The organism is Novosphingobium sp. GW821-FHT09E05 (genome assembly GCF_059416165.1).
The window spans coordinates 1,802,087-1,859,136 of record NZ_JBWKOQ010000001.1; the positions used below are offsets into that span (position 1 = coordinate 1,802,087).

Sequence of the window (57,050 nt, forward strand, 5' to 3'; positions counted from 1 at the left end):
ACCTTCTCGCTGCCGGTGATGGCGTAATCCTCGTCGCTGAAGAACAGGACATGGCGCGGCACCTTGAAGCTGGCGATCTCGGCCCTGCAGCGCGAGATGACCTCCGCTTCCAGCACCTGCGCGCCGTCGAGCGGGACGATGCAGGCGACCACCATCTCGCCGAGCAGGTCGTCTGGCACGCCCACCGTCTGGGTGCGTTTCACCCCCGGAATCCGCGCGATCACGTCGTCCACCTCGAGCGGGGAGACGTTCGCGCCCCCGGTCTTTATCATGTCGGTAAGCCGCCCTTCCCAGAAGAACCGTCCCGCCTCGTCCACCCGCCCCCCGTCGCCGGTGCAGAAAAAACCTTCGGCATCGAGGCACGCCTCCGGCGTCTTGCCGAGGTAGCCCGACATCAGCGTCGGTCCTTTGATGCACATCTCGCCGACCTGTCCCAACGGCACCGGTCGGCCCGATATCGGCTCGACGATCTTTAGCACATTGCCCGGCAGCGGCGAGCCGAAGGCGCCCTCGACGCGGGCCTCGGCGTCGTCGGCAACGAACGAGGTGCAGATCGTCATCGTCTCGGTGCAGCCGAACGACATCGGCACATCCCAGTCGGTATCGACGGTCGGGTGCGGCCAGATCATCTCGCCGCGGGTGATGTATTTCAGGCTGGAGAGGTCGGCTCCCTTCCACAGCGGCGAGGCGGTGAGGCGCGCCCACTGGTGCGGGCGGCCATTGAGGAACGTGACCCGCTCCTGCTCGGCCAGCGTCAGCGCCTCGTCGGCCTCGAAGGTGCGCTGCAGGATCACCGCGCCGCCGGTCGAGAAGGCCGTGCCCACCACCATCGAGACGTTGCCCGACCAGAAGAAGCCATTGCCGGTCCAGCTGCGCACGGGTTCGTGCATCGCGAACAGGCGCGGCCAGCGCCACCACTGGATCGCGAAGGCGCGCTGCGCATGAACGATGCCCTTGGGCAGGCTGGTGGTGCCCGAGGAGAAGAACAGCCCGCCGGTCTCCGCCGGATTCACGGCGTCGGCGCGGGCGAGCACGAGGGCCTCTTCGATGGTCTGGCCGTGGGCGAGGAACTGGTCCCAGGTTTCCACCGCCCCGCCCGCGTGAGCCTCCGGCGGCTCGACGTCGCCCGGCACCCCGCCCAGCGAAACGAGGCGGCGCAGGTAGGGATAGCGCGTCGAGGTCAGTCCGCCCGGCGAGCCTGCGGCGATGCCCGGCTCCAGCTCGGCCAGCATCGCGGCGAAGTCCTTCTTGAGCACCTGCTGCTCGAACAGCAGGATCGAGACTTCGGAGGCGCGCAGGAGGTGATCCATCTCGGGCCGGGTCGAGAACGTGCTGAGCGCTGCGGGCACCCCGCCCGCCAGCGCGATGCCGAACAGGCTGGACAGGAACTCCGGCCGGTTGGTCATCAGGATACCGACGCGCTCGCCCTTCCCCAGCCCGCAGGCTACCAGCGCGCGCGCCATCTCGAGCGAGCGGGCGAGCAGGTCTTCGTAGCTCCATGACAGGCGATGCGCGCCCTTGCGCAGGATGACGGCCTCGCGCGGGCCATGACGGGCCACGACCTCGCGCAAGTAACCGCCGATCGTATGCGCACCCTGCCCCGGCTCGTCCGCGAGCGGGGGCCCGGCGACTATCGAGAGCCGTTCGGGCCGATTGTCGCCGATCCCCTGCATCGCGCCTGCCCTCTCCCGGTTGTCCTCGCCGAACGGCCTAGCAGCGCCCCGGAGCGCCCGAAAAGGCGCGAGGACGCGCAGCGACGGCCCAGTCACATCGCTGCGCCGCGGCAGGCAAAGCCATCGCCCGAGCGCACCGGATTCCGGCTGCGCGCGGGGGTGGTGGTGGGCTAGGTTCGCTGGCGAGGTTGCCTTGAGTTCAACCACCTTCGTCCTTCCCGCCTTCGCGGGAACGACGAGGTTTCGGTTGCGACGACATGCACGCAAGGGAGGAAGCTCAGTGAAGCAGGCGACGATCGAAAGCGGCAAGGGCATCGCCACCATCGCGATCCGAGAGGTCGCCACGCCCGAGCCCGGCCCCGGCGAAGCGCTGGTCCGCATCCGTGCGGCGACACTGAACTTCCGCGACCTGATCGTCGCCAAGGGCCTGATCCCCGGCCTCGGCAAGGAACCCGAGGTCGTGCCGCTCTCGTGCGGCGCGGCGGAAGTGGTGGCGCTCGGCGAAGGCGTCACCCGCGTCGCGGTTGGCGAGCGGGTGGTGCCGATCTTCGCGCCGTTCTGGCTGAACGGATCGACGCCCGACCCGCGCATGCTTGGCGGCCCGATCGATGGCGTCGCGCGCCAGTACGCGGTGTTTTCGGCGGAAAGCCTGTGCCGCCTCCCGGACGAACTCGGCGACTTCGAAGGCGCGACGCTGGCCTGCGCGGGCCTGACCGCCTGGTCGGCGCTCACCGCCTTCCGGCCGACCGCGCCCGGGGACTGGGTGCTCGCCCACGGCACCGGCGGCGTCGCGATCGCGGCGCTGCAACTGGCCAGGGCAATGGGCGCCAGGGTGGCTATCACCTCCTCGTCCCCCGCCAAGCTGGCCCGCGCGGCGAGCCTCGGCGCGGACCTCTGCATCGACTATCGCGCCTCGCCCGATTGGGCCTCCGAGGTCCGCAAGGCGCTGGGCGACCGGCCGATCGCCAACGTCATAGACACCGTGGGCGCGGTGCAGTTCGACGACAACGCCGCGCTCCTCGCCCCCGGCGGCCAACTCTCCGCGATCGGCATGCTGGCGTCCGACTTCAGCTGGACCCGCATGGGCCAGACCGATGTGAACGTCGCCCCCATCGGCGTCGGCAACCGCGACCAGCATGAGGCAATGACGAGCTTTATCGCAAGCCATGCTATCCGCCCGGTGGTTGATGCGGTCTACGATCTCGAGCGCCTGGCGGATGCCTACCGCCATCTGGACAGCGGCACCTTCTTCGGAAAAGTGGGTGTAAACTTGCTCTGAGAGCTGACCGATGACTCGGCGCGCAACCTTCAGGTTGCGTGGAAAAATTTTCGATGATAATAAAGCGCGCAACCCGGAGGTTGCTCATGGAACAGGACCGCATCGAAAAGAAGATCGTGTTGAAGGCGTCACGCGAAAGGGTGTGGCGCGCGATCAGCGAACCTGCGCAGTTCGGAATCTGGTTCGGTGCCGAGATCGATGGACCTTTTACCGCAGGGCAAGATGCAGCCGGTCGGATCGTGCCGACCCGGGTCGACCCCGATGTCGCGCGCCTGCAGGAACCGCACCGGGGCGCGCCGTTTCGCATCAGGATCGAGCGTATCGAGCCGATGCACCTGTTTGCATTCCGCTGGCATCCATTCGCGATCGATCCGGCCAGGGACTATGATGACGAGCCGACGACGCTCGTCACCTTCGCACTGACGGAGGTCCCGGACGGTACTCTGCTCACGATCACGGAGACCGGTTTCGACCAGCTTCCGGTCGGCCGCCGCGCAGAAGCGTTGAAGTCGAACGACGGCGGGTGGGAGCACCAGACCGGGCTGATCGAACGCTATCTCGCTCTTCACGGGGAGCAGGGCGCACGATGAGCCGCGACGCGGGCCTGCCCGCCGCGACTGCCCCTCTGTTCGCTGCTCTCGGAGACCCATGCCGGCTGTCGATCATAGAGCGGCTCTGCGAACGCGGCCCCATGGCAACCGTCACGCTGACCGACGCCAGACAGGGTATTTCACGGCAGGGACTGACCAAGCATCTGCGCGTACTCGAAGGCGCGGGCCTGATCGACAGCTTTCGCGTCGGACGCGACCGGCACTGGCAGGTGCGCAGTGAACGGATCGCCGCTCTGCGCGCTCACCTGGAGCGGATGTCGCAGCAATGGGACATCCGCCTGGAGCGGTTGAAATCGCTCGTGGAAGCGCCTGGCGACGGGTGATCCGCCGGATCACGCATCGAAGACGTTGAATATACCGTCCGCCGTGCCGACGGGCTCTCCGTCGACCTCGAACAGCCCCCGCGCAAAGACGAGGCGGCGGGTGCGGCGCACCAGTTGCGGCCGGCACGTTACCAGAGCTCCCACCGCCACACCTCGCACGAAATGGTAGTTGAGCTGCGCCGTCGCGCAGCGCGGCTCACCCACCGCATCGACGGCCACGATACCCAGCGCGATGTCGGCGAAAGTCATCAGCGCGCCGCCGTGGACCACCTTCCCGTGGTCGTTGGCGGCCATTTCGCCGGTCAGCAACGCGACTTCCCGTGCCCCGGGTTCCCCGCGCATCCACGTAGGGCCGATCGCGGCGGAAAAGGCGCTGGCCTGCGTCGCAACCCACCCCGCGGCCGCCAGTGACGCAGCATCAGGCAAGCTGGTTGCCGAGCCCAGCCGCGTGCTTGGCGGCGATCCAGCCGAAGGTCATCGACGGCCCCACGCTTGCTCCAGCGCCGGGATAGACCCGGCCCATCGGCGAGGCGGTGGTGACGCCGCAGGCATACAGCCCCGCAATGGCGCTGCCGTCCTCGCGCAGGACCCGCGAGTCGCAATCACACACGACACCGCCGTAAGTACCGACATCGCCCGGTACGATCGGAATGGCATAGAACGGACCTTTCTCGATCGTCCCCATGCACTTGTTGGGGCCATCCTTGAAGAACGGGTCGCCCAGCCAGTTGTCGTAGGCGCGCTCGCCCCGATTGAAGTCCTCGTCGCGGCCACCGCGCACGAAGCCGTTCCAGCGATCCACGGTGCGCTTGAGCGCGTCGGTCGGGACCTCGATTGAGGTGGACAGCGCCTCGACCGTATCCGCCCGGCGCATCCAGCCCGACGCCAGCCACTTGTCCATGTTCTTCCTCGCGGTGCCTTTGCCGGCGACCGCGTATTCGTCCATGTACTGCTGGTCCATGATGGCCCAGCTGGGGATGGCGGGGACGGTGCGGTTACGCACCAGCATGTTCTCGCAGAACTCCTCGTAGGAGCCGCCTTCGTTCATGTAGCGCACGCCGGTCTGGTCGACCTGAATGGCGTGGGGCTTGCCGGTGGTGCTCTGCGTGCCCGGCTTGACGTAGTCGGTATCCCAGCCGGGCGCCTCGCTCATCTGGAAGCCGACCATCTGGTCCATCTGGCCGAGCTTCGCACCCTTGGCGGCCAATTCGACATGCATGTCGCCGGTGTCGGTCTCTATTCCGTTCGACCACTTGGACTGGGTCCCCGGCATGTACTCGTCGCGCATGGCCTGGTTCATGGCAAAGCCGCCCGCGTTCATCAGGATGCCGAGGTTGGCACCGACGCGCCACGGCTTGCCGTCCTTCACGGTGACGACCCCGACCGCGCGGTCGCCGTCCATGATGACCTCGTTGACCGGCGAATTGATCCGGATGTCGGCGGCCTGCTTCTCCAGCACCGCCTTGAGCATCCGCCCCTGCAACGCCGCGCCGGCCGTCACCCAGTGCTTGCCGGTCAGCTTGCCCGCGACGACCTTGAGCGCGATCCTGAAGAACATCCGCTTGATCGCCCAGGAATGCTTCATGAACGGCAGCTTCATGCCGTCGTCGAGCCGGACGGGCACTTCGAGAAAGCCCTGTCGCAACCTGGGCGCCCATTCCTTGCCGAGTTCCTTCTTGTCGAACGGCAGGGCGGTGACGGTGCGGCTGGTCTTTACGCCGCCGGGAAGCTCGTCGTAATAGTCCGGCCAGAAGGCGGAGCCCCGCTCCATGCTGACGCCCTGGCCGACGATGAAGTCCAGCATCTTGGGCGCCTCGACTGCGTAAGTGCGACGCCGCGCCGGGCTGGTGCCGGGGGAATCGGGCCCGTCCGGCACCACGGCGTCGAGGTACTGGCAAGCCTTGTCGAGGCTATCTTCGCCTGGGTCCATGAAGCGGTTGGCGGGAATCCACATGACGCCGCCCGACTTGCAGGTGGTGCCGCCCACCCACTGCGCCTTCTCGAGGATGACGACCGACTTGCCCGCCTGCTTCATCAGCAGCGCCGAGGACATCGACCCTGCACCGCTGCCCACGACCACCCAGTCGAAAACCTCGTCGAACTGCGTCATCGTGCCTGCTCCTCTCAACCGCCATGCTGCGCTGCTGCGCATGCGTTCAGCCCGGTAGATCGGACTTCGCAGCCTTTGGCAACGCCGTGCAGGATGTCCGACGCAGGTTTCGCCGGAGCGAAGGGTTGCCCCTTCCTCGCGTTTTCGCGTGGCCCCGGCGGCACGGGTGCTATGACTTGCGCCAGAGAGAGGAATCCCACTGCAATGACCGACACCACCCCCGCCCTGCCCGGCCTCGCCACCATCGAGATGGCCCGCGAAGGCCGGCTCCTGCGTATCACCCTAAACCGCCCGGATGCGTTGAACGCCGTAAACCTGCAGCTTCACGACGATCTGGCCGAGGCGATGTGGTTTGCGCAGGTCGATACCGGGTCGGATGTCATAGTGCTCACCGGTGCAGGCCGCGCCTTTTCGGCCGGCGGGGACCTCGACCACATCGAGCACAATGCGAGGCACCCGCACCTCTTCGACCACGAAACCCGCGTGGCCAAGCGCATCGTCTCAACCCTGCTCGACATCGACAAGCCGGTGATCTGCCGCATGAACGGGCACGCGGTCGGCCTTGGCGCGACGCTGGCGCTGCTGTGCGACGTGATCTTCGCCGCCGAGGGCGCCAGGATCGGCGATCCGCACGTCGGCCTTGGGCTCGTCGCGGGAGACGGCGGGGCGGTGATCTGGGCGCAGCGCATCGGGCTGACGCGGGCGAAGGAATACCTCCTCACCGGAGACCTACTGACGGCTGCGAGGGCTGCCGAGATTGGCCTGGTCAACCACTGCGTGCCGCTGGACGAACTCGACACGCGGGTCGATGAGTTCTGCGCGAAGCTGCTGGCCGGCGCAACGGTGGCCATCCGCGCGACCAAGATCCTCACCAACCTCGAACTCAAGCGGGTCGCGACGGCATTGATGGACGCAGGCATCGCCTACGAAAGCGTCAGCGTGCGCAGCGCGGACCATCTTGAAGGCATCCAGGCTTTGAAGGAAAAGAGGAAGCCGAACTTCATCGGGCGCTGAGGGCCGCCCAGCCCAAACGGGAGACGAGGGCATGTCGCAGTTCTGGACCCGGCGCTCTTTGATCGGCGCGGCTGGCGCGGCGGGGCTTTGCGCCATGCCAGCGATCGGGCGCGCCGCCGAAGTGGTACGCGACATCACGTTCGCGCAGGATTTCGACGAACTGTGGCACACGTTGGGTGAGCACTACTGCTACTTCGCAGACAAGCGCACCGACTGGAACAAGGTGCGCGCGCTATACCGTCCGATGGCGCTCGCCGCGCCGGACGAGGCAGCGTTCGGTGAAGTGGTCCGGCTGGTGCTGGCCGAACTCTACGATGCGCACACGCACCTCAACGATCCACCGGACGGCACTCCGCGCTGGCCGCTTTACGACATGCTCGGCGAAGGCTCCCTGAATGACGTGCGCGTGGCGGCTGTGGCGGACGATTCCGCCGCCGAGCGCGCAGGCATCGGGCCCGGGCTGCGGATCATCGCCATCGAGGGCCGCCCTGTCGAAGATTGCGTGAAGGACCTTATGCCCCGCTGCCTCGCCCGCCCCGACCCGGCGGCGGAGGCCTATGCCATCAACGTCGCGCTCGCCGGACGGCGCGGCAGGCCGCGATCGCTGACCATAAGGGATGCAGGCGGAACGACGCGCGAGGTCGTCCTGCCGCTGCGCGCATCGCCGCCCCGACCGGATCTGGAGCACGCCCGGCTGCCCGATGGCCTTGGACACATCATCATCCGCAGCTTCGCCGATGCCGACATGGTCGCGGCCTTCGACGCCGCCCTCGAGGATTTGCGCGGCGCGCCCGGCCTCATCCTCGACATGCGCAGCAACGGCGGCGGCAACACGGCCGTGGCGCGGCCGATGATGGGGCGGTTCATCAACAAGGCCATGCCCTATGCGAGGATGCGGCGGCGAGAGGGCGCCGGGCTGAGCGTTCCGTGGACAGAATGGGTCGAGCCGCGCGGGCCCTTCACTTATGACAAGCCCGTCGTCGTGCTCACCAGCCACTGGAGCGCCAGCATGGCCGAGGGCTTCCCGATGGGCATGCGCGCCATCGGCAGGGCCAGGATCGTCGGTACCCGGATGATGGGCCTGGGCGCGGCGGTGTTCCCGATTACGCTCGACCGCACCGGCATCCGTGCGCAGTATTCGGGGGAGCCGGTCTACGACATCCACGGCCATCCGCGCGATGCCTTCATGCCCGACATCGCCGTGCCGGCGGGCGAAGATATCCTCGCTGCCGGACGTGCCGCTCTCAACGCGGCCATCGCCGGCTGAGCGCGCCGGCCCGCACGGGACCGGCGCATGTCGTCTCAGCCGGGAACCACGCGCTCGCCGTGTTCGGTGAACAGCGCGGTGTAGCAGGTGCCGAAGTCCTGCGCGTCGCTCTGGGTCAGTTCGCCGCCCTGCGCCGCCGCGCCCATGGCGCCGAGGAACGCCATCGGATCGTCCGCCTCGATGTCGTAGATCGCGAGGAATTCGTTCTCGTCGCTGCCCATCAGCTTGGCGGCTAGCTTGTAGCGCTGGGCACCCGCCATGCCGAACTTGTTCACCAGTTCGGGCAGGTGCGTGTTGTTGTACCACTCGTGATATTCGGCCTCGCGGCCGGGCTGCGGGCGGGTGAGCGCGACGAGCTTCATCTTCATGGGCATCTCTCCTGATTCCATTTCCGGAGAACATTCGCCAGCCACGGGAGCGATGCAAGTGGGCGCTATCCCGGCCGCACAAGCATCGCCTCCCCGCGCTTACTGGAGCAGTTTGCTGGCCACCGGGTATTCGGGGAAAGGCTCCGCCGCCGGGATCAGCGCGCCTGCGACGATCTCGCCGCCGACCGGCTCCGCGCCGCATTCACCGCGATATTCGCGCGGGTTGGCGCCGAACACGCGCTTGAACATGCGGCTGAAGTGCGCCGGGCTCTTGAAACCGACCCCGTAGGCGATCTCGCTGATCGAGATGTCGCGCGGATCGGAGCTGGAGAGCCATGCCTTGGCCTTCGCCAGCCGCTGCTCCCACACCAGTTCGGAGAAAGAAGTCTCGCGCAGCCGCAGCAGGAACGAAAGATAGCGAGGGCTGATGCCGCACCCCTTGGCAACCATCGCCGTCGACAGTTGCGGGTCCGACAGGTGAACCTCGATGAAGCGCAGCACTTCCTCGAGCCGCCGGTCGGCGATCGACTGGCGGACCGGCTGGACGTCCTCGCCCGCATGCACTGCATTGCCTATGAGGCCCAAGGCGGTCTCCACCAGCAACCGAGCCGATTCCTCGCCAAGGCCGCAGTCATCGTGGAAGACGTCGGTCAGCATGGTTTCGGCGATCGCCATCTCGGGACGTTGCATCGCCATGAACAGGCCGGTGCTGAAGTCCTGCCGGACATGGGCGCGCAGGATGTGCGTGGGCACGGTGACGTGGAGCACCTCGTGCACACCCTCCCCGTCCGTGCGGCATTCCATGAAGAACGGCGACATCGAACGGGTGATGATGAAGTCTCCCGGCCGCGCGACCTTGTTGCCGCACTGGTTCGAGAACGCAAGTTCACCGCGCTTGACGAACCACAGGATCGACAGGTCCGTCGCGTCCTCGCGGATGTGCTGGCGCGAGCGGCGGAAGAACAGGTTGGCCGCCGAGCGCTGCCGGATGATCGAGACGGGACCCACCGCCTTGCGTTCCGAACGCACGTCGATGGTCGAGCCATCCTCGATCCAGAAGTCGCCGCGATAGTATTCCTGGTCGCGGGTGCCGCGGAACATGTGCTGGCATTCGCGGTAATTGCGCTTGTCGAACGAGAACAAAGTCTCTGCCATGGCTCTCTCCCAATGGCGGGAAGACAGGCGCATTCCGGCGCTCTCTCGATCCCACCCGTGACTGCCGCCGATTCTTTCCGGTCGGGTCGATGTCCTTGGTATCACGAGACGCGGCGCGGGCTCTACCTTGCATGCAAATCGATCTTCATTGCGCGCATTGTCGATGAGCATTCGTGGAACCCCCGCCCCGCTATTCCCAGAGTTACCCTTCGCGGCCCTTTTTCGAGAGACGCCATTCAGGGGGATAGTTGAGGTCGTGGTTCTTCACGACCTTGCCGATCCCTTGCTGGAAGGTGTCGCCCTTGCCTAGGTTGACGTCGTTCGCGCCGTCGTCCTTCATCAGCGGCAGCATTCCTTCGAGCCAGCCGGTGAGCAGGCTACCCATGTATTCGCCGCGGTACTGCTTGTAGGCCTCGATGAAGGTCTTCTGCGCGACCACCACGTCGGTCGGCCGCGTGATCGAACAGGCGTGGGCATACTTGGCGGTCTCGGCTTCCAGCTTGTCGCGCGGCACCACCGAGTTGACGAAGTTGCAGTCCTTCATCTCGTCTGCCGTGAAGGGACGGCCGGTGAACAGCATCTCGGAGAAGCGGCGCAGGCCGACCATCTCCAGCCATTGCCACATGCGCGGGCCCCATCCGGCGTAGCGGAACGAGGGGTGGCCGAACAGGGCGTCGTCCGACGAGACGATGATGTCGGCGTCGGCGCACTGGTAGAAGTGCCAGCCGTAGCAGTAGCCCTTGGCCTCGATGATCGAGATCTTCTTGAATTCCTGGAGCGGCCGGTTCCCGGAGCGCGCCTTGGCGTAATAGTCGGTCAGCCCGTGCAGGTAGCGGAACGAGCCCGGCGGCGGGTACTTCACGTCCGGGTCCTCGATCTCGAGGTCGGTGAGGAAACCGTCGCCCGGTTGCGGGTTGAGGTAGAGGTCGCCATGCTCGTCGAGGTCGCCGCCGCTGCCGAGGTTATCGCCCTCGCCGCGGATCACCAGGACCTTCACGTCGTCGTCGATGTTGGCCTTGAACACCAGTTCGCCGAAGCGCGCGCGCATGCCGATGGTTGCGGTGTTGTGCTTGTCGAGGCGGCTGAAGGTGATGGTGGCGATCTTGGTCGCCTTGTCCTTTTCGTAGCGGACGTGGTCCTCGGCCACCTTCTTGTGGTCGGCGATGGTTTTCATGGTGCTCTCTCCCGCTGTTTTCAGCCCCGCCACCGGAGTGGCTGCGCCGTGCTTTCCCGGGTGCTGCCACAGGCAATGCGGGGGGTATTGGCAATTCACGCGGGGTTCTCGATACTGCGCGCCGACAGATCGAGGCACGCCAACCAGAGCAGGCCCGCTGCGAGAGGACATGCCATGGGCCAGAACAGCTTCTTCAGCCTGGACGGACCGCTCGACGTAACGCCGGGCGGCGGCCAGGTGCGCGCCGCGAATTTCGCCGGGCTCGCCGGGCTCGCCCGCAGCCACGGCCGCGACGCACGCGGGATCGTCGAGCGGCACGGCATGGAGGCACGGGTGCTGATCGACCCCGAAAGCCTCGTCGCGCCGCAGCAGGTGGCCGACACGCTCGAATACTGCAGCGCCCTGTTCGACGACCCGCTGTTCGGCCTGCACATGGCCAGCACGCAGGACCCGGAGGTGTTCGGCTGCGTCACCGCGCTCTGCCGCTCCGCGCCGACCGTGCGCGCCGGCATCCGCTGCCTGATCGACTTCCTGCCGGTGGTCCACGCGCCCGATTGCGAGGTCGTGCTGATCGAAGGGCGCGAGACCGCCGAGCTGACCTGGCTGGTCAACACCGACATCGGCGTCAACGAGCAGGCCAACTACCAGGCGGCGATGCTCAACGTGAAGCTGCTCCAGGCGATCGGCGGGCCGGCCTTCAAGCCCAGCTGGGTGAGCCTGTCGGCCGACCCGCGCGCCACCGACCTGCCCGAGATCGAGAAGACCCTCGGCTGCCGGGTCATGGGCCAGTCGACCCGCAACTCGATCGGCTTTCCGGTCCGCGCGCTGGAGCAGCCGGTACCCAGCGCCAACCGGCTGCTCTACCGGCTGCTCGGCTCCTATCTGCAGCGGGTGAAGTCGGAGCACAGCCAGTCGATCATCGACAAGGTGGACAGCTACATCCGCGGCGCCCTCGCGACGGGTTCGTGCTCGATCGAGCGCTGCGCCGAGAAGACCGGCATGTCGGTGCGCACGCTGCAATCGCGGCTGGCGGCGGAGCAGGCGAAGTTCTCCGAACTGGTCGAGAAGCAGCGCGAGACCCTCGCCCGCGCCCATCTCGCCGACCGCCGGCTCTCGCTCGACGAGATCGCCGACCGGCTGGGGTACGGCGAGCAGACCAGTTTCGGCCGGGCGTTCAAGCGCTGGACCGGGATGACCCCGCAGCAGTTCCGGGCCGCCTGCTGAGGCTGCACAAAGCGACACAGGTTTACACGGTTTACACGGTCCAGAGGGGAAACTGCCTCTTTGGGCCCGGAATGTGTCGCCTTGCGCCGGAAAAGTGTCGCCTTGTGCGGAAAATGTGTCGCCTTGCGGGTTACAGATGACGCCTTGCGCGGCGAAAGTGTCGCCTTGGGTGTCGCCTTGCAGGCGCGGAAACGGGGGATGCTGAGCGGGTCGAAACATGCCCGCCACCGTATCGCGGCCGCGAGTGTGTAGGAAAATGGATTGTCCTGACCGCCCTTCGTGAGCAGCAGCGGAGCTTTCTTGTTTCGTCATCCCCGCGAAGGCGGGGACCCATCTGATGTCTTTGCCATGGACGCCCTCGTCAGATGGGTTCCCGCCTTCGCGGGAATGACGAGAAAAGGTGGAGCCGCTGGTAGATCAGGCCTTGGGCGTGACCCAGACTTCCACCGGCGCCACGAACTTGCCCGGCGCGGGCTTGCCCACGTTCACGCGGTCGGCGGTGACGAGTTCGCCGGTGGCGAGGTTGAAGCTGGCCCAGGGCTTGGGCATGCGCCCGAAGGTCATCTTCTGGATGGGCTGGCCGGTGGCCGAATTCATGATCGTTGCGATGATGCTCATGAGCGCGCCGCTACCGAGCGGGCCACCCCTTCGTCCATAGGGCGCGCGCATGTTTTCCACGCTCACTCCATGGTGAGCACCACCCTGCCCGCCGCCTTGCCTGAGAACGCCGCGTTCATCGCCGCCGCATAGCCGGCAATCGGATAACACTCGGCGATCGCGGGGGAAAATAGCCCCTCGCCCGCCAGTTCCATGACCTTGCGGCGCATGGCCTCGGCCTCGACCGGGCGCTTCATCGCATGGTCGCGCATCTGGACACCGATGAGGCTGGCACTCTTGAGCAGCGGCAGGTTGGTCCGCAGCGCCGCGATGCCGGCGGGGAAGCCGATCACCAGATGGCGCCCGTCGTAGCCGAGGTTGCGGAAGGCGAGTTCGGTCGCATCGCCGCCGACCGGATCGAAGACGATGTCGACCGGCCTCCCCCCGTTCGCCGCCGCCACCTGCTCGCGCCAGTCGTCCGCGCCCGTGGTGACCACCGCGTCGGCGCCCCCCGCCAGAGCGGCGGCCTGCTTCTCCGCGCTCGAAGCCGAGGCGATGACATGCAGGCCAAGATGCTTGCCGACCTGGATCGCCGCGAACCCCGTGCCGCCCGCCGCGCCGAGCACCAGCAGCGTCTCGCCCGCCTGCGCGCGGCCGCGATCGGCAAGCGCGTAATACGCGGTCTGGTAGTTGACCGCGAAGACCGCAGCGGATTCGAAGTTCATCGCGTCCGGGATCTTCGCCATGTTGGCGGCGCGGAAGCAGTTGGCCTGCGCGAACAGTCCGCCGAGCCCGCCGCAGAACACGCGGTCGCCTGTCGCGAGATGCGTCACGCCCGGCCCCACCGCCTCGACCACGCCCGCCGCCTCGCTGCCCGGAATGAACGGCAGCGGCGGCTTGAACTGGTACTGGCCCATGGCGGTCAGCACATCGACGTAGGACACCCCCGCCGCCCGGATGGCGACGCGCACCTGCCCCTCGCCGGGCGCGCCGGGGTCGAAGGGTTTCAGCGCATAGCTCTCGGGCGGGCCGAACTGGTGGCCGATCACGGCATGGGTCATGTCATGTCCTCAGAAACTGCACCAAAACACCCCGTCGCCCTCGCGAATGCGGGGGCCCCGCTTGATCTTTCCACCCCTCGCCGTGGCGCAAGAAAGCGGGGTCCCCGCATTCGCGAGGACGACGGGGTGTTTGGGCGAGGTGGGTGTGCGAACCGCATATTGCCCTCAATGCTGGCCGCCGTCGCACCGGACGATCGAGCCCGTGACATTCACCGAGGCCGGACTCGCCAGGAACAGCGCGGCGGTGACGATCTCCTCCGGGTTCGCGGCATGGCCGCGCGGGATGGCGATCGGTCCCTGCCCCTTGTCCGGCCAGGCCTCGACGATGTCGGTGCGGAAGGCGCCGGGCGAGAGCGTGTTCACGCGCACATGCGGTGCATATTCCCACGCCAGCGAGCGACTCATCGCATTGAGCGCCGCCTTGGACGACCCATAAGTCACCACCTGAGGCAGCGGCATCATCGAGCCCGAGGACGTGACGTTGATGATACACCCGCCCGGCCCGCCGACCTCGGCGCGGTCGAACATGCGTTTGCCGATGAGCGACGAGAGCCGGAACGGGCCCTTGAAGTTCAGGTTCAGGACGGAATCGAACAGCTTCTCGGTAACCTCGTGGCTGGGCATGCGCGGGCTCATCCCCGCGTTGTTCACAAGGATATCCACAGCCCCGAAGGCGGCGTAGGCTTCCTCCACGAGCCGGTCGCACTCGTCCCAGCGGCCGACGTGGGCGGCGATGGCCTGTGCCTTGCTGCCTAGGGCGCGCATCTCCTCGCAGACCGCCTCGCACGCCTCCAGCTTGCGGCTGGCGACGATGACATCCGCGCCGCGCTCGGCGAAGGCCCGGACCATCTGGTAACCCAGCCCGCGCGAGCCGCCGGTGACCAGCGCCACCTTGCCGGTGAAGTCGAACAGCGGGTCCATCAGGCGTCGCGCGCGTTCGGGTAGCGTGCCAGCGCGGCAGCGGTGCGCGTGGGAATATGCTCGGAGGGGAACATGGTATCCACCGGCGTCGCGCGCTTCAGGTACGCGCGGGCGAGCTGCGAGCGGTGCGCGTCGGTCGGTCCGTCGGCGAAGGCGAGCGCCATGTTGCCGCCGTACCACTTGGCCAGCGGCATATCGAGCGAGATGCCCAGCGATCCGTGGATCTCCAGCGCCCGGCCCACGACGTTGGCGTAGACCGACGCCATCGCGACCTTGCACATGCCGATGTGCTTGCGCGCGGCGCCGTGCTTCATCCGGCCCGCCTCGATCTCGTCGATCAGCCACGCGGTCTTGAGCACCAGCAGGCGGAACTGCTCCAGCTCGATCACCGAGTCGGCGATCTTGGCCTGCACCAGCTGATGCTCGCCGAGCTGCTTGCCCTTGGTGTGGCGCGAAACCGCGCGCTCCAGCATCATGTCGAGCGCGCGGTTGCACATGCCGACCGTGCGCATGGCGTGATGGATACGCCCGCCGCCAAGCCGCGCCTGCGCGACCTTGAAGCCCTCGCCCGGACCTCCCAGCATGTGGTCGAGCGGCACCCGTACCTTGTTGTAGCGCAAGTGGGCGTGGTGGCCGTTCTCGGGATCGAAGTCGCCGGCGATGGCGACGTTGCGCAGGATTTCGAGGCCCGGCGTCTCGGCGGGGACGACGAACATGCTCATCCGCTCGGTCAGCGGGGCGTCGGGATCGGTGACGGCGATGACCAGCAGGAAGCTGGCGAAGCGGGCGTTGGAGGAGAACCACTTCTCGCCCTCGATCACCCATTCGTCGCCCTCCCGCGTCGCCTTGCAGGTGAACACATCGGGGTCGGACCCGCCCTGCGGCTCGGTCATCGAGAAGCACGAGACGATCTCGCCGGCCATCAGCGGGCCGAGGTACTTCTGCTTCTGCTCCGCCGTTCCGAACAGCGCGAGGATCTCCGCATTGCCGGTGTCGGGCGCGGCGGTGCCGAAGACGGTGGGCGCCCAGGTGGAGCGGCCGATGATCTCGTTCATCAGCCCCAGCTTGACCTGCCCGTAGCCGGGCCCTCCCAGATGCGGGCCGAGGTGGCAGGCCCACAGCCCCTGCGCCTTCACATGTTCCTGCAGCGGCCTGAGGTGGCGCTTCGCCGCCTTGTAGCCGGGATCGAACTGCGCGCCCTGTTCGGGGAACAGCAGGTCCATCGTCTCGCATTCCTCGCGCACGAAGCGCTCCATCCAGTCGAGCTTGGCCTGGAATTCGGGTTCGATTGAAAAGTCGATCATGAAAGCCTCTCCACCATCCGGCCGGTATCGACGAAGCACTGTTCCACGATCCTCGCGAAGAACCGCCCCGTCTCCTTGCTCAAAATCCCCGCCTCGGCCTGCGCGACCTTGTATTCGAGCAGGCAGCCCGACTTGAACTTGGCGAGGACCCCGAAGTAATCGAAGTCGCGGATGTCCCGGCCCGTACCGGCGCAGTAATAGCGCCCCAGTTCCTGCCGTGTGGGGAAGTTGGCCGGGTTGTTGAGCGCAGTGGGGAACTCACGGTCCGGCTCGTCCTCGTCGCGCATGCCGCCGGTGAACCAGCCCATGTCGATCATCGGATCGCCGATGGTCGAAAGCTCCCAGTCGATCATCGCCGCGAGGCGCGCGGGCGGGCCGTGATGGAACATCATGTTGGGCGTGCCGACATCGCCGTGGATGATGCCGCGCGTCTCATGGGGCAGCACGTTGGCGCGCAGCCATTCCTCGGTCGCGGCGTAGCCCGGCAGTTCGCGCCCCGCGTAGCCGTAGCGCGCCTTGTACGAGGCGAGCTGGCCGGCCCAGCGGTCGACCTGGCGCTGCAGGAACGGGCCGGGCTTGCCGTAGTCACCCAGCCCGATCGCCTCGTGATCGACGTTGGCGAGCTTGATGAGCCCGTCGACGATGGCGAAGGGGATGCCGTATTCGTAGGGCATCGTGTCGAACGGCGGCTCGTTGTGGATCTTCTCGTCGCGCAGGTTCGGCGCCCAGCCCTCGACCTTCTCCATGACGTAGAACGGCGCGCCGGCCACGCTTTCGTCGGCGCACGAGCCGTAGCAGACCGGGCGCGGCACGTCGGTCTGGTTGAGCGCGGTGAGGATGCGCGCCTCGCGCAGCACGCCCTTCTCGGCGCCCGGCGGCGGCACCGCGGGCGGGCGGCGCATGACCATCGGCTTCTCACCCCGCTCGAGCGTGAGCACGACGTTGGACGTGCCGCCCGAGAGCAGCGAAGTCCTGAGCGGCCCTGTTCCCAGCTGCGGAACGTGCGCGTCCAGCCACTCGGTGAGCGGCCCTATCGGCGCGAGCGTGTCGAGATCGGCGTCCATGTGTTCTCTCCTCAGCGGGCGCCCACCGGCTGCCTGAGCCGCGCCTCTATCTGTTTTCTGAGCAGCCGCAGCGCCGCCGCCGCCGCCCGGATTTCCTCGGGATCGAGCCCGGGAACCAGCCGCACGGCGATCTCGTCCGCGCGCGCGTCGATGGCGCGCTTGAGCGCCACGCCCGCCGGCGTCGGGCGCAGCAGCGCGGCGCGCTTGTGGTCGGGATTGTCGAAGCTCTCGATCAGCCCGGCGTCGCGCAGCGCATTGGCGGCGCGCTGCACGAGCTGGCGGGCATGGCCCATCGAGCGGCCGATCTGCGCCACCGTCGGCGCCTGCTCCGCCTCGACCACGGCGTTGAGCACCATGTGCTCGCTGTCGTTGAGTGCGCATCCCGCCCGCGCGGTGCCGAACACACTGCGCAGGCGGCTGTTCAGACGGATGGTCTCGTCGACGAGGCCCACCAGCGGATGGCGCGACTCAGATGCTTCGGTGTCCATGACAACGACGTGTCATGTTGACACGATCGTGTCATTTCTTTGCCGCCGCCTGTTCGTCAAGCATCGCCCGGGCGAGTTGGAGGAACGCTGCCGTATCACCCTGCGCCGAAGGGATCGCCTTGCGGAACGTGGCGAAGCCGTGGATCAGCCCCTTGCCCTCGTAAAAGGCGGTCGGCACCCCGGCTTCGACCAGCCTGGCGGCATAGGCCCGCCCCTGGTCGCGCAGCGGATCGAGTTCGGCGGTGACGAGCACCGTCGGCGGCAGGCCCGTCAGGTCGCCCAGAATCGGAGAAGTGCGCAGGCTCTTCGGATCGGCGGCGTAGTGCTGGCTGAAACTCGCCATGCTCTTGGCGTCGAGCATGTAGCCCTCGGCATTCTGCGTGTTCGACGGATAGGTCCGGGAGAAGTCGGTCGCCGGGTACATCGGCACCTGCAGCACCACGGGCACGGCCGCCGGCCTGTCGCGCAGCGCGGCCGCGGTGACGAGGGTGAGGTTGCCGCCCGCGCTGTCGCCGCTCAGGACGAGCCCGGTGAAGTCCCGCCCGAACGCCTTGCCGTTGGCCGCGATCCAGCGCGCCGCCGCCTCGCCGTCGTCGGGCGCGGCGGGCCAGGGGTTTTCGGGCGCGAGGCGGTATTCGACCGAGACCACCGGCAGGTCGAGCTGGCGCGCGATCTCTGCCGCTATCCCCGCGTGCGTGTCGATGCTGCCGAGCACGTAGCCGCCGCCGTGGTAGAACACCACGACCGGGCCGGGCGCGCGCGTCGCGCGGGTGTCGAACAGGCGCAGGGCGATCGGGCCGGCGGGGCCGGGCATGGTCACGTCCTTCGTCACCGCCATCGCGCCGACGGGGAGGTCCTGCTGCGACATCGCGGCGAGCGCGGCGGGCGGCAGCTTGTGGATCTGCATCAGCATCTCGCGCGTGAACGCGGGCTGCGGGCGGGCGTAGTAGGCCTTGAGGTAGGCCTCGACATCGGGGCGGACGTAGGGCTTGGCTGCGGCTGGCGCGGCGGCGGAGACGGGTGCGGCGTCCTTGGCGGCCACCAGCATCGGATTGAGCGAAAGCAGCGCGGCGCCGGTAACCAGCAGGCAGCGAAGGGCAGGCATCCTCGACATCGTCATCATCGACTTCCTCTCTTGCGGGGGATCGTTCTTTAGCAGCGCAATACAGCACACTTCGGTCGGCCCTGCGAGATCACCAAACCGACCCTTCCTCGTCGCCCCCGCGTAGGCTGGGGTCCCGCTTCTTCCTCGTGCGCGGGATGGGGACGACGGGGTGTTTTGGGGCGGTCATCCGTTCCGGATGCCCGCCCCTCAGACCACCGCCACGCTGTTTCCGTACAGCTTGCGCAGTTCGTGCTTGGCCAGCTTGCCCGAAGGCAGGCGCGGCAGTTCGGGGACGAATTCGTACTCGCGCGGGGCGGTGACGGCGGAGATGCTCGCGGCGCACCAGTCGCGTAGGGACGCTTCCAGCGCGGGTCCGGCCTCGGCCCAGTCCTTGGGCTGGACCACCGCCTTGACCTTTTCGCCGTACTCCGGGTCGGAAACGCCCAGCACCGCCACGTCGAGCACCTGCGGGTGGACGATCAGGCAGTCCTCGATCGCCTGCGGGTAGATGTTCACTCCGCCCGAGATGATCATGAAGTCCTTGCGGTCGGTGAGGTAGAGATAACCCTCCTCGTCGAGCTTGCCGATGTCGCCCACCGCGAACCAGTCGTCATGATCGGGGTGCGTCGCCCCGCGTGTCTTGGCGGCATCGTTGAGATAGTTGACGCGCCGTCCTCCGGGAGCCTCGAAATAGACCACGCCCGCCTCGCCCGGCGGCAGTTCGCGGCCCGTCTCGTCGCAGATGTGGATGGGACCGAGCGAGGTGCGGCCGACAGAGCCGGGATGCGCCAGCCACTCCGCAGACGTGATCGCGGTGGCGCCCACGCCCTCGGTGCTGCCGTAGTATTCGAAGAGGATCGGGCCCCACCACTCGATCATCCGCCGCTTGATCTCGACCGGGCACGGCGCGGCGGCGTGGATCGCCATGCGCAGCGAGGACATGTCGTAGGCCACCCGGACCTCGTCCGGCAGCGCCAGGAAACGCACGAACATGGTCGGCACGAACTGGGCGATGCCCACTGCGTAGCGGTCGATCGCGGCGAGCACGCCCTCGGCGTCGAACTTGCGCTGGGTGACGAAGGTACCGCCGAGCCGGTGCGCGCAGATCATGCCCGACAGCGGGGCGCCGTGGTAGAGCGGGCCGACGTTGAGCGATATCAGCGGGTCGAGCTGCCGGTACATCGGCAGCACCCCCTCGAGCGCGTTGAACTCGTCGATCAGGCCGGGCGTGAAGGGCAGGACGATGCCCTTGGGCCGGCCGGTGGTGCCGCTCGAGTAGATCATGTGGAAGCCGGAAATCTCGTCCGGCACCGGCTCGGCGGGCTGCTCCGCCAACGCTTCGGACAGCGACCGGGCCCCAGCCATGGCGCCCTCGCCCGCCGCGTCGCCCGCGTGGAAGACGTGGGTCACGCCGGGGACGAGGCTCTCGCGATCCTGTGCCAATGCGCGCGGCGTCTCGCCGATCGAGGCGGAGAGGAACAGCACCTTCACCTCCGCGTCACAGGCAATGTAGGCGGCCTCGGCCGGCTTGAGGTGAGTGGAGAGCAGCGTCACGAAGCACCCGCACCGCGTCGCGCCCCAGTAGACCATCGCGAACTCGGGCGAGTTGCGCAGCATCACCGCGATCCGGTCGCCCGGCCTCAGGCCGAGCGAGCGCAGCAACTGCGCGACGCGGTTCGAACCCTCGTCGAGCGCCCGGTAGGTCAGCGTCTCGCCGGTGTCGGCGACCACCAGCGCGATCGCCTCGGGCGTGGTGCGGGCGTGGTGCGACGGATGATGACCCGGCATCTGGTGCTTCTCCCCGTAAGCGGCCGCGGCGTGATCGCCGTCGGCCTTCCGGGGATCAGTATACGCCGCCCTGCTCTTCCGCAAAGTTCCCGGCATCGGCGTGGTTGGCCGCGGCGGAGGCTTCCCGCGCGTCGCGGGCGCCCCGGATCTGCGAGACCAGCGCGTCGCGGCGGCGGGTGAATTCGTCCTCCGCGGTGTACTGGCGCGGTTCGGTGTCGGGCTTGAACGCTTCCCAGATTACCGCGGCTTTCGGCTCGTCGCCGGGCTCGACGCCCATGACGCGCTTGCCGGTCACGCGGTCGATGCGGACCATGCGGATGCCGGCCGGAGCGACCAGCGGCTGGTGGCTCCAGCGCGGCAGCGTGGCCTCCAGCACCTCCTTGAATATCGGCGCGGCGATGCGGCCGCCCTGGGCATAGCCGCCCAGCGAACGCGGCGAATCGTAGCCGACATAGACGCCGCCGACATAGTCCTGGTTGCCGCCCATGAACCACACGTCGTTCGGGCCGCTGGTGGTGCCGGTCTTGGCAAACAGCGGCAGCTTGAGGTCGCGCAGGCGCTCGGCGGTGCCGCGCGTGACGACGCCCTCGAGCATGTGGACGGTCTGGTAGGCGGTCGCTGCGTCGATCACCTGCTTGCCCTTGCGGAGCACGCGCGGCATCGGCTTGCCGTCCCACTGGGGCATGTTGCAGGTGTCGCAGCGGCTGCGGTCGGCACGCCAGATGACCTTCCCGTTGCGATCCTGGACATAGTCGATGACCGAGCCCGAGAACTGCACGCCGTTGTTGGCGAGCGCGGCATAGGCGTTGATCATGCGCGCCACGGTCGTCTCGCCCGCGCCCAGCGCGAACGAGAGATAGTTCTGGTAGTCGCCGATGCCCATATTGTGGAACGTGCGGGTTACGCGCTTCATGCCGACGTCGTTGGCGATGCGCACGGTCATCAGGTTGCGCGACTGCTCGAGGCCCCAGCGCAGCGTGTGGCTGCCCCCGCCGCCGCCGCCGAAGTTGCGGAAGCACTTGTTGCCCAGGTTCGCGCCCTGGAACACGCAGAACGTGCCGTCGAGCACCTGCGTCGCCGGCGTCATACCGTTCTGGAGCGCGGTGGCATAGACGAAGGGCTTGATCGTCGAGCCCGGCTGGCGCTCGGCCTGAACGGCTCGGTTGAAGGAATCGAGGCCGGCGTCGAAGCCGCCCTGCATGGCGACGACGCGCCCCGTCGCGGGCTGCTCGATGACCATGCCGCCCGAGACTTCGGGCACCGCGCGCAGCGCCCAGGTTCCGGCGGTGACCGGCGCGGCGGTGACGAGGTCACCCGCCTTCGCGCGCTCGGAAATACCCGTCAGCGTGGCGATGTTGCCGTCGGAGAAACCGATGCGGCCCGTGCCCCCGGCCGTCCCCGGCGTGTCGAGGATGACGCCGACGCGCCAGTCCTTGTAGTCGACCGTCTTGTTGGCCACGACCAGCTGCGACTGCCAGTTTTCCAGGTCGTTCAGATGCGCGATCGGCCCGACCCAGCCCCGGTTGCCATGATAGCGCAGCAGTCCGGCGCGCAGCGCGTCGCGCACAGCCACCTGCATCTCGGGATCGAGCGAGGTGCGCACCCACAGGCCGCCGGCGTAGACGCTGTTCGGGCCGTCCTCGGCCTTCTCGCCGTATTTGTCGATCAGGCGGCGGCGCACTTCCTCGACGAAATAGCCGTTAGAGGCGGCATAGGCATTGCCGCGCTGGGTCACGAGGCCGAGCGGCTCGGCCTTGGCGGCGGCCGCCGCCTCGGCGGTGACCCAGCCGTTGCGGACCATCTGGTCGAGCACCCAGTTGCGGCGCTCGATCGCGCGGTCCTCGTTCTTCTTGCGCCCGTAGACCTCGGGCGCGCGCGGCAGGATCGCGAGGAACGCGGCCTGGCTGAGCGTCAGGTCCTCGACGTCCTTGTCGAAGTAGGCGCGCGAGGCCGCCTGGACGCCGAACGAGCGGCGTCCGAGGGGGATCTCGTTGAGGTAGAGTTCGAGGATCTGCTGCTTGCTCAGCACGCCTTCGATGCGGCGCGCGAGGAGCATTTCCTTGAGCTTGCGGGTGACCGAATACTCGTCGCCGATGAGGATGTTCTTGGCGACCTGCTGCGTGATCGTCGAGCCGCCCTTGGCGCGCACGCCGGTGCCGTACTTCGAGGCATAGTCGACCACGGCGCCCGCGAGACCGCCGAAATCGACGCCGCCGTGGCTCCAGAAGGTCTTGTCCTCGGCCGAGAGGAAGGCGTTGATCAGCGGCCGGGGGAAATCGACGAAGCGCAGCTGCACGCGCCGTTCGCGGGCGTAGGAATAGACGATCTCGCCGTCCATGCCCCGCACCATGGTCGGCAGCGGCGGCTGGTATTCGAGCAGCCGGTTGGCATCGGGCATGTCGCGCGCCAGCACGACCCAGAAACCGACGAGCCCGATCAGCCCGGCCACGCACAGATAGCCGAAGCGGCGGAGCCACTTGCGTTCGCGCCAGGCCCTGCCGATCGAGCGCCTTACGGCGGAAATCCCGCCGGAAGCCTCGCGGCGGATGCGGAAGGTCGCGTCTTCGGGCGGCTGTTCGCCGGGATCATTCGCGTCGGTCATTGCGCCGGTCCTCTAGCACGGCGATTTCGCGCAAGGCCAGATACCTTGAGCCGAGCCGAACGATCGGGCGCGTAATCAGGCACCGATCCTCCTAGCGAAATAGGCCCGGATGGCCTTGGCGCCTGCCTCAGCCAGGGCCTGCTGCCCCTGCCGGGAGCCGAGCACTTTCGCGTCGCCGGGATTGTTGATGTAGCCGGTCTCGAACAGGATCGAGGGGATGTCGGGCGCTTTCAGCACGGCCAGCGCGGCGGTTTCGGGACGCTCGCGGTGGAGGCCCATGCCGCGGTCCGCAAGCTCGCGCAGCAGCAGCCCCGCCGCCTGCGTCGAACCCGACTGCGCGCCGCGCTGCGAGAGGTCGAGCAGGATCGCGCCGACGGCCGCGCTGGTCTTCGAAAGCGCGACGCCGTTGACGCGGTCGGCCCCGTTCTCGCGCGCGGCGAAGCGGGACGCCGCCTCGCTCGATCCGCTTTCGGACAGCACGTAGACGCTGGCGCCGCGCGCCGAATCGTTGGGCGCGCTGTCGGCATGGATGGATACGAACAGGTCCGCGTTGAGGCGGCGGGCGATGTCGGGGCGGTCGGCGAGCGCGATGAAACGGTCGGTATCGCGGGTCAGCGCCACGCGCAGGCCGCCGCTCTCCAGCAGCCGGGCGCGCAGGGCCAGCGCGACCTGCAGCGCCACCGTCTTCTCCTTCAGCGCGTCCTGCCCGGCGCCGGGATCGAAGCCGCCGTGGCCCGGATCGATCACCACCAGCGGCCGGCTCGCATCGGGCGGCCCGTCGACGCGCGGCAGGCCCACCGGCGCGCCCGCGCTCGGCAGGTCGAAGCGCACCACGTAGTCGTAGGCGCCCGCGCGGGTCGGAAACGTTCCATTGATCACGAGCACGGCGGCCAGCAGCGCCAGCGGCGTGGACAGGACCAGGATCAACTGCAGCATGCGCGACATGGCCGGATTGACTAGGTCCACATCGGCGCGGCGGCAATCCGCCGCGGGCGGCCTTCCCACGGATTTCTCGGGCCGAGGCGCCCGTCGTGCCAACATAAAACCGGGCAAGCCAAGGAACTTGCCGTCATCCGTCATGAATGCTAGTCCATCCGCACCGGAGCCGCGACGCGTTCGGTCCTCGCATTCCGGAACACCATCACCATATGATGCCGGACAGGACCGGCGGAGCACGACTCCGGTCCAGGGAGCCGGGAAATCCTTTCCGGAAAGACCTCACAGGTTGAAGCGAGCCATGAGAAGCCAATTGCCGCCCCGCCAGCCGACGCCCGAACGGGCGATGGCGGTGTGGTCGCAATTTTCCGTGCGTGCCCCAGAGCCGCGCGATCTTCCGCTCGCCATGACAACGGCTTCCTTCAGGCACGCTGCCTTTCTGGCAGATCATATATTCGCCGCGCATGAGGCGCTGGATTGCCTCGGCTCTGAGCCGCTCCTGAAGCGGCAGATGCACACGCACGAACACGCCCGCGCAACGAAAGGCCCCGCCGCAGACGGCCGGGCCATCGCCACGCACAAGGGCATATCCGACACAATCGAACACAATCGCGTCCCCCTGGCTGATCCGGCCGGGCGCGGGCGCGCACGGAGACTATCAAATGGCAACGCGCATGCTTATCGATGCGCGCCACCCGGAAGAAACGCGGGTGGCGGTACTCAAGGGCAATCGGATTGAAGAATTCGATTTCGAATCGAGCGAACGCAAGCAGATAAAGGGTAACATCTACCTGGCGAAGGTCACCCGCGTGGAGCCTTCGCTCCAGGCGGCCTTCGTCGATTTCGGCGGTAACCGCCATGGCTTCCTGGCCTTCAGCGAAATCCACCCCGACTACTACCAGATCCCCAAGGAGGACCGCGAGGCCCTGCTGGCGGAAGAAGCCGCCCACGCCGAGGAAGAAGCTGCTCTGCGCGCCACCGAGGGTGACGACGAGGACGAAGACGGCGACTACGGCGACGACGACGGCGGCCTGACCGAGGTCGACACCTCCGACAAGGACCATGTCGCCACCATCGAGGACGGCGCGGTCGAAGGCACGTTCCCGGCCGACGAGGACGGCGAACACTCGGAAGACGAAGGCGAGAACGGCTCGGATTCGTCCGGGCGCCGTGGCCGCGGCCGTCGCCGCCAGGGCCGCCCCTCGGGCCGCTCGAAGGAAGCCGACGACCTGCGTGCGCGCCGCATGGCGCTGCGCCGCCGCTACAAGATCCAGGACGTCATCCATCGCCGCCAGGTGCTGCTGGTGCAGGTCGTCAAGGAAGAGCGCGGCAACAAGGGCGCTGCCCTCACCACCTACCTCAGCCTCGCGGGCCGCTACTGCGTGCTCATGCCGAATTCGAGCCATGGCGGAGGCATCAGCCGCAAGATCAGCTCGGCTTCTGACCGCAAGCGCCTGAAGTCGATCATCTCGGAGCTGCAGCTGCCCCGCTCGATGGGCTGCATCGTGCGCACCGCCGGCCTCCAGCGCACCAAGACCGAGATCAAGCGCGACTTCGACTATCTCGCCCGCCTGTGGGACGACCTGCGCGAAGTGACGCTGCGCTCCGATGCGCCGACGCTGATCCACTCGGACAGCGACCTCATCAAGCGCGCCATCCGCGACATCTACAACCGCGAGATCGAGGAAGTGGTCGTCGAGGGCGAGGAAGGCTACCGCGCGGCCAAGGACTTCATGAAGCTCCTGATGCCGAGCCACGCGCCCAAGGTTAAGCCCTATTCCGACCCGGTTCCGCTGTTCCAGCGCTTCGGCGCGGAAGACCAGCTGACCGCGATGTACGACCCCGTCGTGCAGCTGCGTTCGGGCGGCTACATCGTCATCAACCCGACCGAGGCGCTCGTCTCGATCGACATCAACTCGGGCCGCGCCACCAAGGAGCACGGGATCGAGCAGACGGCGGTCGCCACCAACCTCGAAGCCGCGCAGGAAATCGCGCGCCAGCTGCGCCTGCGCGACATGGCGGGCCTGGTCGTGATCGACTTCATCGACATGGAATACGGCTCGAACGTCCGCAAGGTCGAGAAGGCCGTCAAGGACGCGCTCAAGAACGACCGCGCCCGCATCCAGGTCGGCCGCATCTCGAGCTTCGGCCTCATGGAAATGAGCCGCCAGCGCCTGCGCACCGGCGTGCTGGAAGCGACCACGCGCTCGTGCCCGCACTGCGACGGCACCGGCCTGGTCCGCACCGCCAGCTCCGCCGGCCTCTCGGCGCTGCGCCTCATCGAGGACGAAGCGGCCAAGGGCAAGGGCGTGGTGGTCTCGCTGTTCGCCTCCACCGAAGCGGCGATCTACATGCTCAACGCCAAGCGCGCTGACCTGGCCGACATCGAGGACCGCTACGGCGTCACCGTCGAAGTGATCCCCGAAGGCGAGAACGAAGGCGCGAAGATGCGCGTCGTCTCCACCGGCCCGCGCAACGAGTTCGTCCCCCGCTTCGACCCGATCGCCGAAATCGTCGAAGACGACTTCATCATCGAAGAGGAAGAAGAAGAGGAAGAAGTCGAGCGCGAGGAAGCTGCTGCTCCGCGTGAGCGCGGCGAGCGTACCGAACGCGCCGAGAGCGAGGACGGCGAAGGCCGTGGTCGCAAGCGCCGCAAGCGCCGTCGTGGCCGCAACCGCGATCGCCAGAACGAGGACGGCAGCGAGTCGACCGAGACCGAGGCAGAAGCTGCCGAGGGCGAGGACAGCGAGGCCGGCTCCGAGGTCGATCAGGCCGAGGACGAAGCCGAAGGCGAGACCACTTACGCGGAAGGCGAAGAGGGCGAAGCGCCCAAGAAGCGCCGCCGCCGTGGTGGTCGCCGTCGTCGCGGTCGTCGCAGCGAGGGTGAGACCGGTGCCGAAGGCGAGAACGGCGAAGCTTACGGTGACGACGTTGCCGAAGCCGCCGAGCCTGCTCCGGTCGCCGCAGCGGTAAGCGAAGCCGAGCCCGAGGCGCCTGCCGCCGAGGACGCTCCGGCCAAGCCCAAGCGCAGCCGCCGCAAGAAGGCCGACGCGCCAGAAGCCGTGGTCGAGGCACCCGTCGAGGTTGCCGCCGAGCCGGCCGCCGAGGAAGCTCCCGCCAAGCCCAAGCGCGCCCCGCGCCGCAAGAAGGCCGAAGCGGTGGAAGCTGCCGAGGTTGCAGTCGAAGCGCCCGTCGAGGTCGTGGCCGAGCCGGTCGCCGAGGAAGCGCCTGCCAAGCCCAAGCGCGCCCCGCGTCGCAAGAAGGCCGACGAAGCGGAAGCGGTCGTCGAGGTCGTCGCCGAGGAAGCACCGGCCAAGCCCAAGCGCGCGCCGCGCCGCAAGAAGGCCGAGGCCTCCGCGGCTCCGGGTGAAGCGACCGTGGCCGCCGCCGAGCCCGAGGCGACCTCCGCCGAAGCGCCGGGCGACGATGCCGCTACCGCCGACGCGCAGTCGGAAGCCGATGGTTCGCCGCGCCGCGGCTGGTGGCAGCGCACGTTCGGCGCCTGATCCGACCTGACAACAAGGCAAACGCCGCGCGCGATCTTCGGATCACGCGCGGCGTTTGTCGTTTCAGGCTCAGCCCGCCCGTTTCACCACATTGACCGGAATGCCCGAGAAGCGTGGCATGAAGTTGATCGGCTCCAGTCCATCCCTCAGCGACGTCAGCTGGCCCACGTTCGCCCCGCCATCGGCATCGGGATCGCCGGTGGACACCAGCGGGCCGAACATGTGCGTCATCGAGATCACGCCGGGACGCAGCCGGTCCTCGGCCCTCGCCCGCGTCGCTATGATGCCGTGCTGGGAGGCGATCTCCACCAGGTCGTCGTCCGCCACGCCCTCGCGCGCCATGTCGTCGGGGTTCATGTAGGCGTAGTTGAGCTTCAGCCGCCGCCGCGTCTGGCCGGAATCGCGGAACGCGCCGTTCAGGGCGTGGAGTATCCTGCGGCTGGTCAGGCGATAGGCGAAGCGCCCGTCCTCCTCCTCCGCAGCGATGGCCGCGAGTTCGGCGGCGACGTCCGGCGGCATCAGCTCCAGTCGCCCGGTCGCGGCCGGCGCGGCCTGCACGAAGTGGTCCGGCATATCCGGCCGCACGCCTTGCGGATGGGCCAGCAGCTCGTCGAACGACACCGCGCTGCCGGCAGCGAGGAAACGGCACAGATCCTCGGGGTCGGGCCGTTCCCCGGCGGCGAGCGGCAGCCCCTCGGCGATGTCCTCGAACCGCAGGCCGTAGTTCCAGAACTTGAACGTCAGGGGCAGTCCCATGCGCGCGGCGAGCGCCCAGTACACCTCCCAGTCGTGGAGCACGCCGCCGGGCTTCTCCACCACCGGCCGCGTGTACTGCGCGAAAGGCGCGGGATAGAGCGCATCGCCGGGGATCGAGATCTCATGCCGCTCGAACGGCTGGCTGGTGGCAATGACGTAGTCGGCGATGCGCCCCGTCGCGTTCAGCCGCGCGTCGAGGCACACCAGCAGGTCGAGACGTTCGAACGCAGGCCGCGCGGCCGCCGGGTCGCCCAGCGCCATGAGCGGATCGCCGCCCAGCACGATCAGCGCGCGGATACGGTCGGGATGGTCGGCCATGATCTCGCCGGGCAGCAGGGCACTGGGCATTTCGCCGAGAAGCTGGCCGGTGTCGGCACTGAGGCACCGGGGTTCGCACTCGAAGCTGCGGGTCGGCGCGACCGCCATTTCGTAGGCGGGTTTGGTGCGCAGGGTTCCGGGGTTGCGCATGCGGTCGCCCGCGCGGCGGTAGCCTCCGCACAGCGCGTTGACGAGTTCGATCATGTGGTCGTTGGTGTTCGAATGGGCCGAGAACGAAGGCCCGGTGCCGCTCCCCGCGTAGACCCGCCGCCCCTCGCCCAACCACCGCGCCGCCAGTTCGATCTGCGCGGCGGGAACGTCCGCCCGCGCCGCGGCCAACTCCGGCGTGAACGGAGCCACCGCCGCGCGCACCGCATCGAGGCCGTTGCACCACCTGTCGACGAAGGCGTGGTCGAACGTCCCGTCGCGCAGCAGGATATGCGCGATCGCCCCGAAGATCGCGGCGTCGTGACCCGGCAGTGGCTGGATCAGCAGGTCGGCATGGCGGGCAGTCTCGGTGCGCCGGGGATCGACGAGGATCACCCTGCAGCCATTCGCCCGCGCCGCCTCGAACCCGCGGGCAGGCGCCCCGCTCTCGGCCAGCGCGAAGGGCGCGCCCTGGTGCGTGACGAGAGGATTTCCGCCCGCGAGCAATGCCACGTCGCAGTCGCGCAGGGCGTTCCTGCCGCTCGCCATCACCCCCATGCGCGCCATCGTCACCCACTTGGCCGATTGGTCGATGGTCATGGTCGAGAAGAAGTTCGGCGTTCCCAGCGCGCCGACAAAGGCCCGCTCCATCAGCCCGCCAAGCACCGAGCGGTAGGCCCCCGTGCCGTGGTAGACCGCCACGCAGCGCGGCCCGTGCGCGGCGACGAGCGCTTTCAGTTTCGCGCCGATCGCATCGAGCGCCGCTTCCGCCTCGATCGGCGCGAGCACGCCCTCCGCGCCCCGCGCCAGGCTTTCGAACAGGCGCCCTTCCGCACCGTTGTGGAAATCGACCGCCGACTGGCCTTTGGGACACAGGTATGCGCCATAAGGCGAGGCGCTGCCGTCCGGCCGGGCGCGCAGCATGCGTCCGTCCTCCACCTCGATCTCCATCGCGCAGAGCGCGCTGCAGTTGCGGCAGAAGGTCTTCACGCGCTCGATCATGCCGGTGCTCTCCCGGCAGAGAGCCTAGCAGCCGCTCACCCCCGGTTCGACGCCCGTGCCTTGTCCCCGGCGGCAAGCACGAGCGTCGCCCCGTTCAAACCCCGGCCGCCATGCCTCCCGTCACCCGCAGCGTCTCGCCCGTCACGAACCGCGCCCTGGTCGAGGCGAGGTAGAGCAAGGCATCGACGATGTCCTTCTCGATGCCGTCGCCGGGGATCAACTGCATGGCCTGGACGCGCTGCTTTGTGGCTTCGGGCAATTCGTTGCGGATCGTCTCGGTGAGGATGAGCCCCGGCGAGATCGCGTTCACGCGAATGCCGTCGGCGCCCAGTTCGCGCGCGAAGGTGATCGTCAGGCCCGCGACCGCCAGCTTGCTGTCGCCATAAGCCGAGCCGCCCATATGCGCCGCGCTCGACGAGATGTTGACGACGCAGGCGCCCGCCCTGCCCTTCATGTGCGGATGCGCGGCAAGCGTGCAGCACACCACGCCCAGCACGTTGACCTCGAACAGGCGCCGCACTTTGGCGAGGCCCATCCTGAGGATCGGCTGGCCGTACTCGTCCGAATGGAGCCCGGCGTTGTTGACCAGCAGGTCGATGCCGCCGTTCACGCCGGCTGCCTGCGCGGTGATCGCGGCCATCCGCGCCTCGTCGGTGACGTCGCCGCCCACGCCCTCCGCCGAACCGCCGCTCGCCAGGATTTCCGCCGCCGCCGCCTCGGCCACCGCGCCGTCGATGTCGACCAGCACGACATGCGCGCCCTCGGCGGCTAGCGCCACGCCGAACGCCTTGCCGAAGCCCCGGCCCCCGCCGGTGATCACCGCCGTGCGTCCCTGCCATTCACCCATGTCCATGCTCTCCGCTCATCCGATTTGACCTTCAGGACAAGCAGCCGGCCGGGCACCAGACAAGCGGATTGCGGCCAATCTGCATCGCTCCTGCGGTTCCGGCGGCGGCGGCGGCGGCGCGGCGTGATTGCCCCGGACGTCCCTCGCCGATTCCTTCCCGCTGCCGTTCGCGATCGCCTTCGGACCCACCCCATCGGCCCGATTGCTGCGAACGCATCGCAACTGGCGGCGGGTATCGTACCTTGAGGCAAAACCTCGCCATTCTCACCCCTTGCCCTGTGCCGACGAATCGCTAGAGGGGGTGCATCAGTCGCGGTTCATGCCGCAGTGCAAGATCACGGGGATTCTTCATGGCGACCTTCACCCTCCCGGCCAACAGCAAGATCAAGAAGCAGGGCAAAGTCCACAAGGCCGAGGGCGCCACCAAGGTGAAGAAGTTCACCGTCTACCGCTACGACCCGGATTCGGGCGAAAACCCGCGCTACGACACTTTCGAGATCGACCTCGAGAAGTGCGGCCCTATGGTGCTCGACGCGCTCATCAAGATGAAGAGCGAGGCCGATCCCTCGCTGACCTTCCGCCGCTCGTGCCGCGAAGGCATCTGCGGTTCGTGCGCGATGAACATGAACGGCAAGAACGGCCTCGCCTGCACCACCGCGATCGAGGACCTCAAGGGCGAGATCCGGATCACGCCGCTGCCGCACATGGACGTGATCAAGGACCTCGTGCCCGACTTCACGCACTTCTACGCGCAGTACGCCTCGATCCGCCCCTGGCTGCAGACCGTCTCGACCACGCCCTCGGGCAAGGAGCGCCTGCAGAGCCCCGAACAGCGCGAGAAGCTGGACGGCCTCTACGAGTGCATCCTGTGCGCCTGCTGCTCGACCTCGTGCCCGAGCTACTGGTGGAACTCCGACAAGTTCCTCGGCCCGGCGATCCTGCTCCAGGCCTATCGCTGGCTGGCCGACAGCCGCGACGAGATGACCGGCGAGCGTCTCGACGAGCTGGAAGATCCGTTCCGCCTCTACCGCTGCCACACGATCATGAACTGCGCCAACGTGTGCCCCAAGGGCCTTTCGCCCGCACGCGCCATCGCCGAAATCAAGAAGATGCAGGCCGAGCGACAGGTCTGAGGCAGGCGGGACTCGAGCCCTCCCGTGGCGAAGAGCGCGTTCATCCACGAGCCGGACCCGGAGTTTCCGGGCTGGCATACGTGGACGTCGACCAATGGCGAGCGCTTCAACGCGCACGGCCTGGGCCGGATGATCCTGCGCCGCGAAGGTGAGCGCGGCGCACGCTTTCGCCTGGTGGAGACCACCGGCCTGCACAGCAACATGCACGACAACATCCACGGCGGCGTCACGCTCGCCCTGATCGACGTCGCCATGTTCGCCACGATCTACGCGGTGCTCGGCGCCGACGCGGCCGGTTCGGTCACGCTCGACCTGCACAACCAGTTCATCGGCGCGGGCCGCATCGGGCAGCCGCTCGACGTGGTCTGCGAAGTGATGAAGGAAACGCGCCGCCTCGTCTTCCTGCGCGGCACCGCCGAGCAGGGCGACAATCTCGTCGCCAGCTTCGTGGGCACCCTGCGCAAGCCGAGCGTGGTCGTCGCGCCATGACCGCGATGCTGGAACGCTACGAAGCGCTGGTCGCCACTGGCGAACTGCGCTCCGATCCCGAGCAGGCCGCCGCCGCCGAGCGCCTGAGCCGCCTCCAGCGCGACCTGTACAAGGCGCAGTCGTCCACGGGCCTCTTCGGCAAGCTTCTCGGCAAGAAGCCGGCCCCGCCGCGCGGCGTCTACATGTGGGGCGGCGTCGGGCGCGGCAAGTCGATGCTGATGGACCTGTTCGTCCAGACGCTCGACATGCCCGGCAAGAAGCGCATCCACTTCCACGCCTTCATGCTCGAAGTCCACGCGCTGCTGCGCGACGAACGCAAGAAGGAAACCGGCGACCCGATCCCGCCCGTCGCCGCGACGATCGCGAAGGGTACGCGATGCCTCGCCTTCGACGAGATGGTGGTCAACAACTCCGCCGACGCCATGATCATGAGCCGGCTGTTCACGTACCTGATCGTGAACGAGGGTGTGACGGTGGTGACCACCTCGAACCGCGCCCCGTCACAGCTCTACAAGGACGGCCTCAACCGCGAGCATTTCCTGCCCTTCATCGGGTTGATCGAACAGGAACTCGACGTCCTGACGCTCAACGGCCCGACCGACTACCGCATGCAGCGCCTCGGCGGCATGGCGACCTGGCACATGCCGCTGGGCGAACCGGCCACCGAAGCCGCGCGCGAGGCATTCTATCGCCTCACCGACTATCCGCCCGAGGACAGCGAGCACGTCCCCTCGACGGACATCGACGTCGGCGGCGGCCGCATGCTCCACGTTCCGAAAAGCCTCAAGGGCGTGGGCGTGTTCAGCTTCAAGCGGCTCTGCGGCGAAGCGCGCGGCGCGGCCGACTATCTCGCGATCGCCCGCGCCTATCACACGGTGATTCTGGTCGGCATTCCGAAGATGGGCCCCGACCGCCGCAACGAGGCGGCGCGCTTCGTGACGCTGATCGACGCGCTCTACGAAAACAAGGTCAAGCTGATCGCCGCGGCGGATGCCGCGCCCGAAGACCTGTACCAGGCCGGGACCGGCCGCTTCGAGTTCGAGCGCACCGTAAGCCGTCTCAACGAAATGCAGAGCGCCGATTATCTCGCTCTGGGACATGGCGAAGACTGAAGTTCGTTAACGCAACCCGAATCGGGATGCGATTCGCGACCAGCCTGACGCCGCCTGTTCATGACTTTAGTTCAAGAAAGTTAACGAATGCGTCGATGGTCATGAGCCATTGGCTGCATCGACTTTCCGTATTCATCACCTGAATACGAAGTCTGCGAAAGGCAGACAAAGAAAAAGCGCTTTCCAAAAGACAGGAGTTCTTCTGGAAAGCGCTTGTTTTTTACTAGCAGTGGCCCGTTCGTGAGAAGCGGGCTTCAGCAAGCAACAGCATCAATCAGATGCCGCCGCTCCACCAACCACCGCCCCAGATGTCCTTGTTCATTTGTCATTCCCCATGTGAACGACCGCATCGCTGCGGCCATCCAAATGGATAACGATTGGTTAACAAGTCATCAAGAAATTTTTAACCAATCAGCCGCGCCCTCCGCCCCGAGACGAAGTCGAGGAAATCCCGGAATGGGACAGGACGGCTGATGTAATAGCCCTGCACGAGATCACATTGCATGCCGGTGAGCGTCTCCAGCACCTGCGCGGTCTCGACGCCTTCGGCCACGACCACGCGGTCGAGCGAGTGCGCCATCTCGATGATCGACTGGACCAGCCGCAGGTCTTCCTTGCGCCCCTCCATCGAGGACACGAAGGTCTTGTCGATCTTCACTTCGCTCGCGGGCAGGTAACGGAGGTAATCGATCGTCGCGTTGCCGGTGCCGAAATCGTCGATCGACAGACGAAGGCCCGACTGGACCAGACGCTGGAGCATCTGGAACGTGCGGGAGCTGCGGTCGAGGCGATCGGTCTCGGTGATCTCGAGGATCAGGCGGTTGGGCGAAAGCCCATGCGTCGCCAGGATTTCGGAGATCATGCCCGGCAATCCGGGATTGCGCAGCAGCTGCGCCGAGATATTGACCGACATGGTCAGTTCGTAGCCATGCCGCTCCAGATCCACGGCGACGCGGACGGCGTCGTTGATGACGAAGCGCGTGATGCGCTCGATGCGGTGGAATTCCTCGGCGATGCGGATGAACTTGTCCGGGCTGATCGGGCCGCGCTCCGGGTGGGTCCAGCGCACCAGCGCTTCCGCGCCGCAAATGCGGTTGGAACGCAGTTCGAGCTTGGGCTGATAGGCGACCCAGACCTCGCCGTTGTCGATCGCGCGGTCGAGCGAGGTCAGCAGGGAAATCTCCCACTGCGCCTCGTGCTTGCGGGCATCGTGCTGGTAGACCAGTTCGTCGTTGCGGACGGCTTCCTCGGCGGCCTGCATCGCACTGGCGACACGGCTCGACAGCGGCCGGTCGAACTCGGAGTCGATGCCGCAGTTGAACGACAGGTCGACGTCGATGCCGCCGACCTGGATGCCGTTCTGGACGATCCGGTGCAGGCCTTCGAGATTCTCGAAGAGGTCGAAGGTGCTGCGGATCGACGACAGCCAGACGAACATTCCGCCTTCGTGGTAGATCAGGACGTTTTCGTCGCTGATACGGATGCGGCGGACGATCTCCTTCGCCAGCTGCGCCTCGACGTGTTCGGCAAAGCTGCCGATGATCGCGCCGTAGTTGCGGATCTTCAGCGATACCAGGATGCGCGTCGACAGGTCGCCCGAACCGCGCAGCGCCTGGACGCTGGGAAGGCCGGAACCGGCATTCGTCTCGCCCGCCACTTCCACGCGGTCGAGGTTGCGCATGCGGATCACCGCCACCAGCGCGACCGACAGGGCGGGAATGATCTCCACCTGCATGCCGAAGTAGTCGAGCACGAAGGGCACGGCTCCCAGCACCGCGACCAGGCCCGAGAATCGATAGATGTCGAGAACGCGGCCACGGCCCAGACCGGAGACGATCAGGATCAGGACCAGCAGAAACGGTGCGAGCCAGCCATAGTCCATCGGCACGCCGCGCTTCAGCGTCTCCGCGCCGACGACGTGGAAGAAGCCGCCGGGCGCATTCACATTCTGGCCCGGGATGCGGTGCATGTCGTTCAGGCTGAGCGCGGCCGGCGCGATGACCACGTCCTTGCCGCGCACCTTGGCCGGATCGAAGTTGCTGCGCATGACGTCGATGTAGCTCAGCGTCGGGATCGTCTGGACGGAGAGCGAGAAGTCCGGGAAGAACAGGTCGTCCGTATGCACCCGGACACCCGCCAGCCGCGCCGAGAGCGACGGGATCCGGCCGATCGGGCTGTCCGACGAATAGGGGAGCTGGACGTTGAGGTTCAGCGGTCGATGCCGCACCAGGATCGACACGCTGCCCGCGTAGTCGCGGAATTCCTTGCGCGGAAGGGCGCCGGCAAAATTGCCCTGCACCGCTCCATCGCCGTGGATGGCTCCGAGGAACACCCGCCCCGGGTGCGCCTTGAGCACGTCGATGAACTTGCGATCGTCGTCGGGGCTGCCGCGCTTGGTGAAGGAGCGCGCGAAGTAGACTTCCTTGCCGCCGGCCGCGAAAACCTTCGCCAGCACGTCGGCGTCGTTCGCGTGCGTGACGTCGATCGCCCCGAGTTCTTCGAGGGTGCGTTCGTCCTGCTCGATGACGACGACCTGGTTGTCCGACGGATGGAGCAGCATCCACCAGCGCATGTTGCGCATGCCGTCCTCGAGCGGCAGTCCCAGGCCGCTTATGCCCATGGCCAGGCCGGTCAGGGCCGCCCAGAACACGATACGGACGCGCGGCTTTTTCCAGAAATTGCTGATTCGCGCGATGGGCCCGGTCATGCCGTCCCCCTCTCGCCGGAAGGGCCGGGACGCCGGGCACGGGGCATCGTCGCAGAAATCCTCTGCTTCAAATACCGGCAATGGCGCCCGATTTTGTTCATTCACGTCCCGTCATGACGCTGCGATGAGGTCCGGGGTAGCGCAAAGGTCCTAAGAATAAGTGTAGTTAAATGGACGCGGCGCAGCAAAAACGAAATGCCCGACAATCGCGCGGCGCCGGATCCTTCAACCGATACCAAGCCCGGTAAACGCCTTGTCAAGCATGAGCAGCTGCCACAGCAGGCGCGAATTGTCCGCAGTCCCGGCCACATGCGCATCGACGAGCGCGGAGAGGCGGCGGGTGTCGAACCACCCTGTCCGGGCGAGCGCCGCGCCGCCCGCGATCTCGCGCGCGGTTTCGGCGAGCGGCCCGCGGAACCACTGCGCGATCGGCGTCACGAACCCCTGCTTGGGCCGGTACAGGATGTCGTCCGGCAGGTAGCGGCGCATGGCCTTCTTCATCAGCCATTTGCCCTGCCCGCCGCGCACCCGGAGCGATTCGGGAAGGCTGGCGGCGAATTCGATCAGCCGGTGGTCGAGCAGCGGCTCGCGCGCCTCGAGGCTGACCGCCATGCTGGTGCGATCGACCTTGGTGAGAATGTCGCCGGGGAGCCAGACCTTGAGGTCGGCGTACTGTGCCTGATCCAGACCGGAGCGCGCCGGCGCCGAGCGCATCAGTTCCAGCACCGCGTCTTCCGCAAGGTAGTCGCCGCGCAGGCGGCGGAACTCGTCCGAGTAAAGGGCCTCGCGCACCTCCGGCGGCGCAAAGGCCATCGAGCGCGCATAGCCTTGCGCGGAATCGCCGGCGAGCGAGAGCAGCGTGGATTTCGCGCGCAAAGGGCGCGGCGCCCAGTCGGCCTTGGGATAGAACCGCCCCAGGGCGCCGAACACCGGCCCGCGCAGCGATTGCGGGAGCAGCGCCCTCACCCTGTCCTCGCCGCTCTGGAAGACGTGGCGGCGATACCCGCCGAGCGCTTCGTCGGCGCCGTCGCCCGACAGCGCGACGGTGACCGATTCGCGCGCCAGCTGGCATACGCGCCACGTCGGCAGCGCCGAAGCATCGGCGAAAGGCTCGTCGAACATGCCGGCAAGCTGGTCTATCGCCGCGAAGTCGTCGGGCGAGACCATGCGCGAGGCGTGGTCGGTCCCGAAGAGCCGCGCGACCTGGCTGGCGTACGCGCTTTCGTCCAGCCCCGCGACGTCGAAGCCGATCGAACAGGTCCGCACCGGTCGCCCGCTCGCCTCGGCCATCAGCGCGACGACGCTGGAACTGTCGACGCCGCCCGAAAGGAAGGCGCCGAGCGGCACGTCGGCGACCATGCGCGAGGACACCGCCTGGCGCATCAGGTGGACCAGTTCCGCCTCGAGGTCGGCGGGCTTGCCCTTGCGGCGGTCGGCGAAGGAGACGTCCCACCACTGGCTCGGGCGCGGCAGCGGCGTGCCATGGCGCAGCAGCAGCGAGTGGCCTGCCGCCAGCTTGCAGACGCCCTTCAGGATCGCCCGGCCGTCCGGCACGTAGCCCCAGGTCAGATAGTCCTCGATCGCCAGCGGGTCGATCTCTCGCCGCAGCAGCGGATGCGCCGTCAGCGCCTTGAGTTCGGACCCGAACGCGATGCTGCCATCGCTGAGCGGCGCGTAATAGAGGGGCTTCACGCCAAGCCGGTCGCGCGCGAGGAACAGCGTGCGCGCTTCGAGGTCGTAGATCGCGAAGGCGAACATGCCGTTCAGGCGCGTCACGCAGCCGGGGCCCCAGCGCTGCCAGGCGGCGAGGATGACTTCGCTGTCGCCGTCGGTGCGGAACGTGGCGCCGCCCGCCTTCAGCTCCTGGCGCAGTTCGCGGTAGTTGTAGATCTCGCCGTTGAACACCAGCATGGCGCGGCCGTCCTGCGCGGCCATCGGCTGCGGCGAGCCGGCAAGGTCGATGATGGACAGGCGGCGGTGGCCGAGGCCCACGCCGGGCGCCGTCCACACGCCCTGCCCGTCGGGACCGCGGTGCGCGATGGCGTCGCACATCGCCTCGATCCGCAGCGGATCGACGGGCTTGGGCGTCTCGAGATGATAGATACCGGCGATGCCGCACATGGCGCGTGCGCTACCTGACGTGGATCACGCGGTCCAGCCACGAATCGAGCGGACCGGTCGAGGCGCGGAAGGCGGCGATGGACTGCCCCGCAACGCCGCGCGGCGCGTCTTCGGCGGAGAGGATCAGGGTGGCGGTCGGGACCGCGCGCAGCAGCAGGCGGTCGCGGATGACCGCCAGCTTGAGGCGCGCGTTGCTGCCCGAGAAAAGCGCGCCGCTGCGATACCACGTCACCGCGACCCGCTCGACCCTGCCGTTTCCGAGCAGGCGATCACTCGCGCCATCGGCCATGGACGGACCCGGCGACTGCCAGGACCACGGGCTGGACGGCATCAGCGCGCCCTGCCCGAAGCCACCCGCCTCGCGCCCCTCGTCCTGGCTGGGGTAGAGCGCGACGAAGACATCGACCTCGTGCCCCCGGCCATCGCGGTAGCGCCCCAGCAGGCGGTGGTCGGCGCCTTCGGCACGCGGCTCCCACCAGATCGAGGGCGCATAGTCTACGCGCGTCCAGCCGGAGACCGAAGGCAGGTCGATGCGCGCAGGCATCGGCGCCTCCAGCGTGTCCGCCACCAGCGCCCAGCTCCAGGCCGCGACCAGCACCAGCGCGGCGCCGCCAAGCGCGGCCGCGCCGGAAACCGCATGCGCCTCCAGCCTGCCGAGCCAGCCTGCGCGGCCGATCGCCTCCGCGTCGATCATCGGCGCATTGATCGGCCGGTCGAAGAAACACCAGGCGCCCGCGATCACCAGGGCGAGCACGATGGCGAAGAAGAACCAGCCGTAGACGATATGGTCGAAGCCGGCCGCGGCCTCGACGCCCCAGATCTGCGCGGCGTAGATCGTCCCCCAGGCGCGCACCCCGTTGGCGAGGATCGGCACCACCACGCAGGCCGCCAGCATCGCCGCGCGGCGCGTCGGGGCGAGGAAGCACACGTTGGCGGCGAGGACACCGAAGGCGACCATCGCGATGAGGAACTTGACCCCCGAACAGGCCTCGGCGACTTCGAACAGGCCCGCCGGCGTGTCGATGAAAACGCCGTCGATCCGGGCCGGGATGCCGCTCAGGTGGGTGAGCGCGATAGTGATCTCGGCGGTGATGGTCTGGAGCGGCTTGACGAGTTCCTCGCCCACCGGGATCAGGAAAACCAGGTAGCAGATGGGGAAAAGCAGCCCCACGCTCGCGCGCGGGCCCAGCAGCAGGGGTACGCAGGCGCCGAGCATGGCCACCGCCCCCGCCTGCCGTGCGAGGTCGAGCCCGGACACCGCGCCGAGCAGCCAGAGAAACGCCGCGCCCGCCATCAGCACCAGCCCCGGCCACCATGCGACCGGGCTCAGCCGCCGGAGCTCTGGCCAGCGCTGCCAGACAAGCCAGCCGAGGATCGGGGGAATCAGCAGGATGTGGTTGTAGGTGGAGATGTCCCACCACTGCCGCGCCATCGCCGCCCAGTCGCCCGCGAAGGCGGCAAACAGCACCGCCCAGGCGAGGCCGAGGCGCGCGAGCGCCGATTGCCATGCGGGGGCCAGGGCGCGCCAGGTGCGGGCCGGAGCAGCAGCGAGCGCCGTCAGGTCAGGCTGCATCGGCGGGGCACTCGCTGGTGACGCCGAGATAGTCCGGCAAGCGCGCCAAGGCAGCGGCCCAGCTGGCGTGATCGACGATCCATTCGCGCGCGCATTCGCCCATCGCCTTCGCCAGATCGGGTGCGCGGCCGAGGTCGAGCAGCGCCTGCGCCATCGCCGCGTCGCTTTCACGCACTGCGAATTCCTGGCCGTCGAGCGCGTCGATGCCGGTGGCGGCCCCTGGCGAGAGGACGACGGGCAGCGCCATAGCCATGGCCTCGAGCACCTTGTTCTGCACTCCGCGCGCGATCTCGAGCGGGACCAGCGCCATGTCGGCGGCGGCGAGCCACGGCCTGATGTCCTCCACCCTGCCCCAGACCATCACACCTTCGCTGCCGCTGCGTGCAAGCAGCGCGGGCGACGGGTTGCGGCCGACGATGTGCAGGCTCGCACCGGGGCAGACCTCCCGCACCAGCGGCAGGATGCGTTCGATCGCGCGCGTCGCCGCGTCGATGTTCGGAGCGTAGTCCATCTGGCCCGTGAAGACGATGCGCGGACCGTCGTGCGCCAGCATCCGCGGTTCCGGCGCCACCACGGCGGGGTCGAAGAACACCGAATCGAGGCCGTTGCCCATGGCCTGCACCCGCGCCGATGCGTCCGGCAGGCGCGAGCGCAGCAATTCCACCTCGGCGCCGCTGATGAGCAGGCTGATGTCCGCTGCCGCGCAGATCCGCGCCTCTTCCGCGCGCATCAGGCGGCCCTCGCGCCTCTCCATCCACGAGCGGAAGCCGCGCCCCCTGGCGGCATAGGCCTCGAACTTCGCCGAATCGACATCGACGAGGTCGGCGACGACGCGGCCCTCGAAATCCTCGGGCACGTACTGCGCCATCTGGCCGGAGAAGACGTAGATCGCCTCGATCGGCCGCTCGGCAAGGACTTCGCGCACGTAGGCCTGGAGCCTGGCGTCGTGGAAAGCGGAGAGGCTGAGCGGCAGGCCGCTCGCCAATGCCTGCGCACCGGCGACGGGGAGCGACTTGCGCCGGTGGATCAGGCGATAGCTGGCGGCGAGTGCGGCAAGGTCGGGTTCGAACCGGTCGTCATGCTCGTCGTCGGCAAAGGTCGCGACGTGTACCGGGGCGATGCCCGCCAGCGCCTTGAGGACGTGGTGCGATCGGATCTTGTCGCCGCGATCCGGTGGGAACGGGATGCGGTGCGAGAGGAACAGGATTTCGCCCATCAGCCGATACCGCGCGCGATCAGCGGGCCGAGGCGGTTGGCGAGGCCGAGCGGCAGGCGCTGCCAGACCTTGATCTGGAGTGCGAGCTTGGCGCTGGCCGGGTCGGCCTCGCGCGCGGCTGTGCCGGGCTGGGTCCAGGTGGCGTACGTCAGCGGCTCGGGCTCGAAGCCCCAGTTGCGCTTGAAGTGGTAGGCGCCGCTAAGGCTCTTGGAGCGCCCGAAGTCGAACGTGGTGCAGCCGCGCCGGCGGGCGTGGAGCATGAGTTCGTAGTACATCCGGTCGTTGGCGCGCAGCCGCCGCGCGTCCCAGGTGCCGCCGCCCCAGTAGGGCATGACCGCGCCCTGGTGGTAGACGCTGATGACGCTGGCGACGGGCTGGCCCTGATGGCGCACGGTCAGGATATCGGCGTCCGCGCCGAAGCCGTCGACCACCGCGTCGAGCAGCGCGCGCGGGAAGACCGGGGTGCCGAGGTTGCGGTAGCTTTCGCAGAACACCGCGTAGTGCGCGGCGCGGTCGGCTTCGGACGTGCCGACGTCGATCGTCAGGTCGATGCCCAGCGAGCGGCGCACTTCGGCGCGCTGCTTGCGCGGGATATCGAGCAACTGCGCTTCGTCGTCGGCCGCGAGGGGGCGGGCGAAGCCTGCGTGCGATGCGGTCTTGAGCGCCCAGCCCTCGCCCTGCCGGGGCAGCACGCCGCCGCGCAGTTCGATCGAGGGGCAGGACAGGCGCCGGGCCAGTTCCTCCAGTGCGGCGAAGATCGCGTCGGGCTCGGCCTCGTCGGTGACCAACAGGCCGCCGCCGACCGCGAAGCCGGTGGAGGCCAGCAGGCGGCCGAACACCGGCGAGTGGATGGCGTCGAGCGGCAGCAGGGCGACGATTTCCCCCGCCCGCTCCTGCACCAGCGCGAAGGCCTCGTTGCCCGTGGCGCGGGCGACCGACACGAACCAGGCCGGGCGGTGGAACGGCGTGCCGAGCGAATGGCGCGCCACGAAGCCTTCGAGCCGCGCGATCTCGTTCGCGTCGCCGAGGTCGACCAGCCGAACGGAGGTGCGCGTGGGCACGAAAGGCGCGTTCATGCGGCCAACGCCGGACGCAGCGCCGCCGGCAGGGGTTCGGCGCGCGGGGCCTCCCTCGCGGCGAGTTCGTCCATGCGGCCCCAGTGGAATTCGCCGACCAACCGGGCGAGCTTTTCGCCCATGACGCCTAGGTTGGTGTAGTGGCGCAGGCGCGAGCGCATCGAGGCGCCCGCGACGCGCGGCTGGCCGGGGTCGATCTCCCAGGGGTGGAAGTAGAACACCGCCGGACGCTCGTCCTCGCGGTTGACCTGGCGGATCGCCCAGCGCGAGAAATGGTAGGGCAGCACGCGGAAGAAACCGCCCCCGCCTGCCGCCAGCCGGCGACCGGCGAACCGGGCGGTGGTGACCGGGATTTCGACCAGATCGCTGCCGACGATCGGCCGGAACGCGAAGCGCGGAGCCTCGCGCCAGCCGTAGTGGTCGTGCGCGATCGGCGCGACGCTCGAGCTATAGGCATAGCCGTGCTCCGCCAGGACCTCGAAGGCCCAGGGCGTGCGCGCGTCGATCGAGAAGCTGGGCGCGCGGTAGCCGGTGACCGCGCAGCCCGAGGCGTCCTCGATGACCTTGCGGGCCCGGGCGATATCGGCGGCAAAGTTGGTGCGGCCGAGGCGGAACACGCGCTCATGGTCCCAGCCGTGACTGGCGATCTCGTGGCCCTGCGCGGCGATGCGGCGCATCAGCGCGGGGTGGCGCTCGGCGACCCAGCCCAGCGTGAAGAACGTGCCCTTGACCCCGGCGTCGTCGAACAGCTGGAGGATCGCGTCGCAATTGCGCTCCACGCGGCGGACGAGGCCGTTCCAGTCGTCCCGGTCGATCACCTTCTCGAAGGCGCCGACCTGGAACCAGTCTTCGACATCGACCGAGAGGCCGTTGATCTGATCGCTGACGCGCATTGGATAAGTTCCGCTCAGGCGACGTTGCGCTGGCCGTCGCCGCTTTCGATCCACTCGATCAGCATGGTGAGCGTGTGGCGCAGCGTGCGGGACTGCTCGTCGAGGCGGGCCTCGAGCTTCTCGGTGCGCGCGGCGGCCTGCGCCAGCTCGGCCTGGAGCGCGGCGATGGCTTCGGCGTCGCCGTGGTCCTTGGCCTCGTCGCGCGCATCGGCAGCAGCGGCGAGTTCGACGACGGCGGATTGGAGTTCGACGATCTGCGCATCACGGTCGGCCAAGGCCGCCTCGATGAGCGCTGCGGCAGCGGCGGCATTGATCGCATCGGACGGGACAGCCGCGACCGGGGTGGCTGCGGGCGCGGCCTGCTCCGCCGCTGCTTCCGCCTGCGGCGTGACCACCGCCAGCGCGCCGTCGTCGCTCATTTCGTCGAGGACCTGCGCCAGCATCGCGGCGTCGATGTGCTCGCGCCGGTCGACCGCGCCCAGCAGGAGCAGGCGGTTGACAATCTGGTTGATCCGGCGCGGGATGCCGCCGGTGGCCTCGTGCAGGTCGGCGAAGACCTCGGGATCGAAGCTCGGATTGCCGGTCCAGCCCACGCAGGTGAGGCGGTGCTCGATGTAGGGCTGGATTTCCTTCGCCTGCATCGCTCCGAGGTGATGCGTCGCGATCACCCGCTGGCGCAGCTGCTCCAGCTGGTCGCTTTCGAGCAGCGTCTGGCGGAATTCCGGCTGGCCGAGGAGCAGCGTCTGCAGCAGCGGGTGCGAGCCGAGCTGGAAGTTGGAGAGCATGCGCAGCTCCTCCAGCGCGCCGATCGAGAGGTTCTGCGCCTCGTCCACGATCAGCAGGCAGCGCCGTCCGGCGCGCGCCTCGTCGTGGAAGAATGCCTCGATCGCGCCGAGCGCGGACGCCTTGTCGTGGCCCGAGACGGGAATGCCGAACGACTGGGCGACGACATGGACGATTTCCTCGCCGTCGAGCGCGCTGGTCACCACGTTGGCGGCGGTCATGCGCTGCGGGTCGATCGTCGCCATCAGGTAGGCGACCAGCGTGGACTTGCCCGCGCCGACTTCGCCGGTGATGACCACGAAGCCCTCACCCTGCGCGAGGCCATAGCCGAGGTAGGACAGCGCCTTGCGGTGCGTCAGGCTCTCGAAATAGAACGCCGGGTCGGGGGTAAGCTGGAAGGGCCTTGCTTCGAGCCCGTAAAAGTCGTCGAACATGGCGGGTTTCCTTATCAGAACGAGTAGCGCAGGCCTGCGAGCGCCGAGGCGGTCCACAGGTCGTCGATCGAGGGGGCGTCGTACTTCTGGCCGTTCACGGCGACAGCGACCGTACCACGCAGGCGCGGCGCGAGCATCCGGTAGTAGGCGGCGCTGGCGCCGTAGCCAGTGGCGTCGGAGGTCAGCGGGTCGCTGCTGTCGATCCAGTTGGCGTAGACGTTCGCCGACCAGCCCGCATCGCGCCCGAGATCGCCGCTGACGTAGGCGGCCAGCCACCAGTTCTCGTCGATCACGCCGTCGGCGGATGCCAGGACCGTATTGCGCGCGGCGATGTAGTTGCGCCGGTCGTAGCCGCCGCCGATGCCGGCGTTGAGCCGCCCGATCTGCATCGAGTAGTTCGCCGCGATGCCGCGTGCGCGGAAGGTCGAGGAGCGGACCGAGCCCAGCACGCCCGACAGGCAGTTGCCGCTCTCCAGCGAGGCGACGCAGCCGCGCAGTTCACCGGTGACCGGATCGCGCACGACCTCGAAATCGTCGGGAAGCTGGTCGAGCGCGCGGTTCAGCTGGCCGCCGAAGCCGGAGACGTTGTCGTAGACCGACACGCTGAACTGGCTGCGGTCGCTGGGGGCATAGGCCAGCGTGCCGCCAAAGCTGGTGCCGCCGTAGCGCCGCCCTATGTGCGCCGAAAGCGAGGTGCGGCGGCTGGGGCGCCACATGACGGCGACGTCCCAGATCAGGCCGCTGACGTCGTAGGCGAGCTCGCGCGGGGAGGACTTGTCGGTGAGGTAGCGGCCGTCGGATCCGACCACCGGCACGCCATTGGCATCGCGCACGGCGTCGCGGCTGGATATCTCGACATCCTCGTAGCCGATCGCGCCGACCACCTGCACGGTGCGGCTGACCGGCACCGTGACCAGCGCGCGGGCCTGCATGTCGCGGGCGCGCTGGTCGAGGTTGGCGATGTCTTCCTGGTAGAAGCTGCCGCCCACACCCACGCCAACGGGCAGTACGGTGCCGGGCGCAAAGCCCGCCTGGACGTCGGCCATCTGCGTCGTGCTCTCGTCGAACACGTCGGCGGCGGCGCCGGTCTGGGCGCGGCGCGCCGAACTGGACTGGTCGACCCTAGTGTAGCCCAGGCGGTAGTTGCCCGCGATATCGAGGTCGCCCACCCGGGTCACGGCGGAGGGGCCGGCATAGACGGAATAGACCTTCGACTTGCCGTTCCCCGCGAGCGTGCCCACCGCGAGCGCGGTGCCGCCGTTCTCGACATCGACCTGCGAGGCGAGAGCCCCCGCCTCGATCGTCACGCCAGGCACTACGGTGGCATAGCCGGTGACGATGCCGCTGATCGCATCGCCGTCCCCGGCGCGCTTGCCCCAGCCGAACTGGCGCTGGTAGCGGACCGACGCGGACAGGCCGTTGTTGCGCCCCTGGAGCGAGGCATCCATGCCGACCGCGGCCTGGGTATAGGTGAGCACGTCGTCACCCGGCGAAAGCTCGGCGGTGACGACCTGGTCTAGCTCGATGTAGGGCTGTATCTCGAAGCGCCTGGCGCCCTGCCCGCGCCCGCTGCGGCGCGGGGCCTTGGCCGATTGCTCGCCCGAAGCGTCGGAAGCGGCGTCGCCACTCCCGCTCGCGCCGACGCCTTCGTAGCCAATCGACTGCGCGGCAGCGACGGCGGGCAAGCCCAGCGCCCCCAGCGCGGCGACCATCGCGATGCGGCTCGATGCCTGCATCATGCCCGTCATCCCCTGTATCCGTAATAGGAGCCGAAGCGGCGGCCGCTCGGGCTGAATTGCGCCGCGTTCAGCAGCAACTGCACGTTCGGGCAAGCGCCGAGCAGCGAGATCGCATCGTCCAGCGCTCCGCGCCCGGTCCGGTCCGCCCGCACGATGACGACCGTCTGGCCGACGTACTTGGCCAGTTCCGCGGCCGGGGACGCCGAGAGCGCGGGCGGCGAATCGAAGATCACCACGCGCTGCGGCGCGCCCTGCGTCAGCCGGTCCAGCACGCGGCCGGTGCGCGAGCTGGAGAGGTATTCGCTGTCGGCACTGGTGGTGTCGCCGGCCGGCAGCACCCACAGGCCCGGAATGTCGGTCGCCAGCACGCAGTCGGCAACGTCGATCGTCTCGTCCATCAGCGCGTCCATCAATCCCCGGCCACCCGGCATGCCGAGCGCGGTGAGAATCGAGGGCTTGGCGAAGTCGGCATCGACGAGGAGAACTTCGCTCTCCTTCTCGGCCGCGATCGAGAGCGCCAGGTTGAGCGCGCAGTAGGTCTTGCCCTCGCCCGGATGGGGCGAGCTGACGAGGATGCGCTGGGCCATCGGCCCCGCCTTCTGGCGCCGCAGGTCCGCCGACTGCAGCAGCAGCTGGCGCTTGACGATGCGAAACTCCTCGAGAATCTCGGTGACTGTGCCCTCGGGCACGATCAGCCCCTGCTCGCGCAAGTGTTCGCGATCGACCGAATGGGCCTCGCCCTGGAAGATGGCGGGAGAGAAGAACGGTTCGGCGGAGGCCTCGGGCGTGGCAGGCTCGCCAGAAGCAACAGGCGCTGCCACTGGGGTGGGCGCCGTCTCCGGCGTCGGCGCTGCCGCAGCGACCGGCGCTTCGACCGGCTTTGCGGGCGCGCGGCGCGCGGACGCCCCGGCCGGAACCGGGATCGGCGGCGCGGCGAAGCGGCCGAAGTCGAACCGCCCGGCGGCCCGTTCGAGCAGCGATTCGCCGGGGGTATCATCAGGCTGCCGGGGCACGGGGATCTTGCGATGATCGGTCATGTCGATTCCCTCAGGCCACCATGCCGCGCTGGATGAATTCGGCGGCGAGCAGCACCACGAACAGCCCGCCCAGCGCAGCGCAGCTGGCGTAGAAGTATTTCAGCCGCTTGCGGCGCAGCGCGCGCGCGCCGTCGGTCAGGCTCTGCGAGATCGCGCCGAGCACCGGGAGCCCGGTCACCCGTTCGAGGCCCGCAGTGGTCGCGAATACCGAACGCATGCGGCTCAGCGCAAAGGCCGCAGCGCAGCCCCCCGCGAGACCGACGACCAGCACGCCGAGCAGCAGCACCGGGCGGTTGGGAGCGACCGGCGAGCGCGGGGTCGTCGGCGGATCGACGACTTCGAACTTCACCGCCTCGCGCTCGGTCTTCACTTCGCCGCGCAGGCGCAGTTCCTCGCGGTCCTGGAGGAGCTTGTCGTACTGCTGACGCAGCACGTCGTAGTCGCGGTTGATGCGCGTCGCCTCGGTCGCAAGCTCCGGGTCCTGGATCGACGAGGCGGTCAGTGAGGCGATGTCCGACTGGAGCGCCGCCTTGCGCGACTGCAGGGCCTGGACGTTCGCCTGCCGCTCCGCGCGGATCGACTGGAGCGAACTGTAGGCGGGGTTAAGCGTGCCGCCGCCACCGGCCGCTTCCTGCGCCGCCGGGCCCCTGAGCGCGGCAACCTGGTTGCGGGCGGCGATGACGTCGGGGTGATTCTCGGTGAGGCCGCGTCCACGCATCGCCGAAAGATCGGCCTGCGCCCTCGCCAGCGCCGACTGCGGACCACCGTCGGCGGCACCCGCGATGGTGCGCGGGGTGCCGGCCAGCTGGCCGTCGATCGCCGCCAGCGCGCTCTGCGCGGCGGACAGGTCGGCCTCGATGTCGCGTACGCCGGTGCGCGAGGCTTCGAGGCGCTGGACCATCGCGGCGCCGCCGAGCGCCAGCTCGGGATGCTGGGCCTCGAAGGCGGTGCGCTTGCTCTCGGCGGTTTCCAGCTCGCGTTCGCGGTTCTGGAGTTGCTGGTTCACGAAGGCCAGCGTCTCGACCATGTCGCCGCGGCTGCCAGAGAGGTTCTCCTCGCGGAAGATGTCGATCATCTTCTGCGCGACACTCTGCGCCAGCTTGGCGTTTTCGGCGTCGGAGAACGAGCTGTCGTTGGCAGTGGCGGTGATCTCGAAGAGGTTGTCCTCCTGGCTCACCACCTTGACGTTGCTGCCAAGCTTGAGGACCGCCGCTTCCATCTGCTTGGGGTTCTCGATGGTGTCGCCCAGCCGCGTCGAGCGGACGACCTTTTCGAGATTGACGGCGGCGGTCAGGGTCTGGCGGATACGCTCGATGTCGCGCTTCTTGTCGGCGACGCCGATGCCCACCTGTTCGGCCAGCGCATCATCGAGCTGGATGAAGATGCGCGCGCGCGATTCGTAGGTGTTCGGGATCAGCGCGACCACCAGCCAGCCGGCGATGCATATCGCCCAGGCCGCGGCCAGCGCGATCCAGCGGCGGTGCCAGACGCTGTGCAGTGCACTCAGGACCTGTTCGTAGAGCGAATCCATGCTGTCCGTCCGCCGCTCAGAACATGCTCTCGGGGATGATGATCACGTCCCCGGGGCTGAGCATTACGTTGGCCTTGCTGTCGCCCTTCTTGAGCAGGTCGCCCAGCTTCAGGTCGTATTCCTTCTGGGTGCCGCTGGCCTTGTCGAAGCGGATGAGGCGCGCCTTGTTGCCGGCGGCATATTCGGAAAGCCCGCCTACCGCGATCATCGCGTCGAGCACGGTCATGTTCGCGCGGTAGGGGATCGACGCCGGCTTCTCCGTCGCGCCGACGATGCGGATCTGCTGGCTGAAGGTGCCGGAGAAGCCGTCGACGATGACCGAGACCAGCGGGTCCTCGATGTACTGCGAGAGCTGCAGGCGGATGTCCTGCGCCAGCATCGCCGGGGTCTTGCCCACGGCGGGCATGTCGGTGATGAGCGGCGTGGTGATGCGCCCGTCGGGCCGCACCTGCACCTTGGCGCCCAGTTCCGGGTTGCGCCAGACGAACACCGTCAACTGGTCGAGCGGGCCGATCACATAGTCCTCGCCCGGCCCTTCCTGCATCGACACGAACGAGGCGGGCGGCAGTTGCGGACCGGACGTCGTGGCGCATCCCGTCAGGGCGACGCTGGCAAGCGCGGAGGCGGCCAGGAGTCGGGTGAAGCGGCTGCGGTGCATCGATACGTTCCTGTCTGCGCCTGCCCCTCCCGCGCGCTGGACACGTCGGGCAGGGACCTTGGCAAAATCCAGCGTGCGGTATCCGGTCAAAGGGTGAATATTGCGTTAGCCTTGCAAGGCTAATCCAGCGCCGGTCCCATAACGGGACGGAGCGAATTCAAGGGTTAAAGCGGGGTTTCGACCAGCATCTCGCGCGCAGGACCCTGCCCCAGGAACGTCGCAGGGCTGGCGCTGGCGCCGTATGCCCCGGCGCAGAATACCGCGATCAGGTCGCCCGCGTCGGCGCGGGGGAATCCGCCCTTGTCGGCCAGCTTGTCGAGCGGCGTACACAGGCAGCCGACGATAGAGGCCTCCTCCTCCACCTCGGCGCCGAAGCGCGTGGCGATGGCGGAGGGGTAGTTGCGGCGCACCACCGTGCCGAAGTTGCCCGAGGCCGCGAGCTGGTGGTGCAGGCCGCCATCGGTGACGAGAAACACCTCGCCGTGACTCACCTTGCGGTCGACGATGCGGGCGAGATAGACCCCCGCCTCGCCGACGAGGTAGCGGCCGAGTTCGATGCAGAATTCGGTGTCGCGCAGCACCTCGGGCAGCATGGCCATCTGCGCCGCCAGCCGCTCGCCGACGAGCGTGAGGTCGACCGGCGTGTCGCCCGGGAAATAGGGAATGCCCAGCCCGCCGCCGAGATTGCAGTGCGGCAGCGGCGCGCCGCTTGCCTGCGCCAGCTCCGCCGCGAGCGCCAGCGCCTGCCCCTGCGTCTCGGCGATGGCCTCGGCGTCGAGCGCCTGGCTGCCCGCGAAGATATGGAAGCCGCGCCACTCCGCGCCGCTGTCAATCACGGCGCGCACCAGGGCAGGCACCCGCTCGGCATCGACGCCGAAGGGCTTGGCGCCGCCGCCCATCTTCATGCCCGAACCCTTGAGGTCGAACGAGGGATTGACCCGGATCGCCAGCATGGGAGTGACGCCGAGCCGCTCGCCGATGGCGATGGCGCGCGCCGCCTCGCCTTCGGATTCGAGGTTCAGCGTCACGCCCGCGCGGATCGCAGCTTCCAGTTCCGCGTCGCGCTTGCCGGGACCGGCGAAGCTGACCTTGCCCAGCGGCAGCCCGGCTCCGCGCACGATCTCCAGTTCCCCGCCCGAGGCGATGTCGAACCCGTCGACCAGCCCCGCCATCAAGTCCAGCAGCGCCGGGAAGGGGTTGGCCTTGACCGCATAGTGCAGCGCCACTCTCGCCGGCAGCGCGGCGCGAAGATCGGAGACACGGCGGCGGATGTGGTCGGCGCTGTAGAGGAACAGCGGCGTGGTGCCCGCCTCCTCCACCCATTGCGTGACGGGGCGGCCAGCGACGGCGAGGACGCCGTCGGTCGCGGCGTAACCCGCCGGGATCGGTCCAAGCGCCTTCATGCGGCCACCTCCGCCAGAATTTCGGCCGAGAGGCCGGTGCGGTCGAGCTTCCCGTTGGGCCCTATCGGCATCGCCTCGCGCCAGTGGATGACCTTGGGCTGCATGAAATTCGGCAGGTCCTGCATGAGCCTGCGCGGCAAGGCTTCCGCGCCGTCCGAACTTGCCGGATCCGCCCTCACCACCAGATGCACCGCCTGTCCGAGTCGTTCGTCCGGCACACCCAGCGCCACTGCTTCGGCAACGAGACCGGTGGCCAGCGCGGCTTCCTCGATCTCCTGCGGCGAGATGCGGTTGCCCGCGCTCTTGATCATCGCGTCGCGCCGCCCGACGAAGTAGAGCAGCCCGTCTGCCTCGCGCCGCACCCGGTCGCCAGACCATACCGCGATCCCGCCGTAGCGCGAGGCGGCGGGCGCGGGACGATAGCGCTCGGCGGTCCGCTCAGCGTCGTGCCAGTACCCTTGCGCGACCAGCGGCCCGCAGTGGACCAGTTCACCCTCTTCCCCGTCCCGGGCGACTTCGCCCGAGTCGTTGACCACCAGAATTTCCGCATGGGGGATGGCCTTGCCCATCGAGGTCGGGTGCGTATCCACCAGCGAGGGATCGAGGTAGGTCGAGCGGAACGCCTCGGTCAGCCCGTACATCGGAAACAGCCTTGCCTGCGGGAACAGCGCGCGCAGCCGCCGCACGAGGTCGACCGTCAGCGCGCCGCCGCTGTTGGTCAGGCGGCGCAGCTTCGCGGCGGTCTCCGCCGGCCAGTCGAGTTCGCAGACCTGCACCCAGAGCGGCGGCACGGCGGCCAGGGTGGTGACCGCGTGGCGCTCCACCGCCTTCATCAGGTCTCGCGGAACGAGGTAGTCCAGCGGGATCACGCAGCCCCCCGCATACCATGTCGAGAGCAACTGGTTCTGGCCGTAATCGAACGAGAGCGGCAGCACCGCCAGCGTCCGATCGTCCGCGGCGAGGCCGAGATAATCGGCGACGCTTTGCGCGCCCAGCCACATGTTCGCATGGCTGAGCATCACCCCCTTGGGCCGCCCGGTGGAGCCGCTGGTGTAGAGAATGGCCGCGAGATCCTTGGGGTCGGCCTCGGAAGGCAGCATCTCGCCGCCCAGTTGCGCTGCCGTTGCCAACGCCTCGTCCTCGGCCAGGAGGCGGCAGGACACGGGAACGTCCACCTCGTCCAGCGTCTTCAATCGCGCCGGCGTGCCGATCAGCACCGCCGCCCCGCTATCGGCCAGGATATGCGCCACCTGCGCGTGCTTGAGCAGCGGATTGACCGGGACGTGCACCAACCCGGCCCGCGCCGCCGCCAGCGGCATCAGGCACGTCAGTTCCCCCTTCGCCGCCCATGTCGCCACCCTCGCGCCCTTTTCGGGCACTTCGCGCGCCAGCCACGCGGCGAGGCGGGAGACACGCGATCTTAAGTCCTTCCAGCTAACCGGGCCTTCACGCAGGACGAGCGCGTCGGCATGATCGGCCCCGCGCAAGGCCAAATGGTCGAGCGGCAGGATCGGATTTTCGGGACGGCCCGGCATGTCAGGGAAAGGCTCCGCGAGGGGTAAGGGTACGTTGATAAGGATCGACTATCACTCCGATCTTAAGGAAGTGCAATCGGATGGCCAGCTAGCACGGCTGCTCTCCGACGCCTGCCAGCACGCGCCGTTCGACCGCCTGGCATGGTGGGAAGGGCTGGCCGAGCACTGCGGGCTCGCGCCGCTGCTGGCGGTGGCCCGCGGACCGGGCGATGCGGTCGCGGTGCTGCCGCTATCGGGGCCTTCGGGGCACCTGAACGCCCTGGCCAACTGGTACACCTTCCGCGTCCGGCCGATTCTCGTCGGCGACGCGCCGCTGGAGGCCCTCGCGCGCAATCTCGCGGCGCACGCGCATCGGCTCACACTGTCCGGCGTGCCTGACGAGGACGGCAGCGCATCGAACCTCGAGACCATGTTTGGCAAGGCCGGCTGGCTGGTCCGCCGCGAAGTCTGCGACACCAACCACACCCTGCCGCTCGCAGGCCGTGGCTACGAGGAATACCTCGCCGCCCGCCCCGGCAGGCTGCGCACCACGCTCAAGCGCAAGTCGGGCAAGGTGACGACCCGCATCCTCACCCATTTCGACGCGGCGGCCTGGGCGGAATACGAATCCATCTATGCCGAAAGCTGGAAGCCGGAGGAAGGCTCCCCCGATTTCCTGCGCGCTTTCGCCTGGGCCGAGGGCACGGCCGGACGCCTGCGCCTCGCCCTCGCCCACGATGGCGCCGATCCGCACGGGCCCGCCATAGCCGCGCAGATGTGGACAGTGGAAGCGGGCACCGCCTTCATCCACAAGCTCGCCCACCGCGAGGCCGCAAAGCCGCTCTCGCCCGGATCGGTGCTGACCGCCGCGCTGATGCGCCACGTTGTCGATGTCGACGGCGTCGCGCTGGTCGACTTTGGGACCGGCGACGATCCCTACAAGCGCGACTGGATGGAGCAGCAACGCCCGCGCTACCGGCTGGACATGTTCCGGCCGCTTGCCGCGCGAAACTGGCCCGTTCTCGCCAAGATCGCCGTCCGCAGCCTTGCCGCGCGCGTGAAGCACGGCTAGAGGCCGCCGCGTCAGTCAACGTCCACACGAGACTCTGCCGCCCATGCCAGACCAAACCGACCTGCTGCTGCGTCGCATCCTGACGGACGTGCTTGGGCTGAAGCCCGGCCAGGCCGAAGCATTCGACGCGAATACCGGCCTGTTCGGGCACCTGCCGGAACTCGATTCGATGGCCGTGGCCGGGCTGCTGACCGAGCTGGAAGACCGCCTCGACATCGTGATCGACGACGACGAGATCGACGGCGAGATGCTGGAAACCTACGGCGGCCTCCTCGCCTTCGCCGAGGCCAAGCGCGCCGCCTGATGGGTGCGTGCGGAACACCTTCGCGAGCAAACTTCCGTCGTTCCCGCGAAGACGGGAACCCATCTGCTGCAACGTCCGATTGCACCGCCCCAAGATGGATTTCTGTCTTCGGGGCCATGACGAGGTGTATTTTGGGGACATCGCGGTGACCCCGGCGAGCTGGCCCTGCCCGCTCCCCGGCGGCGGAACCTGCGAGGAAGCCGCGCTTCAGTTCGACGCGGGCCGCAAGGCGCGCCTGCTCATCGTCCCCGCCCTGTTCGACGAGGGCAACCGCATGCGCCGCTTCACCGTCGAGGTCATGCGCCGCCTCGATCTTGCCGGCATCGACAGTTTCCTCCCCGACCTTCCGGGCTGCACCGAAAGCCTGCAACCGCTGGAAGCCCAGGACCCGACGGACTGGCTGGACGCCATGGCCGCCGCCGCCCGGCATTTCGGCGCCGACCATGCGCTCGGCATTCGCGGGGGCTGCCTGTTCACGCCCCACCGCCTGCCCGCGCTCCACTATGCGCCCGTCAAGGCCGCCTCGATCCTGCGGCAGATGGTCCGCGCGCGCATGCTGTCCGCGCGGGATGCGGGCCGCGAGGAGAGCCGTGAGCAACTGGCCCAAGCTGCGCTGACGCAGGGCATTACGCTCGCCGGCTATGCACTCGGCGCAGACTTCTACCGTCAGTTCGAGCCGATGACCGCCGATCCCGGCGCTACCGTCATCGCGCAGGAACGGCTCGGCGGCAGCGGCCTGTGGCTCCGCGCCGAACCGGACGAGAACGCCGCACAGGCAGACGCGCTCGCCGCGATCCTCGCCGCGGATCTCCTGCAATGACGCGCCGCCACTTCGCATTCGCCTGCGAAGGCGACCGGCTCGTCGCCACGCTTGACGCCGCGCCCGGCCGCACGGCGCTATTGCTGGTATCGGGCGGCAACGAAGTGCGCAGCGGCGCGTGGAACGGACAGGCCCGCTTCGCCGCCCGGATCGCCGCCAAGGGCTTCCCGGTCCTGCGCTTCGACCGGCGCGGCGTGGGCGACAGCGAAGGCGCGAACGGCGGCTTCCGTTCGGCCGCACCCGACCTTGCCGCCGCGATCGAGGCTCTGCGGGCGCAGTGCCCGCAGGTCGATACCATCGTCGGCTTCGGCAACTGCGATGCGGCCAGCGCGCTCATGCTGGCGGGCGGCGCGGGGCTCGACGCGCTGGTGCTGTCGAATCCCTGGACCATCGAGGACGATGCCGAAGAGGCCCCGGTGGAAGTGGTACGCGACCATTACCGTCGCCGCCTCGCCGATCCGGCCGCGATCAGGCGACTGTTGACGGGCAAGGTTTCGCTCTCGAAGCTGGCGCGCAGCCTGGCCTCGGCGGTGCGCCCCGCATCCCCGGCGCCGGCCGGACTTGCAGCGCAGATCGCGCAGGGCATCGCCGGGTTCCAAGGTCCCGTCCGCTTCCTCGTCGCCGGGCGAGACCGCACCGGCCTCGCCTTCCTCGCGCGCTGGGACAAGGCCGACCAATGCATCCGCACCTGCCCCGATGCGACGCACAGCTACGTCGAGCCTGAGGCTCAGGACTGGCTTGCGGTGCAGGTGCTGGAAGTGCTGCGGGGCTGAAGCTCGCCCTGCGAAAGCGGAGTTGAGGCCGTCAGCGCAGTTGCCTGAAACCCACAAGACCCCTCGCCCTCGCAAATGCGGAGTCCCCGCCTTCTCGCGCTCTGGACAGAAAAAGCGGGGTCCCCGCCTGCGCGGGGGCGACGAGGTTTATCGGTCGATCCGCAGGTCAGCCCTGAACCGTCTCCGTGATCCCGGCGAATTCCTTGGCAGCAAGATAGCGCTCGGCATCCAGCGCGGCCATGCAGCCCATGCCCGCCGCCGTGATGGCCTGCCGGTAGACGTGGTCCGAGACGTCGCCCGCGGCGAACACGCCCGGAACGTCGGTCTTGGGCGTGCCCGGCTGCACCAGCAGGTAGCCGGTCTCGTCCATGGCGAGCTTGCCCTTGAAAAGCTCGGTCGCCGGGGCGTGGCCGATGGCGACGAAGGCGCCGTCGGTGACGATTTCGCTCTGCTCTCCGGTCACCGTGTCGATCAGCGCCAGTGCCCGCAGGCCGCCGTCCTCGCCGGCCATGAAGCGGTCGACGCGCTGGTTCCACACCACCGAGATCTTCGGGTGCGCGAACAGGCGGTCCTGGAGGATCTTCTCGGCGCGCAGGCTGTCGCGGCGGTGGATCAGGGTCACATCGTCGGAGTGGTTGGTGAGGTAGAGCGCTTCCTCGACCGCGGTGTTGCCGCCGCCGATCACCACCACCTTCTTGCCGCGGTAGAAGAACCCGTCGCAGGTCGCGCAGGCCGAGACGCCCTTGCCCGACAGCTCCTGCTCGCCCGGAACGCCCAGCCACTGCGCCTGCGCGCCGGTGGCGATGACGAGGGTGTCACCCTCGTAGATGTCACCGCCATCGCCGGTCGCGACGAAGGTGTCGCCCGAGAGGTCGACGTTGGTGATCGTGTCCCACATCATGCGGGTGCCGACATGGACCGCCTGCGCTTCCATCTCCTGCATAAGCCACGGGCCCTGGATGACCTCCCGGAAGCCGGGATAGTTCTCGACATCGGTGGTGATGGTCAGCTGGCCGCCGGGCTGAAGCCCCTGCACGACGATCGGCGCCATGCCCGCACGCGCGCCGTAGATAGCGGCGGACAGCCCCGCCGGGCCGGAGCCGATGATGAGCATGCGGGTCTTGTGCGTGGTCGCCACTGGGCTGTCTCCGAAGAACGTCGATAATGTCTGGCCCGCGAGATAGGCGCTGGCGCCCCGGTTTGCCAAGGACGGCGGGGGGATAGCATTAATTCATCCCCACAAATGCAGCCTACCGGCCTGCCCGGGCGTTCACGCGCGAAACGGTGAGAGGATCTGCGTCATGAACACGCCGCTACCGCCCGCGAACGAGCTGGCCGCGCTCAGGAAGCCGCGCTTCGCTCACGAAACCGCCGAATACGCCGCCGCGCGCGAGGCGCTGCTGGCCCGCGAGATCGAGGCGCGCCGCCAGCTCGGGAGCCTCGCCGCGCAGCTGCGGGAGCTGCCGCCCGGCCCCGCGATCGAGGAGGACTACCGCTTCATCGACGCCAATGGCGCGGACATCGGGCTGGCGGAGATGTTCGGCGGGCTCGATACCCTGGTGCTGTATCACTGGATGTACGGCCCCGACCGTGAGCGGCCCTGCCCGATGTGCACCAACCTGCTCGGGCCGTTGGCGGCCAACGCCGCCGACCTGCGCCAGCGCGTGGCGCTCGCCGTGGTCGCGCGTTCCCCCGTCGAACGGCAGATCGCCTTCGCCATCGAGCGCGGCTGGCGCGACCTGCCGTTCCACCAGGCGGTCGGCGATGCGTTCTCGCTGGCGATCGGCGGGCTCGATCCGGAGACCGGCTGGGAATGGCCGGTGCTGATGGTGCTGGTGAAGCAGGGCGACGCGGTAGGCCTCCACTGGATGGGCGAGACCACCAAGGACATGGCCGATCCGGGCGAGGACCCGCGCGGCGCCACCGAAATCGCGCCCTTGTGGACCGTGCTCGACCTTACCCCCGGCGGACGCGGCACCGACTGGTATCCCAGGCTGTCGTACCTGCCGTAATCGCCAGGGC

47 protein-coding genes (1 of these 47 cut by a window edge) are annotated in these 57,050 nt (G+C 68.3%); 15 read left to right on the plus strand and 32 right to left on the minus strand.

The genetic code is table 11. From position 1 onward, the window contains the following. Nucleotides 1–1,673: the 5' portion of a class I adenylate-forming enzyme family protein gene (locus tag AC07M9_RS08485; RefSeq protein WP_494882950.1), read on the minus strand. Its footprint begins 91 nt before the window's first position; only the first 1,673 of its 1,764 coding nucleotides appear in the window; the start codon lies at nucleotides 1,671–1,673; its stop codon lies beyond the left edge, outside the window. Nucleotides 1,674–1,953: 280 nt separating this feature from the next. Between AC07M9_RS08485 and AC07M9_RS08490 the strand changes: the two genes are divergently transcribed. The 3 genes from AC07M9_RS08490 (at nucleotide 1,954) to AC07M9_RS08500 (ending at nucleotide 3,886) form a co-directional block, all read left to right on the plus strand. Continuing rightward, complete coding sequence (locus AC07M9_RS08490) at nucleotides 1,954–2,952, plus strand: zinc-dependent alcohol dehydrogenase family protein (protein WP_494882951.1); 999 nt, start codon at nucleotides 1,954–1,956, stop codon at nucleotides 2,950–2,952. Nucleotides 2,953–3,038: 86 nt separating this feature from the next. Then, nucleotides 3,039–3,542, plus strand: a complete 504-nt coding sequence (locus tag AC07M9_RS08495) for an SRPBCC family protein (RefSeq protein WP_494882952.1) — start codon at nucleotides 3,039–3,041, stop codon at nucleotides 3,540–3,542. Beyond that, nucleotides 3,539–3,886 (plus strand): ArsR/SmtB family transcription factor, encoded by a 348-nt coding sequence (locus AC07M9_RS08500; protein WP_494882954.1) that lies wholly within the window; start codon nucleotides 3,539–3,541, stop codon nucleotides 3,884–3,886. Before AC07M9_RS08495 ends, AC07M9_RS08500 begins: the two co-directional genes overlap by 4 nt. Nucleotides 3,887–3,895: 9 nt before the next feature. Here the strand turns inward: AC07M9_RS08500 and AC07M9_RS08505 are convergent, their stop codons facing one another. Beyond that, nucleotides 3,896–4,195, minus strand: coding sequence for a PaaI family thioesterase (locus AC07M9_RS08505; RefSeq protein ID WP_494882955.1), 300 nt, complete (start codon nucleotides 4,193–4,195; stop codon nucleotides 3,896–3,898). Nucleotides 4,196–4,304: 109 nt separating this feature from the next. Beyond that, on the minus strand, nucleotides 4,305–5,996 hold the full coding sequence (locus tag AC07M9_RS08510) for an FAD-binding protein (RefSeq protein WP_494882956.1): 1,692 nt from the start codon (nucleotides 5,994–5,996) through the stop codon (nucleotides 4,305–4,307). 204 nt (nucleotides 5,997–6,200) lie between these two features. On the opposite strand from AC07M9_RS08510, the gene AC07M9_RS08515 reads away from it, so the two are divergent. Then, nucleotides 6,201–7,010 (plus strand): enoyl-CoA hydratase/isomerase family protein, encoded by an 810-nt coding sequence (locus AC07M9_RS08515; protein WP_494882957.1) that lies wholly within the window; start codon nucleotides 6,201–6,203, stop codon nucleotides 7,008–7,010. A gap of 31 nt (nucleotides 7,011–7,041) precedes the next feature. Further along, nucleotides 7,042–8,277 carry a S41 family peptidase gene (locus AC07M9_RS08520; RefSeq protein ID WP_494882958.1) on the plus strand — a complete coding sequence of 412 codons (1,236 nt, stop codon included), beginning with the start codon at nucleotides 7,042–7,044 and terminating at the stop codon, nucleotides 8,275–8,277. Nucleotides 8,278–8,312: 35 nt separating this feature from the next. Here AC07M9_RS08520 and AC07M9_RS08525 read toward each other — a convergent pair whose 3' ends face one another. The 3 genes from AC07M9_RS08525 to AC07M9_RS08535 form a co-directional block, all read right to left on the minus strand. Beyond that, nucleotides 8,313–8,645: a hypothetical protein gene (locus AC07M9_RS08525; protein ID WP_494882960.1), complete on the minus strand. Its 333-nt coding sequence runs from the start codon at nucleotides 8,643–8,645 to the stop codon at nucleotides 8,313–8,315. Nucleotides 8,646–8,744: 99 nt separating this feature from the next. After that, entirely contained in the window at nucleotides 8,745–9,800 is a 1,056-nt protein-coding gene (locus AC07M9_RS08530) for a helix-turn-helix domain-containing protein (protein ID WP_494882962.1), read from the minus strand. A gap of 202 nt (nucleotides 9,801–10,002) precedes the next feature. Further along, on the minus strand, nucleotides 10,003–10,974 hold the full coding sequence (locus AC07M9_RS08535) for an enoyl-CoA hydratase/isomerase family protein (RefSeq protein ID WP_494882964.1): 972 nt from the start codon (nucleotides 10,972–10,974) through the stop codon (nucleotides 10,003–10,005). Between the two features lie 174 nt (nucleotides 10,975–11,148). Between AC07M9_RS08535 and AC07M9_RS08540 the strand changes: the two genes are divergently transcribed. Further along, nucleotides 11,149–12,198, plus strand: coding sequence for an AraC family transcriptional regulator (locus tag AC07M9_RS08540; RefSeq protein ID WP_494882966.1), 1,050 nt, complete (start codon nucleotides 11,149–11,151; stop codon nucleotides 12,196–12,198). 417 nt (nucleotides 12,199–12,615) lie between these two features. Here the strand turns inward: AC07M9_RS08540 and AC07M9_RS08545 are convergent, their stop codons facing one another. From AC07M9_RS08545 to AC07M9_RS08590, 10 genes are all read right to left on the minus strand, one after another. After that, nucleotides 12,616–12,816, minus strand: coding sequence for a hypothetical protein (locus tag AC07M9_RS08545; protein WP_036501610.1), 201 nt, complete (start codon nucleotides 12,814–12,816; stop codon nucleotides 12,616–12,618). 62 nt (nucleotides 12,817–12,878) lie between these two features. Continuing rightward, nucleotides 12,879–13,856 carry an NADPH:quinone oxidoreductase family protein gene (locus AC07M9_RS08550; protein ID WP_494882968.1) on the minus strand — a complete coding sequence of 326 codons (978 nt, stop codon included), beginning with the start codon at nucleotides 13,854–13,856 and terminating at the stop codon, nucleotides 12,879–12,881. A gap of 165 nt (nucleotides 13,857–14,021) precedes the next feature. Further along, nucleotides 14,022–14,777: an SDR family NAD(P)-dependent oxidoreductase gene (locus tag AC07M9_RS08555; RefSeq protein WP_494882970.1), complete on the minus strand. Its 756-nt coding sequence runs from the start codon at nucleotides 14,775–14,777 to the stop codon at nucleotides 14,022–14,024. Next, nucleotides 14,777–16,081 (minus strand): acyl-CoA dehydrogenase family protein, encoded by a 1,305-nt coding sequence (locus AC07M9_RS08560; protein ID WP_494882972.1) that lies wholly within the window; start codon nucleotides 16,079–16,081, stop codon nucleotides 14,777–14,779. Before AC07M9_RS08560 ends, AC07M9_RS08555 begins: the two co-directional genes overlap by 1 nt. Next, nucleotides 16,078–17,145 (minus strand): phosphotransferase family protein, encoded by a 1,068-nt coding sequence (locus AC07M9_RS08565; RefSeq protein WP_494882974.1) that lies wholly within the window; start codon nucleotides 17,143–17,145, stop codon nucleotides 16,078–16,080. The genes AC07M9_RS08560 and AC07M9_RS08565 overlap by 4 nt, the downstream gene beginning before the upstream one ends. Nucleotides 17,146–17,156: 11 nt before the next feature. Then, on the minus strand, nucleotides 17,157–17,633 hold the full coding sequence (locus AC07M9_RS08570; protein ID WP_494882976.1) for a MarR family winged helix-turn-helix transcriptional regulator: 477 nt from the start codon (nucleotides 17,631–17,633) through the stop codon (nucleotides 17,157–17,159). 31 nt (nucleotides 17,634–17,664) lie between these two features. After that, nucleotides 17,665–18,756, minus strand: a complete 1,092-nt coding sequence (locus AC07M9_RS08575; RefSeq protein ID WP_494882977.1) for an alpha/beta hydrolase — start codon at nucleotides 18,754–18,756, stop codon at nucleotides 17,665–17,667. 189 nt (nucleotides 18,757–18,945) lie between these two features. After that, entirely contained in the window at nucleotides 18,946–20,526 is a 1,581-nt protein-coding gene (locus tag AC07M9_RS08580) for an AMP-binding protein (RefSeq protein ID WP_494882978.1), read from the minus strand. Between the two features lie 55 nt (nucleotides 20,527–20,581). After that, complete coding sequence (locus tag AC07M9_RS08585; RefSeq protein WP_494882980.1) at nucleotides 20,582–23,128, minus strand: penicillin-binding protein 1A; 2,547 nt, start codon at nucleotides 23,126–23,128, stop codon at nucleotides 20,582–20,584. A 75-nt stretch (nucleotides 23,129–23,203) separates the two neighbouring features. Further along, nucleotides 23,204–24,073, minus strand: a complete 870-nt coding sequence (locus tag AC07M9_RS08590) for an N-acetylmuramoyl-L-alanine amidase family protein (protein WP_494882981.1) — start codon at nucleotides 24,071–24,073, stop codon at nucleotides 23,204–23,206. 653 nt (nucleotides 24,074–24,726) lie between these two features. Between AC07M9_RS08590 and AC07M9_RS08595 the strand changes: the two genes are divergently transcribed. Then, nucleotides 24,727–27,570, plus strand: coding sequence for an Rne/Rng family ribonuclease (locus AC07M9_RS08595; RefSeq protein ID WP_494882982.1), 2,844 nt, complete (start codon nucleotides 24,727–24,729; stop codon nucleotides 27,568–27,570). Between the two features lie 69 nt (nucleotides 27,571–27,639). Here the strand turns inward: AC07M9_RS08595 and AC07M9_RS08600 are convergent, their stop codons facing one another. Beyond that, on the minus strand, nucleotides 27,640–29,793 hold the full coding sequence (locus AC07M9_RS08600; protein ID WP_494882984.1) for a molybdopterin-containing oxidoreductase family protein: 2,154 nt from the start codon (nucleotides 29,791–29,793) through the stop codon (nucleotides 27,640–27,642). A 94-nt stretch (nucleotides 29,794–29,887) separates the two neighbouring features. After that, nucleotides 29,888–30,646 (minus strand): SDR family NAD(P)-dependent oxidoreductase, encoded by a 759-nt coding sequence (locus AC07M9_RS08605; protein WP_494882985.1) that lies wholly within the window; start codon nucleotides 30,644–30,646, stop codon nucleotides 29,888–29,890. Between the two features lie 344 nt (nucleotides 30,647–30,990). Here AC07M9_RS08605 and AC07M9_RS08610 point away from each other — a divergent pair, with 344 nt between their 5' ends. From AC07M9_RS08610 to zapE, 3 genes are read left to right on the plus strand one after another with little or no spacing between them, the layout of a single operon-like run. Then, nucleotides 30,991–31,773: a succinate dehydrogenase iron-sulfur subunit gene (locus tag AC07M9_RS08610; protein WP_007677256.1), complete on the plus strand. Its 783-nt coding sequence runs from the start codon at nucleotides 30,991–30,993 to the stop codon at nucleotides 31,771–31,773. 24 nt (nucleotides 31,774–31,797) lie between these two features. Next, nucleotides 31,798–32,262, plus strand: a complete 465-nt coding sequence (locus AC07M9_RS08615) for a PaaI family thioesterase (RefSeq protein WP_494882987.1) — start codon at nucleotides 31,798–31,800, stop codon at nucleotides 32,260–32,262. Further along, nucleotides 32,259–33,374: a cell division protein ZapE gene (zapE, locus tag AC07M9_RS08620; protein WP_494882988.1), complete on the plus strand. Its 1,116-nt coding sequence runs from the start codon at nucleotides 32,259–32,261 to the stop codon at nucleotides 33,372–33,374. The genes AC07M9_RS08615 and zapE overlap by 4 nt, the downstream gene beginning before the upstream one ends. Before the next feature lie 403 nt (nucleotides 33,375–33,777). Here zapE and AC07M9_RS08625 read toward each other — a convergent pair whose 3' ends face one another. From AC07M9_RS08625 to AC07M9_RS08685, 13 genes are all read right to left on the minus strand, one after another. Continuing rightward, complete coding sequence (locus AC07M9_RS08625) at nucleotides 33,778–36,081, minus strand: EAL domain-containing protein (protein WP_494882989.1); 2,304 nt, start codon at nucleotides 36,079–36,081, stop codon at nucleotides 33,778–33,780. A 225-nt stretch (nucleotides 36,082–36,306) separates the two neighbouring features. Further along, nucleotides 36,307–38,202 carry an XrtA/PEP-CTERM system amidotransferase gene (locus AC07M9_RS08630; RefSeq protein ID WP_494882990.1) on the minus strand — a complete coding sequence of 632 codons (1,896 nt, stop codon included), beginning with the start codon at nucleotides 38,200–38,202 and terminating at the stop codon, nucleotides 36,307–36,309. A 10-nt stretch (nucleotides 38,203–38,212) separates the two neighbouring features. Beyond that, complete coding sequence (xrtA, locus tag AC07M9_RS08635; protein WP_494882991.1) at nucleotides 38,213–39,775, minus strand: exosortase A; 1,563 nt, start codon at nucleotides 39,773–39,775, stop codon at nucleotides 38,213–38,215. Beyond that, the gene (locus AC07M9_RS08640; protein WP_494882992.1) at nucleotides 39,765–40,991 is read right to left on the minus strand and encodes a TIGR03087 family PEP-CTERM/XrtA system glycosyltransferase; all 1,227 of its coding nucleotides are present in this window, start codon (nucleotides 40,989–40,991) and stop codon (nucleotides 39,765–39,767) included. The genes xrtA and AC07M9_RS08640 overlap by 11 nt, the downstream gene beginning before the upstream one ends. Further along, nucleotides 40,991–42,067 carry a FemAB family XrtA/PEP-CTERM system-associated protein gene (locus AC07M9_RS08645; RefSeq protein WP_494882993.1) on the minus strand — a complete coding sequence of 359 codons (1,077 nt, stop codon included), beginning with the start codon at nucleotides 42,065–42,067 and terminating at the stop codon, nucleotides 40,991–40,993. Before AC07M9_RS08645 ends, AC07M9_RS08640 begins: the two co-directional genes overlap by 1 nt. Beyond that, complete coding sequence (locus tag AC07M9_RS08650; protein WP_494882994.1) at nucleotides 42,064–42,960, minus strand: XrtA system polysaccharide deacetylase; 897 nt, start codon at nucleotides 42,958–42,960, stop codon at nucleotides 42,064–42,066. The genes AC07M9_RS08645 and AC07M9_RS08650 overlap by 4 nt, the downstream gene beginning before the upstream one ends. 14 nt (nucleotides 42,961–42,974) lie before the next feature. After that, on the minus strand, nucleotides 42,975–44,177 hold the full coding sequence (locus tag AC07M9_RS08655; RefSeq protein ID WP_494882996.1) for an XrtA/PEP-CTERM system-associated ATPase: 1,203 nt from the start codon (nucleotides 44,175–44,177) through the stop codon (nucleotides 42,975–42,977). A 14-nt stretch (nucleotides 44,178–44,191) separates the two neighbouring features. Further along, nucleotides 44,192–45,916 carry a preprotein translocase subunit YajC gene (locus AC07M9_RS08660; RefSeq protein ID WP_494882998.1) on the minus strand — a complete coding sequence of 575 codons (1,725 nt, stop codon included), beginning with the start codon at nucleotides 45,914–45,916 and terminating at the stop codon, nucleotides 44,192–44,194. 5 nt (nucleotides 45,917–45,921) lie between these two features. Then, the gene (locus AC07M9_RS08665) at nucleotides 45,922–46,953 is read right to left on the minus strand and encodes a P-loop NTPase family protein (protein ID WP_494883000.1); all 1,032 of its coding nucleotides are present in this window, start codon (nucleotides 46,951–46,953) and stop codon (nucleotides 45,922–45,924) included. Between the two features lie 10 nt (nucleotides 46,954–46,963). Beyond that, nucleotides 46,964–48,484 carry an XrtA system polysaccharide chain length determinant gene (locus AC07M9_RS08670; protein ID WP_494883002.1) on the minus strand — a complete coding sequence of 507 codons (1,521 nt, stop codon included), beginning with the start codon at nucleotides 48,482–48,484 and terminating at the stop codon, nucleotides 46,964–46,966. Between the two features lie 16 nt (nucleotides 48,485–48,500). Beyond that, nucleotides 48,501–49,142 carry an XrtA/PEP-CTERM system exopolysaccharide export protein gene (locus AC07M9_RS08675; protein ID WP_007677274.1) on the minus strand — a complete coding sequence of 214 codons (642 nt, stop codon included), beginning with the start codon at nucleotides 49,140–49,142 and terminating at the stop codon, nucleotides 48,501–48,503. A 164-nt stretch (nucleotides 49,143–49,306) separates the two neighbouring features. After that, the gene (locus AC07M9_RS08680) at nucleotides 49,307–50,545 is read right to left on the minus strand and encodes a pyridoxal-dependent decarboxylase, exosortase A system-associated (RefSeq protein ID WP_494883004.1); all 1,239 of its coding nucleotides are present in this window, start codon (nucleotides 50,543–50,545) and stop codon (nucleotides 49,307–49,309) included. Next, entirely contained in the window at nucleotides 50,542–52,080 is a 1,539-nt protein-coding gene (locus AC07M9_RS08685; RefSeq protein ID WP_494883005.1) for an acyl-CoA ligase (AMP-forming), exosortase A system-associated, read from the minus strand. The genes AC07M9_RS08680 and AC07M9_RS08685 overlap by 4 nt, the downstream gene beginning before the upstream one ends. A 34-nt stretch (nucleotides 52,081–52,114) precedes the next feature. Between AC07M9_RS08685 and AC07M9_RS08690 the strand changes: the two genes are divergently transcribed. From AC07M9_RS08690 to AC07M9_RS08705, 4 genes are all read left to right on the plus strand, one after another. After that, nucleotides 52,115–53,131, plus strand: a complete 1,017-nt coding sequence (locus AC07M9_RS08690; RefSeq protein WP_494883007.1) for a GNAT family N-acetyltransferase — start codon at nucleotides 52,115–52,117, stop codon at nucleotides 53,129–53,131. Nucleotides 53,132–53,174: 43 nt separating this feature from the next. Next, nucleotides 53,175–53,435, plus strand: coding sequence for a phosphopantetheine-binding protein (locus AC07M9_RS08695; protein WP_494883009.1), 261 nt, complete (start codon nucleotides 53,175–53,177; stop codon nucleotides 53,433–53,435). A gap of 145 nt (nucleotides 53,436–53,580) precedes the next feature. Further along, on the plus strand, nucleotides 53,581–54,255 hold the full coding sequence (locus AC07M9_RS08700; RefSeq protein ID WP_494883011.1) for a hypothetical protein: 675 nt from the start codon (nucleotides 53,581–53,583) through the stop codon (nucleotides 54,253–54,255). Next, the gene (locus tag AC07M9_RS08705) at nucleotides 54,252–55,028 is read left to right on the plus strand and encodes a hydrolase 1, exosortase A system-associated (protein WP_494883013.1); all 777 of its coding nucleotides are present in this window, start codon (nucleotides 54,252–54,254) and stop codon (nucleotides 55,026–55,028) included. Before AC07M9_RS08700 ends, AC07M9_RS08705 begins: the two co-directional genes overlap by 4 nt. Before the next feature lie 166 nt (nucleotides 55,029–55,194). On the opposite strand, the gene trxB is transcribed toward AC07M9_RS08705, so the two are convergent. Then, complete coding sequence (trxB, locus tag AC07M9_RS08710; protein WP_494883015.1) at nucleotides 55,195–56,166, minus strand: thioredoxin-disulfide reductase; 972 nt, start codon at nucleotides 56,164–56,166, stop codon at nucleotides 55,195–55,197. Between the two features lie 163 nt (nucleotides 56,167–56,329). Here trxB and AC07M9_RS08715 point away from each other — a divergent pair, with 163 nt between their 5' ends. Further along, nucleotides 56,330–57,040: a DUF899 family protein gene (locus AC07M9_RS08715; protein ID WP_494883017.1), complete on the plus strand. Its 711-nt coding sequence runs from the start codon at nucleotides 56,330–56,332 to the stop codon at nucleotides 57,038–57,040. The last annotated feature ends 10 nt before the right edge of the window (nucleotides 57,041–57,050 follow it).

Bases quoted from the DNA above. Each gene is read 5' to 3' on its own strand.
- AC07M9_RS08495 (WP_494882952.1), top strand. From the start codon at position 3,039: ATGGAACAGGACCGCATCGAAAAGAAGATCGTGTTGAAGGCGTCACGC.
- AC07M9_RS08500 (WP_494882954.1), top strand. From the start codon at position 3,539: ATGAGCCGCGACGCGGGCCTGCCCGCCGCGACTGCCCCTCTGTTCGCT.
- AC07M9_RS08510 (WP_494882956.1), bottom strand. From the start codon at position 5,996: ATGACGCAGTTCGACGAGGTTTTCGACTGGGTGGTCGTGGGCAGCGGT.
- AC07M9_RS08515 (WP_494882957.1), top strand. From the start codon at position 6,201: ATGACCGACACCACCCCCGCCCTGCCCGGCCTCGCCACCATCGAGATG.
- AC07M9_RS08520 (WP_494882958.1), top strand. From the start codon at position 7,042: ATGTCGCAGTTCTGGACCCGGCGCTCTTTGATCGGCGCGGCTGGCGCG.
- AC07M9_RS08525 (WP_494882960.1), bottom strand. From the start codon at position 8,645: ATGAAGATGAAGCTCGTCGCGCTCACCCGCCCGCAGCCCGGCCGCGAG.
- AC07M9_RS08530 (WP_494882962.1), bottom strand. From the start codon at position 9,800: ATGGCAGAGACTTTGTTCTCGTTCGACAAGCGCAATTACCGCGAATGC.
- AC07M9_RS08535 (WP_494882964.1), bottom strand. From the start codon at position 10,974: ATGAAAACCATCGCCGACCACAAGAAGGTGGCCGAGGACCACGTCCGC.
- AC07M9_RS08540 (WP_494882966.1), top strand. From the start codon at position 11,149: ATGGGCCAGAACAGCTTCTTCAGCCTGGACGGACCGCTCGACGTAACG.
- AC07M9_RS08545 (WP_036501610.1), bottom strand. From the start codon at position 12,816: ATGAGCATCATCGCAACGATCATGAATTCGGCCACCGGCCAGCCCATC.
- AC07M9_RS08550 (WP_494882968.1), bottom strand. From the start codon at position 13,856: ATGACCCATGCCGTGATCGGCCACCAGTTCGGCCCGCCCGAGAGCTAT.
- AC07M9_RS08555 (WP_494882970.1), bottom strand. From the start codon at position 14,777: ATGGACCCGCTGTTCGACTTCACCGGCAAGGTGGCGCTGGTCACCGGC.
- AC07M9_RS08560 (WP_494882972.1), bottom strand. From the start codon at position 16,081: ATGATCGACTTTTCAATCGAACCCGAATTCCAGGCCAAGCTCGACTGG.
- AC07M9_RS08565 (WP_494882974.1), bottom strand. From the start codon at position 17,145: ATGGACGCCGATCTCGACACGCTCGCGCCGATAGGGCCGCTCACCGAG.
- AC07M9_RS08570 (WP_494882976.1), bottom strand. From the start codon at position 17,633: ATGGACACCGAAGCATCTGAGTCGCGCCATCCGCTGGTGGGCCTCGTC.
- AC07M9_RS08575 (WP_494882977.1), bottom strand. From the start codon at position 18,756: ATGATGACGATGTCGAGGATGCCTGCCCTTCGCTGCCTGCTGGTTACC.
- AC07M9_RS08580 (WP_494882978.1), bottom strand. From the start codon at position 20,526: ATGCCGGGTCATCATCCGTCGCACCACGCCCGCACCACGCCCGAGGCG.
- AC07M9_RS08585 (WP_494882980.1), bottom strand. From the start codon at position 23,128: ATGACCGACGCGAATGATCCCGGCGAACAGCCGCCCGAAGACGCGACC.
- AC07M9_RS08590 (WP_494882981.1), bottom strand. From the start codon at position 24,073: ATGTCGCGCATGCTGCAGTTGATCCTGGTCCTGTCCACGCCGCTGGCG.
- AC07M9_RS08595 (WP_494882982.1), top strand. From the start codon at position 24,727: ATGGCAACGCGCATGCTTATCGATGCGCGCCACCCGGAAGAAACGCGG.
- AC07M9_RS08600 (WP_494882984.1), bottom strand. From the start codon at position 29,793: ATGATCGAGCGCGTGAAGACCTTCTGCCGCAACTGCAGCGCGCTCTGC.
- AC07M9_RS08605 (WP_494882985.1), bottom strand. From the start codon at position 30,646: ATGGACATGGGTGAATGGCAGGGACGCACGGCGGTGATCACCGGCGGG.
- AC07M9_RS08610 (WP_007677256.1), top strand. From the start codon at position 30,991: ATGGCGACCTTCACCCTCCCGGCCAACAGCAAGATCAAGAAGCAGGGC.
- zapE (WP_494882988.1), top strand. From the start codon at position 32,259: ATGACCGCGATGCTGGAACGCTACGAAGCGCTGGTCGCCACTGGCGAA.
- AC07M9_RS08625 (WP_494882989.1), bottom strand. From the start codon at position 36,081: ATGACCGGGCCCATCGCGCGAATCAGCAATTTCTGGAAAAAGCCGCGC.
- AC07M9_RS08630 (WP_494882990.1), bottom strand. From the start codon at position 38,202: ATGTGCGGCATCGCCGGTATCTATCATCTCGAGACGCCCAAGCCCGTC.
- xrtA (WP_494882991.1), bottom strand. From the start codon at position 39,775: ATGCAGCCTGACCTGACGGCGCTCGCTGCTGCTCCGGCCCGCACCTGG.
- AC07M9_RS08640 (WP_494882992.1), bottom strand. From the start codon at position 40,991: ATGGGCGAAATCCTGTTCCTCTCGCACCGCATCCCGTTCCCACCGGAT.
- AC07M9_RS08645 (WP_494882993.1), bottom strand. From the start codon at position 42,067: ATGAACGCGCCTTTCGTGCCCACGCGCACCTCCGTTCGGCTGGTCGAC.
- AC07M9_RS08650 (WP_494882994.1), bottom strand. From the start codon at position 42,960: ATGCGCGTCAGCGATCAGATCAACGGCCTCTCGGTCGATGTCGAAGAC.
- AC07M9_RS08655 (WP_494882996.1), bottom strand. From the start codon at position 44,177: ATGTTCGACGACTTTTACGGGCTCGAAGCAAGGCCCTTCCAGCTTACC.
- AC07M9_RS08660 (WP_494882998.1), bottom strand. From the start codon at position 45,916: ATGATGCAGGCATCGAGCCGCATCGCGATGGTCGCCGCGCTGGGGGCG.
- AC07M9_RS08665 (WP_494883000.1), bottom strand. From the start codon at position 46,953: ATGACCGATCATCGCAAGATCCCCGTGCCCCGGCAGCCTGATGATACC.
- AC07M9_RS08670 (WP_494883002.1), bottom strand. From the start codon at position 48,484: ATGGATTCGCTCTACGAACAGGTCCTGAGTGCACTGCACAGCGTCTGG.
- AC07M9_RS08675 (WP_007677274.1), bottom strand. From the start codon at position 49,142: ATGCACCGCAGCCGCTTCACCCGACTCCTGGCCGCCTCCGCGCTTGCC.
- AC07M9_RS08680 (WP_494883004.1), bottom strand. From the start codon at position 50,545: ATGAAGGCGCTTGGACCGATCCCGGCGGGTTACGCCGCGACCGACGGC.
- AC07M9_RS08685 (WP_494883005.1), bottom strand. From the start codon at position 52,080: ATGCCGGGCCGTCCCGAAAATCCGATCCTGCCGCTCGACCATTTGGCC.
- AC07M9_RS08695 (WP_494883009.1), top strand. From the start codon at position 53,175: ATGCCAGACCAAACCGACCTGCTGCTGCGTCGCATCCTGACGGACGTG.
- AC07M9_RS08705 (WP_494883013.1), top strand. From the start codon at position 54,252: ATGACGCGCCGCCACTTCGCATTCGCCTGCGAAGGCGACCGGCTCGTC.
- AC07M9_RS08715 (WP_494883017.1), top strand. From the start codon at position 56,330: ATGAACACGCCGCTACCGCCCGCGAACGAGCTGGCCGCGCTCAGGAAG.